The organism is Neobacillus bataviensis (assembly GCF_019969725.1).
The window spans coordinates 57,672-115,342 of record NZ_JAHXYW010000006.1 but is presented as its reverse complement, the minus strand read 5'-3'; the positions used below and the strand labels follow the sequence as shown (position 1 = coordinate 115,342).

Here is a 57,671-nt window from a genome sequence, read left to right as displayed (position 1 = left end):
AGTTGAAGGCGCCGAGGATAACGAAGCAATGGGCAGACAGGATTTGCAAGCGCTTACCATCACGTCGAAAGATACGATCGTCGGCATCGCCGCAAGCGGCCGTACACCGTATGTGGTTGGGGCAATGCGATACGCCAACGAAATCGGCGCAGCGACAGGCAGTATTTCCTGCAACAAAGACGCTGCCATCAGTGAATATGCTGATATCGCAATTGAAGTCGTAACGGGTCCAGAGGTCCTGACAGGGTCGACGCGCCTGAAAGCGGGAACGGCTCAAAAATTAGTATTGAACATGATATCGACCGCATCCATGATCGGGATTGGGAAGGTATACAAAAATCTCATGGTGGATATGAAGCCAACGAACCAAAAGCTCATAGAACGTTCAAAACGTATCATCATGGATGCGACAGAAGCCGATTACGAAACGGCTTCCCGTACATTCGATGAATCAGGTCAACACGTCAAAACGGCCATTGTGATGATTTTGGCGAACTGTGATGCAGCGTCGGCGAGAAAGAAACTAGCCGAACATGGCGGATGGATCCGAAAAAGCGTACATACCAAGTAAAACTTCAAAGTCTTTCCGTTTGTTGGGAATCAATCTTTTAATCAAATATCGTATGATTCATGACAGAAGTCATGGATGAAAAAGGAGGACATGAGATGAAAAAGGGTTGGAAAATGTTAGCAGCATCAGTATTTGCGGGCACATTGATTCTTTCAGGCTGTTCTAGCAAAACAGAAGAGAAAACAGCAGGAAAAAGTACTGATTCAAAGCAAGAAGACGTGACACTCACCATGGGAAGCTGGCGTACGGAAGATACAGAGGCATACAAAACGGTGATTGCTGAGTTTAACAAAAAGTATCCTAATATTCATATCGAATTCAAACCTTCGAAAAACACAGAATACAACACCCTTCTGAATACAGCGTTACAAAGCGGAGAAGGTCCGGACTTGATTCACCTGCGTCCATATGGAAGCGGGATCTCACTTGGTGATGAAGGGTTTTTAGAGCCATTGAATGGTCTGAAAGGACTCGATACGTTTGATAAGGAACTGCTGCAGGCATCACAAAGCAAGGACGGTAAACAATACGGGGTGCCGCTCAATATCTCCACGACACAAATTTTCTACAACAAAGCCATTTTCAAAAAGTACAAGCTAGACGTGCCAAAGACGTGGGATGAATTCATCAAAGTGGCTGATACTTTAAAATCCAAAAAAGTGACACCAATCGCTTACGGTACAAAAGAATCTTGGCTGCTATCCTTGCTTCACGGCATGGTAGGTCCTGGTCAATTTGGCGGAAAGGCGACCATTGATGACCTCGTAAGCGGCAAAAAACAATTGAATGATCCGTCCATCGTTAAAAGCTTTGAAGTATTAAAAGACTTAGACAAATACTTCCCTGAAAACTCGCAAGGTTTAGGAATGGATGATATCCGTACCTTGTTTGCAACAGAGCAAGCGGCCATGCTTCCAATGGGCAGCTGGGAAATTCAACAAATCCGCAGCTTAAACCCAGATCTTGATTTTGGTTTCTTCCCTATCCCATCTGCAACAGGCGGAAATCCGACTGTCACTCGCTGGGTGGACGGCAGCTATGCATTGAATGCGAAATCCAAGCATAAAGAAGAAGCGAAAAAGTTCCTGGAATTTATGACAACGAAAGAATTTGGTAACAAATTCGCAAATGAGTTCAAGATGATTTCCGCTGTACCTGGTGTTTCCTCAGACGATGCGTTGGTAGATTCGTTAACAAAAGCAGCAAACAGCGACGCAGTGCCATACTTCTGGCTGGTGAATTTTGCACTTGGAGAACCATCCACAAAAGGGACTTTAGAAACAGAATTACAAGGTATGTACCTTAATAAAACAACACCGGCAGATGTAGCAGCAAAAGTGAAGGCAAGTGCTGATACATGGTTTAAGCCGCAGAACTAGGTGAACTCGATGACGAGCCCCGGAAAATTAACAATTAAGACGAAAACCGTCTTTTCTGCTAAGAAAAAAAGAGGGAACAGGTGGATCCTTCACCTGTTCCCTCTTCCTGCATTACTTGTATATAGTGTGTTTGTGGTATACCCGCTGTTTGCGGCGTTCAGTTACAGCTTCTTTTCCTGGAAAGGATTTTCAAAAGGCGCATTTATCGGGCTTGAAAACTTCCGTAGATTATTTGTAACAGAGCCATTCAGCGGTTTGTTCTGGAATGCTTTACAGCACAATCTTTTGTACTTCGGTATTGAAATGGTTGTCCAAAACGGCATCGCGTTTCTGCTTGCCTACGCGTTATATAAACGGATTCGAGGAACGGGATTCTTCAAAATTGCGTTTTTCTTACCACGTCTGTTATCGGTGATCGTCGTTGGTTTCTTATGGAAACTCATATTAAATCCAAACTTCGGGACACTAAACAAATTTTTGGATTTGGTTGGGCTTTCATCCTGGAAGCATGCCTGGCTTGGTGAACCAGAAACCGCTCTAATCACGATCATTTTAGTGAACTGCTGGTTCGGCATCGGGTTCGCAACGTTGATATTCTTGGCAGGTTTACAAAATATCCAAGCGGAACTGGTGGAGGCCGCAACATTAGATGGCGCGACAGGATGGACCTTATTACGAAAAATTATTATACCATTGGTCATGCCGAGCATCACCATCATGACCGTCCTGACATTCATTCAATCGTTTGAAGCGTTTGAGCTTGTGTATGCAATGCAAGGATCGATGGGTGAACCGTACTATTCGACAGATACACTGGCTGTTTATTTTTACCGTTTGGCTTTTGGCAGCGGTTCTGGTGCGGACAGCTCCGCGCTGGGTCTTGGATCAGCATTGGCGGTGGTTCTGTTTGCGATGATTGCGCTTATTACAGCGATAATAATGAGGTTTATGCGTCGCTTTGAAGTGGAACAGTAGGAGGGGTTACAGTGAAATCATCATGGTCATCTCGTATAGTATGGTACTTGGCCGCAGTCATCTTTGCCTTACTGGCCCTGTACCCGTTGTTGTTAATGTTCTTAAGTTCGTTCAAGACAACCATTGAAATCTTCAAGAATCCATTTGCAATGCCGTCAGCATGGAGTTTGGATACTTATAAGAAATTATTGGACCAAGTCCCATTCGGATCCTATTTTACGAACAGCATTATCGTGAGTGTGGTAAGCGTGCTGCTCGTAATTCTATTCGGTTCAATGGCATCTTTTTATATTGCGCGCTTCTCCTTCAGGTGGAACGGAGGACTTTTGTTCTTCTTCCTGCTCGGGATGATGATTCCCATCAAGCTTGGGATTGTCCCATTGTACATGTTAATGAAAAACTTAGGATTGACTAACAATTTGCTGTCGTTGATTTGTATGTACACGGCCACTGGGCTGCCCCTTGCCGTTCTGATATTAACGAGTTTCTTTAAAACGCTGCCGCATGAGCTCGAAGAAGCCGCGCGTATCGACGGTGCCGGTGATTTTAGGATTCTCCGAAGTATCATTTTTCCATTAATGCGTCCTGTCTTGGGTACCGTGATGATCGTAAACTTTATCGGCGCCTGGAATGATTTTTTCTTCCCGCTCATCTTCATCACCGATGATGCCAAGAAAACCATTCCGATTGGCATGTTATCCTTATTTGGAGAACATTCTGCAGACTGGAGCACCTTGTTTGCCGGACTAACCCTGTCGTCTCTGCCGATGATACTCCTGTTCTTCTTCGCTTCGAGGCAGTTCATGGAGGGACTCACAGCAGGCGCAGTTAAATAGAGCACCACAACACCACGGGGACGGTTCTAATGGCTCAAAAAAGCCAGAAGAACCGTCCCCATGGTCTTCCTAAAACGGAATTATTGCCATCCTTTTTTCCAAATTTGTATTAAAACCATAAATGTAAACGTTAGACATGCTATCCCTAGAAAAAAACCACCCAAAATATCACTTGTATAATGGGCACCTAAATAAACTCGACTAGCCCCTACTAAACTAAGGATTATAACAAACAACAAGCATACAAACCAAGCCATGCCCTTATTGCGGTTTTTCATTAACACATACCAAATAACACCTAAAACTAAACCATAAAACATAGAAGCATAAAGTATATGTCCACTCGGGAACGATTTCCCGTGATTTTTAATTAAGTTAAATTCAGGACGTGGTCTCTCAATAACATCCTTAAAAAAGTTTCTAAGAAACCTCGTTCCTATAAACGCTGAGAATAAAACAAAGGACGTCAAAAAATAACGGTTTAATACCAGAACCAGAGCCAAGATTATAGTCAACATCAAACAGAAACGATAACCACCTAAATGAGAAATAACTTTTGCTATTGATATTAATCGTTCGTCATGAAATCCTCTAATAAATCCATCCATCTTTCCATCAAAGAATGCCAATAAGCCGAGGCCCTTTTTCACCCACCAGGCAAGCAAAAAAAATAAACAAAGACATAAAAAACAAATACAACTCAGCTTCTTTAAAGTTGAACCGAACAATACCTTCAGCACTCCCTAGATTAATATATTAAATTCTAACAAACGGTTGGTATAGGCTGCATGTAATCCCAAAACAACAATTAGAATTAATATATGTCCTGTCCAAAACAAAAAGGACCCATTCAGGCCCTTTAATTGTCTTTTCCCAATTTATTTTTTATTTTTTTCAAGGTAAGTGTCAACGGTTCTCTTGGTCTCTGGTATTGTGGAAGAAGAATAAATCTTAAAATGTATTTAATGCACAATATAATAGTATCTTAAGAAAAAGTTAAGAATTCCCCCACTATTTTTTTTAGAAATTTCATTTAAACTATCACACTTGAAGGTATAAGTTTTTTGACGATTGCAGGTTTTCTCATGAGTAAATAAACAATACTTTTAGTGGAAGGCTTGATGGATATTTAGTGAATATCACTTTACATAGGAGTGAAATTAATGCAACGTTTATCAATTTTAATAGCTGATGATGAGGAGGAAATTGCTGATCTGATTGCCATCCATTTAGAAAAAGAAGGATACCATGTGATTAAAGCATCGGATGGACAAGAGGCTGTTCGTGTTGTCGAGACTCAATCGATTGATTTGCTGATATTGGATATAATGATGCCGAAAATGGATGGATATGAAGTCACCCGCCGCATCCGAGAACAGCATAATATGCCAATCATCTTTTTGAGTGCCAAAACATCTGATTTCGATAAAGTTCAGGGCCTGGTAATTGGTGCAGATGATTATGTGACTAAACCCTTCACCCCGATAGAATTGGTTGCTCGGGTAAATGCGCAGCTCCGGCGTTTTATGAAGCTAAATCAGCCTAAAGCAGATAATAAAACCCCCTTGGAATATGGCGGGTTAGTGATTACTCCTGATCAGCGCACAGTAACCCTATATGGTGAAAGCATCGAGCTTACGCCGAAAGAGTTTGACATTTTGTATTTACTTGCGAATCATCCAAAGAAGGTTTATAGTGTGGAAAATATTTTTCAACAAGTGTGGGGAGAAGCATACTTTGAAAGTGGCAATACTGTCATGGTTCATATTCGAACGTTAAGGAAAAAACTTGAAAAAAGCAAACAGAACCACAAATGGATTAAAACCGTGTGGGGAGTTGGGTATTCTTTCAATGGTTAAAATGGTATACAGCTTTCGTTCAAAGATGGTGCTATTATTTGGTTTAAGTATGTTGCTGTCTGGAATCATAACCTATTTAATCTTTAAGGGACTCCAATTTTATTATCATACAAAAGTCCAATTCGGTGAAACACTGTTTTTTTATCGTCAAATTTTGAAACAAATTGGCGATATTAATTTCTTTTTACTGATATTTATTCCACTTTCTTTCTTGTTTTTTTATTTACTTACCAAGCGTTATTCGATGTATTTCAAGGAGATTTCCACAGGTATTCGTTATCTTGCTCATGGGGATTTCTCCTATCGAGTTCAAATAAAATCAAATGATGAATTTGAAAATATTGCTCTAGATATTAATCAGGCTAGTGAAAAATTAAAAGAAGCTATAGCAAGAGGAGATTTTTCGGAAAGCAGCAAGGATCAATTGGTCGTAAATTTAGCTCATGATTTGCGGACACCGCTTACCTCTGTTTTAGGATATTTGGATTTGATCCTTAAGGATCAGAGCTTGACTAAAGAACAAGTCAGACATTTTCTAACAATTGCCTTTACCAAATCTCAGCGTTTAGAAAGACTTATTGATGAATTATTCGAAATAACGCGAATGAACTATGGCATATTGCCAATTAAAAAAAATCATATAAATTTAAGTGACCTCCTTCATCAATTAAAGGAAGAATTGTATCCTGTATTCGAGAAGAATGCTTTGATCGCTAGAATGAATGTGACTCCAAATTTACCTATTTTGGGTGATGGAGAGCTATTAGCACGTGTGTTTGAAAATCTTCTTACCAATTCGAATCGCTATGGTAACGATGGCCTGTTTGTGGATATTAACGGCTTTATTGATTCTGGGGAAGTGGTTGTTCAGATTGTGAATTATGGAGATCCCATTCCTCAGAATGAGCTTCCCCATCTCTTTGATATGTTTTATACCGGTGACAAAGCACGAACTCATCAAGGAGGCGGTACCGGGATTGGCTTGTTCATTGCCAAGAATATTGTGGAACAGCATGATGGAACCATTACTGCCGAAAGTAGTATAATACGTACCATTTTTGAAGTGCGCCTACCCCAGGATAGTGAAAAAAGATCAACTTTAAAATCCGAGTAAAGGATTTAAGAAAAATTTAAAATTTACCCCGCTCTTTATTTAAATAGTTTTCCCTACACTTATAAGCATATAAGATTTAGGAGGAAACTGATAAATGAAGAAGTGGGGCTTTTTATTAATATTATTATTGTGCCTAGGGTTAATTTTCGTAAATATGGAACCTTTTTCTGAATCAAATGTAAAAATACAAAACTATGATCAATCTGAAATTGATATAGCAGAAGGTGGAAGAATTTCTGGAAATACTCAAAAAATTAAAGTTACAGAAGACCAAATCTATCAAGGAGATCTGCTTTTAGTCAACAGTGAATATCCTGTTCACCAAGAGAGTATTAAATCGGATATTGTCAATTTATCTGCAAACTATGAATTGGCACAAGGCTACGTGTTGTTGGGCAGTGACATTTATTTATCAGAGGATATTGCCCATAAATTCTCAGAGATGGTTGCTGCTGCAGAAAAAGATGGCCTTCAAAATTTCGCCATCACAAGCGGCTTTCGAGACTTTAATCAGCAAAGTGTACTTTATCAAGATATGGGCTCTGCCTATGCCTTGCCGCCTGGCTATAGCGAACACAATCTGGGCTTATCGCTTGATGTAGGATCTACTCAAATGAAGATGGCTGATGCACCAGAAGGAAAGTGGATAGAAGAAAACGCCTGGAAATTCGGGTTCATTTTACGTTATCCAAAGGACAAAACGGCAATCACAGGTATTCAGTATGAACCTTGGCATATTCGCTATGTTGGATTGCCGCACAGTGCGATTATGGAGGAAAAGAATTTTTCTTTAGAAGAATATTTGGATTTCCTAAAAGAGCAAAAGTCCATTACAACTACTATAAATGGGGAAAAATATGAGATCTCTTATTACCCTGTAACCAAAGATACGACCATTCATGTGCCTTCCAATCTTCATTGGGAGATATCAGGCAACAATATGGATGGTGTAATTGTGACAGTGTTTCCCAGAACAACACATACTAATCTCAAGGAGGCAAGGACGGCGGAATGAAAAAAACGAAATTATTGAACAGCATTATTGTACTAGCACTATTTGTCTTTTATATGTACGCATTACTTAGAATCATTCTATTTAAGTTCCGCTGGAGAGATATGACCTTTCTCTCGCATCAACTTCAGAGGAATCTTGGGAACCCTGATAATCTCATGTACCAATTGCAAAGCGGTAATTTTATCCCGTTTAAAACAATGTTGATTAATATACAAAGTCTATCGTGGCATGATTTAAGTAATTTGGTTGGGAATATCGTATTGTTCATACCATTTGGAATGTTTCTTGTATTATTGTCTAAAAATAAAGGAATGTCATTCATAGGCGTATTAGCTCGATCTTTGAGTTTAAGTTTATGCTTGGAATGCCTACAGGTTGTTTTTTCTATCGGAATTTTTGATGTGGATGATTTAATACTAAACACCTCTGGAGGCTTGCTTGGCTATTGTGCTATCAAGCAATATTCTACAAAGTACCCTCCAAACAAAATTAATCAAACAATTAATTAAATATACCCAGAACCCTACTGTTAAAAGGTTTCTCTTATGAATGTGAGTTATTTCTGGTTTGCCTAATTTATATAGGTTATGATTTAGGTAATCGTGGTTGGACAATCGTGTATAGGACTTAAATAGCGACCGGAATCTAGTCCTAAAGCCGTGAACGTCCTAACCTATGAAATAATTTAAAGGGGGGTTGCCCATGGACAAAGATAAACAATCGTCTGCTGAATCAGAAATCAACCAAGCCGAGGAAATAGTCATTCAAGCCATTGCCGAAACAATGGATTTGTACGGTATCACCCCGTCAATTGGCCGACTCTATGCCATTATGTACTTTAAACAGCATTCGATGACTCTTGATGATATGAAAGACGAAGTCGGTATGAGCAAACCTAGTATGAGCACAGCGGTCCGCCAATTACAGGATATCAACATCGTTCAGAAGATATGGCAAAAAGGATCTAGGAAGGACCATTTTGTAGCTGAGAAAAACTTCTTTAATTATTTTAGCCAATTTTTCGGAAGCAAATGGAAAAGAGAGGCTGAGTTGAACCTTTCCGCCATTGAACAAGCAGAACATCGACTTCAAGCAGTAATGGAAGATGAAAAAACCGAAGAAAGGTTAAAAGAGAGAGCTAGGCTTGACTTGCAACAATTAGAGGAATATAAGAAATACTGTTACTGGCTCCAACAACTGGTGGATTCAATGGAGTCCGGTGCAATTTTTGACTTTTTACCTGTGGACAATTTAAATTCAAAGAAATAAGGGAAAGTAGAGAAACTTCTGCAATACGATAGGGCACACTTCTTGAAGTAGAAGGTGTCCTTTTTGAATTAGGCCTTTTTGCGGAATAAAAGAAAGGATTATTCGTAAGTAAATCAAATAGATAACTTAAAATTTGCTCAAGCAGTTATAATCTTAAATTTGCAATGCTCCAAATAAAAAAACTCGTTAGATTTTAAAAATAATGCCAAAAACGCTCGAAATTGCAAAAAAAACCTTCAAAAATGACTTTTTGAAGGCTTTTTTTGACGTTTCGTACGAAAATGGGCTCGAAAAATGAAAAATGCGAATTCGATTTACTCAGCCAAACCCGATATCGTAGAGTGCAGAAAAGCGATGAAAGGGTGTCCTAAATGGCAGGCATTAAATCAGGCAATACGGAAGGATTTCAGCAGTTCTCACAATTCAGTTCCCTTCAGGAATTCAATGATCATATCGAGATGTGGTTACTGGAACATAAGCATGAGTTTACAAAAGGAGAAATAATCGGATTAAAAAGGCTCGTGCGCTTTGCAGCCAAGATCCCTGGAGTCTGCTATGCCAAGATCGGGACCATTTTAAAATCCATTCACGAGCAATACCAGGAGAACGGCATCTCAAGGTCTACTTTTAAACGAATGATTCTGAAGGCAAAGGAATTGGGAATCATCACGGTCTTTGAAACAGAAAGGAAAAACGGCTCGCAGTCCAGCAACCTATATCAGTTTAATCGTTTTCCAACCATTGAACCACCCAAAGTGGAAAAAATGAACCACCCTATTAAAACTAGTAATCTTTTAAAAACTGAAAAAGATCAAAAGATAAATAAACGTAACGAAACGTCTGAACAATTGGATCACAATTTTGTCGGCAATCGAGTCCCGCAGCCTTTTGTCCAGCTGGTAAAATGCTTTTTCTCCGAAGCCAAAACCATTGAAGAATATTGGCATATGGTGCAAATTGCCGCCTTCCGCTTTGAGTGTCAGAATGACACAGATAACATCCTAGACATCTCGCTCCAAGCCTTTAGACAACTGATTTTTTATTATGGAGTTGAGGATTTATTAGCGTATTTAAGAATAACACCTTAACCACCCTGTTCATCATTTAATGGTTAAAGAAGGTACAATAATCTCTTCTACTCCTTAGTAAGCAATCTAATAAGTTCCGTAATTTTATCTGCTACTTTTGGTATCTCTTCATCGAAAGGAAATGACTCCACCCATTTATATCTTTCTACTATTTTTACCCCTGAAATACTTCTCTTATGACAATAATCCTCCACATCAAAATCTCTAATGTTTCCTCTTTGAAATATCTCAAATGTCCAACCTGAATAGTCAAACTTAGAGTCAATGACCAGTTTTACTCCGTTATTCAGAACAAACTCTGATACAGCTATATCAAATAACTGATTTGGCTCTCTCCATTCAAATTTAATGATTGAAATTCCTTCTATTTGGTCGGGAACCATTTCTTTTATTTGCTTTACTTTGCTCCTTAATTGATCACGGTACTCTTTAATTTTCCCCAACAAATCTACTATTTCTTTATTGTTTTCTGATACAAACTTGAAAAAATTGCTGTCCATTTTTGTCCCCACTTTCAACTTCCTGACATTGGTCATTAGATCGGTCAGTATTTGCAAGTAACGTGAATCCGCCTTCTCAATGGCATATCCTAATAGTTGTCGTACCCTTCCAAAAAACTCATCATATGTGACAATTTTAAATTCATCAATAAATCCTTTGTGATTCGGTGGTTGCAAACACAATACTACTCCATAAACTTTTTTTACCTTTATTCGTTCTCTGAATAAATCCTATGTAGTCTTGAAGATCATTGTATACAGATGCATAAATCTTGTTTTCTATCACAATGACTGTATTATCACTTCGCAAGACAATATCAATATAGTTTCCTTTTTCTGTCCTTACTTCCCTTTCCACTTCCCAAAACCCATCTATGCCATATGTTTTAGATTCAAGAACTTGCATTATTGCTTCTATACATAGCGTTCCTAATCCATGTCCTTTTCCTGGATCAAAAAAGAATGCTAATACATTCGAAACAACATTTTCATAATGGGGATACCCACAAATATCAAAAAATGTTTCACGTTCTTCAGAAAGTGAATTTTTAATCTCTGCAAATCTCTTTAATAGTGAATTATCCATAATATACCCCAGACTGTGCTCCAAGAATTTCGATAACCTTCCTTATATAACCCTCACTATCCTTTAGTAACTTTGAAGAGCCTTTCAGTATTTTCTTTTAATCTTTTTAAAAAAATTGGCCATTGAAACTCTCCTAACAATTTCAATTTATATAATTAATCAAATTCTCCTTAAAACTGTCCCCATTTCATAATACATAAAATGCTTACATGCAAATATTGCCCCTTTTGTCCTATCATTCAGCCTGGCAGTTTCATGGGAGAAAACGGAAAAGAAATTTATTATCAGAGTATTAGCAACAATTTGATTATAGGAATAAATAACCGTATCTATAATATTCCAATTTTACTATACATATTAAATGTTTTACTTTACTCTAATATTAATAGTTTAGACAAAGAGGCTAAGACATAACATGAAGAGGAGAAACGAAAAGGAGTTAGATGGCGGGGGGATAAGTTGGACATTCTTTTATTGATAACAGTTCTTTTTTTAGGTTTTGTTTTAAGTAGTCAGAGTAATGACAAAATTAATATTTCTTAATTTTGGATGAACATTGGGGAAACACAAATCAATATAATAAAGTAGATCTAGTTTAACTATATTTATTATTTAACTTAACGTACTTTTTCTTTTAAAAAGGGAGATAAACTTATAATTATGTACAATTTATTAAATTATTTAATACCATTTACTTTAATTCTAATAATATTAGTAATAACGTCATTTAAAATTAAACAAATTAATTTAGGTTGGATTTTAATTTGCTGCATTACTTTTATTTTGGGAGCATTTACTTTTTGGTCAAATAGTGCTAATTTTACTTTTGTTAATGATGCTGACTTTTTCCGTACATTGGCTCAATTGTGTGCTTTAGTTATTACTACGTCTTCTGTAATAATAGCTGTACAGACATCTAATAAAACTGCCCTAGCAAATAAAGAAACAAAAACAGAGTCAACCATAATGAATCTGATTAAATTAAATAATGATATTATAAAAGAAATGGATAAAGAAATTTTTCCTAAGGTTCTTAAAGAAATTAAGGATGACCTTAATAATTTTGATTTTTATTTAAGGCGTGGTCGGGAGTTCCTTAGATCATACTTTTCAGATAACGAAAAAGAATTATTGGATTTAATCAATTCTGTAGACTTATCAAAATATGAGAATAAACTCAAAGTAAATCTAGAACATAATAGAGATATTTATATTAGAGCAATTACAAAAAGAGAGCGTAGAGTATTACATAGGTTATGGTATACAATAAATGAAATGTGTGAAGGTTATCCAACTACAGTAGTTAAATTGAGTGAAAAAAATAAGAAAAGATTATTTAGTGATCCATTCACACAATTATTAATTGAAAGTACTGATTTTTACAAAAAAATAAAGCATGAATACGCATTTAAAAAAAGAGTATTAACATGTCCTGTGCAATACCAAGAAATGCAAATTGCGTGTAACAATATTTTTAATAAATACTATGATGAACTAGGTCACCTTTTCAGAAATACTCACAGGATTATTAAGGTTATTAATAATAGCTTTGATTATAGTGATAAGAAGAAAGCTGAGTTTATAGGAATCCTTAGAGCTCAACTCTCAGAAGAAATTCTTTTAAATATTTTTTACAACGCTGTCTATTCTGATAGGGGATTAGGTCTAAGTAGAGAATTAATAGGTAATAATTTCTTCGGTAATGAAAAGGATTTCCCATTCTACGTTAATAATAATGATCCAAATGCACACAAAAATTTTAAAGAGCCACAACATTTTCGAAAATCATCAATGATTTTACCGTCAATGGATATAGAAATAATGGCAACCATTTTTAGTTCACAAAAGAAAAGAAAAGTTGGAAAATATAGATTTAATTATTCTGATGAAACACTATTAAATGAATTTGAAAATATTTATCAAGATAATATTGCATATAGTTATAAGCAAAGTTTTAAATAAGCACTGTTTAATTTAATAGATTTGTAAAGCAAATCAGCAATTTGGTTGCTTTTCTTCAATAAGATTCCTTTTTTATGTAGGGACAAAAGATTAGATATGGTTAAAGTGTCTTAAGAAAAATCTGAAGGTTTCTACTTAAGCTTTAGGGGTGCGAGAGTTAAAAATTGGGATGGCTGCTGCGGCGATTCCTTTTTTGTTGCACTAACGGGACAGTTTAGTGGAACAAGAATGAGTAATTTGATAAAAAGTTTTTATGCCCAAGGAGCAATTATCCTAAATTACAAATATAATTGTCTTAATACTCTGCATAACATTGTAGATTGCACATCAAAGATTTTAGTTTATCAGATGTGTTAGAAAATCCTTCTATGTAAGTGTGAGAGTGAAGTTATTAATATCAAATGAAAAAATACAAATGGTGCAAGAACAAATGAACCGATTACTTTAAATTTTTCCAAAAGCAAATTTATTCATTTCATTGAAATGGGACGATAAGAAGCATTCTATAGTTAATTTTCACCTTGATGGGAAACGAGTATATTCCAAAAAAACGGATGGTTTTGACAAATCTGAAATATATGAAGAGAAGTTCTGGTACGCCTGCTTTAATGTGCCAGAATGATACAACCAATAACCCAAAGGCGATAAATCGTGAACCTCTAAAAAACATATGCTCTCCATCTTAAGTATTGACGTTAGGTTGCAGCAATCCTTTTTTATTGAACGTAATAGTAATCGCCTTTTCTTATTGAACTAAAGGGGTAAGTTAGTTTAAGTACATTTCTTCAGAAAGATTTAGAAATATTTATCTTCCTAAATAAAATTGTATTGAAATTTACTTAAACCGTATAGTGCTTGTTAAATTATCCGTTTACCAAACCTCATCAACTTACGAATGTGTCTAAGGATTAAAAAAAGCAAAAGGATAAAGAAGCTAACAAGGGCTACGGCATTATCCTTTTTATAAATCAGTATAATAACTTAGTAGCTAGTTGGTCTTTTTCTTTGAAACCTTTTCTTTAATTTTCTCTTTTTGCCGTTCACTCATCCCGCTAAAAAGGAAATAGGTAGAAAGAATAGCACGATCTATCATGTAATTTGCAATGTCAGCGGGACCGTTTTGTTTGTTTTTTTGAAGTGTCCCAAATCTATTAATATTTGTTCCTTTCCACCCCTTTCTTGATTTTGGCGAAACATTGGAAACAATTAACATTCCTGGTAACATGCAATAAATAATCATCTCGCCATTAGGTAAAAATCCTACATGTCCATCAACACTCCTATTTAAATAAAATTTATAACCGACATTAAGTTCAGATATCCTATCATCTACAAAATATAAGTGGTGATTGTAATTACCAAAATTCGTGCCATCACCAAGTAAATAACTTCCCCATATATTTAATGCCTCATTTAATTGCAAATGCTTACTATTAGTTTCATCAAAAGAATTATTAATAAAGTATAAAGTTCCAATACGCCAACTTAATGAGATAACAAAATTTATTAGCCAATCATCATAATCAAATTTACTAGCACCCTCTTGATATTTATGAAATATTTTTTTAGAAAAAATAGTTTCAGATTTGTTAAACATATCCTCACACTTACTACATAGGAGGTATATACTTAACAAATCATTTTCAGGTTTATTAGGATTAAAGGGATTCCTTAAATCTCCTGCTTCTGATGTTTTTCTTAACCATCTACCTATAAACCTTGGCACTATATGACTATCTTCCAGGACTCCTTCCATCCCACATAACCTACAATGTCCTATCTTCTCCATATTCATTCTAAACCCTCTCCAACAAATTTTGGTTAATTTTCCATTTTTAATAATATTTTATTAGATTAAATAAAAAATAAAAAGGTTTTTTTATACAAATCATAGAATATAAAGGCTTCATTCAATATGTAATGTGATGTTCCATTAAGGTTTGGAGGACCAGTTTGGTTTTGATAATCAATTAGATGCTGATGGAAGCATCATAATGCCTATCGCACTGACTTTGAGAAACGCATCTCATTCAAATTTATAAAGAGATAAAAGAAATATAGATGTAATTGGTTATTTATATCGGGGTCCAATTGAAATTATTTCCAACAGTACAGGTATAATGAAAAAAGATAAAAAGATATGTTTCATTTATGTAGATAAGGATGACGAAGGTAATGGAAATTTATATAGAAGTAAGAAAAAAATCATTTAATTGGATATCACTGGACGAGTAAGTAAGGCCATCTGGATCTAGAGTAATAGCTTTTGCTCCTCACTCACTTAAAACTAGTGGAAAATCCTTAAACTTTTTTTGCATCAACAATGGAATGGATATTTTGAAGGTCAAATGGAGTGGCAGTAGGTTGGGTGCAAAGTAATTTCATAGTTTTCTAGCCATTCAAGAATATCTTGTACTTTCCATTCATGACTAAAAATGATAGCAATCAGAACATAATGGTCCCCGTTTTTGATTAAATTAGCAAAGCATTCATCCATCTGAATGCATTCGGTGTGGGATCCAGCGAATTTGTCTTCATAATTAGGAACTATGCAATACTCATAACAATCAGGATATTCCCGCAGCTCTTCCATTTTTCTCACGGACTTATAATTGTTTAATTTGACTATATTCACCCTGAGTTCATCTTTCATTATGTATTCACTCTCCTTATATTTCGTAAATTTCTGTTTTTCCACGACTTTTTTAAGACTTCATAAGCTAACGGCTTTTCAATGGTCATCAATTCTGTACAAACCGCTTTTTCTGTATCAGAAAGATACACTAATTTACTATCTACTCCGAGTAATAATTTTGAGAGATACATAAAGACTATTTGAGGTTCGCGTAGTTTGTCTTTTTTCCTTTTTTACTTCGGTAAAAAAATAGTCATTCAAGATAAATACGAATAAGTCAGGGTTTTCAATTGAATTTCCTTGCTGAATTAATCTTTGAGCGTTTGTCTGAAAGCTATCTATTTTTGTCTTGCCAATTAATGAGGCAATATATTGATTGTATGGATCAAATTTTGATTTCTTTGATAATAGATTAAATTCGTTGTTAATCGCATAGAAGCCTTGCTCTCGAAAGTATTGCTCCGTCTTCCATTCACCGAAGCCATACCCATTTGAAACACCTGGTCCCTTCCATTCCAGTGCAAAGTGTGGAACAACGAGAGGATCCCGTGATTTCCTCTCATGAAGTTCATCCCGCAAATAAGGAAGGATTATCTTTTCAATTTGAAACGTTCCCATGCTTTCTCACCTCAATATGCCTAAATTCTTTAAGTTAAATTAATTAAATTTCCTTTTGTAATAGTTAGCGAAATGATGGTTATTAAATCCTAAAAAAAATGCAAAAAAAAAAAAGCATATCCACACGGTAAAATATTCCTATAGCCTGTATTCTATCACGATTAGATATGTTACGGTGCATATTCTTTCTGAAAAAGGGCTAACTAATATTCGGGTATAAAATCTGGTGACCCCATAATATTTGCTGGCAATTTAATTACGATAACTGATTGCGAACGCCCAATCCATTAACAACGACTTATATAAGAAATTTATTAAATCTCCTATCCTGAAATTTTAAAAAATCATCCTAATGCTTCGACAGAATAGGGTGATTTTCTTGTTTTCTAGTCAATTTTCCCTTTTAAACAAACGTTTAATTAGTTCTGCTGCAATCCTTGAAATATAAGCACTTCCCCCTCTAAACTATGAAAAATTTGTTGAAACATGCAATAAAAATTAGATTTCATTAGGTTTCACGCTACTATTTCCACTAAACGACATACTTTCTACTAAATTCTAAATTAAATATACTAATCAATCGATTGATTAAAAAAGCTGCACATGCTGATATATAAAGATTTCCCACACCAAGCAAGAAAGAAAATTGTCGAGAACCGTATGAGAATACCGCAGAAAAAAAGCACCATTCCGCAATACCGGACTCGTTTCTCAAAAACTTACATCGTTTTGTTATATGTCCAACTATTCAACACTAATCAATCGTTTAATTAACAACGGCATTAGTATGCTTCAATTGTGAATTTATCCAGCCTTACGGATGAAAAGATTGTCATAACGGTAACACCGGGCTAAAATGAATATGACTTTTCAAAAATCCCCCTAACAATTTTGTTAGAGGGATCAATGTAAACTACACAACTTGGTTACTTCCAGACTACTGTAGATATCTATATACTTAACATTTCTTGTGCATCAACCTTTGCAGGTTCGGAAGATGACCCACATCTTGGGCATTTAGGTACATATTTAACTACCTTATTTTCTAGAAAGATATTAAAATCAGTTATTGTTAATCTATTAAATAAGCTTTCCTTATCTAACTTTTGTTGTAATGGGTTTTCGCCCTTATTTATAGCTATGTGAGAAAGATCTAATGATGGCCTTATCCATTCATATTCCTCCTCACAGCCATTACTGCACTTTGTGACACCCCATAATACTCCGCAATCCGAACTCTTGCAGACCCACGTACTTGGATCAATCTGCTGTGTGTGGCTTGACCCACAAGTTGGGCACATTTCATCCGAAATTCCCCATTTAATTGCCAGTCGATTTAAATGCAGAGATAAAAGTTTGATAAATCTTTGAGTCGAGTTAATTTCCGTTTGAGAAATAGGTAATAGGCCAACTTGATAATTCCCCCATGTGGAAGCATCATCCATATCATATGCCTCCCCATAATTAATTAACCTATTTATTAATTTATGATCCTGCACATTTCCAAACTTATATATATCCATCGGCAGAACAAAGATATTACTCACATTTTCGGTTTCTTGACCCTGCAGCCCCCCATCTAGTAGGGTTTTCGTAAAGCGCTTCAGATCAATTTCATCAATTCCAATTGAATTAAGGATTGGGTATATATTGATAGTGTAGGACCTAGGTTCCTTCAATTTAATTAATTCATTGCTTAAGAATTTTCTCCAAATTTTATCCATTTGGTCCAACTCTTTTTTAGCTTCCTTAGTCAAGGCCTTTTTAACTAATTGTTCATCTTTAAAAATATGGCTCAACTGCTTTTCAATTTGTTTAGTCGGCTTCTTTTTAAACCTTAGGATGGATAAATCAGAAGAGCTGATTTCACATATGTCCTTAAACTCCATTAAATGCTCACTTATATCACAACCAGCTGGAATGATCACTTCATGATTGAGCTTTTCTATAATCCTAATGCTGATCTGATCGAAAAATTGATTCTTTGTCTCCGTGGAACAATGGATTTCAAATCGACTATCGCCGAATTTAGCAATCATCTTGCTCTTAGCATCTTCAATCTCAATAAAGGACTCCGAATTAAATTGATATCCCATAAGATGAAAAGAATAAACTAATACTGTTTGAACGTACATGACATAATATCGGTTGATATCGGGAATGGTTGCACCTGTCAGTTCTTCTTGTGTTTTCTCTTTTATTTCTAATGTAAGTAGCTTGTTCCACAACTTAAAAATCTCATTGTACCGATTATCCATTTTGAGAATGTTGGTTGGTTGGATTGGAAGCTCCAATATCTTAAACTTATCGATACTCTGATAAAATCTTGTAGAAACTATCGATGATATTTGCTTTGCAAGTTTATCGATTTTATTTTTTAATTGTTGATATTGCTTTTTCTTTTCCTCTTCAGAATCAAAATCAAATTTAGGTAATAGTTTATAAAGGATTTCGGCTCTTTTATAGTCATTAATGATTTGACCGTAACGTTCCCAGTCCACAAGAGTATTGCTTTGTGCGATTGCCAGCTTTAATTCTTCATCTTTAATACTGATATATTTTAGAATTTTGTCCATCGCCATTTTAAAAAAAGTATTCTCATAAATATTGATGTCATCTTCATAAATTTCTGCTCTTAAGCGTGAAGGAACAAGCCCGGTTATCGTTCTTGCTCTCCAATGCTCAGAATGTGATGATAAGTGTTGGAGGGCAGCCGGATTGATTCTTTTGACTAATTCAACATCTAAGATTTCTTCATCTACTTTCAAGTGTTGCCTTGGTCGTGAACAAATATTTAACGCAAGAGGCAAAGCTTTCATTATCTCATCAAGTACAGATTGATCATCCATCCCAGTAAGAGGATCTAAAAGATGAAGAAGGTTTAAATGGCCGCTATTAATTCCATCAATGAGAAGATCAACCGAACAAACTCCTTCCCCTAGCCACTCAGAAGTTCTTCTATAGAAGTCCGCCAACGACTCAATTGTATTTTTTTCCACGATTAAGGAGGGGACATACTTAAATGAATACCTTAGAATCTGTTCATTGTACACAATCTGAATCGTACAACTATTTTCCAGATTAAAATAACAGGGTATAATCAGCACATTCTCAACTAAATTACATTCATATGTATCCCCATTTATCAGGATATCCTCTACTTGATAAGATTTAGGAACTACTCTTAAATAATTTAAAAATGTAGTTAATTGGAAAGCTTTGCTTTTTAGAGGGAGCTCTTCACAATTTCCGAAATCATTGACTAATTCGACTTTCATGAAAGTCATCCCCCTAATCTTTGAATCTTTTGTTCTATTAAGCTAATACTTTCAGAAAACTCCCCTTTTCCAAATTCTAATTCGATCATTTCAATCAACTCTTTTAAGCTATCCCTCAAGTACGTTTCATATCTACTTTCAAGCTTTCTTAGAACTTTATGTGCAAAAAGGAAATCTAAAGCCTCAGTTTTACTTCCTCCGCAGGCAATATAGACTGGAACGAATTTTTCCATTTGTGCTTTAATTCGATTACCAAAGGTAATATCCAATGTATCTCGTAAATGTTCATCAATGAGGTTCAATTTTGCCCAATCTTCTTTATTTAATTGGTAAGCAGTCACGTTTTGTCCTTGTTCAATTAAATTATAAAACTCCACAAAAGATAAGGTGAACTTATCGTTACATTCTGCTTGGAACGCATCTTCCCGGTTTTTAAAATCCAGTACCTGTGCACGGTCATATACTTTGTCTGTAATTCCGAATGTCGATTCATCTTTATTGGCAGTTCCAATAAACCAGATGTTCTGTGTAATATATAAGCTTGTACAATTATCTACCAAATACTTTGGTCTATTGTTAGGGTTTGTATCATCATTACTTGGTATGAGAGGAATGCTCCACTCTTCAGGTTTTTTCTCAAGAATTGATAAAAAGTCAGCAAAATAATATTCGATCCGGGCTAGGTTCATTTCATCCAGCACAATAAACCAAATTTTATCTCTATTGGCAGGAGCGCTTGCTTGGTAAACGAACTTCGTGAATTCAGTTTCTTTGAATCGCTTTGTAAAATCATTATCATATCCCAGTAGTTCACGATTATCTCTCCAGGAAGGCTGGACAGGGACCAATGAACTTTCTGAACCTAATGCCTCCTTAAAAAGCCTTGGCAAACTGGATTTACCAGTTCCGCTCAACCCTTGAAGGATTAACAGTTTGGATGATGCCAATGAAGCAATAAAAGAACGAATCGTCTTGTTGGAATAATAAAGTCCTTCGTTGGCTGCTCCGTATGCTCTTACATATTTTACAATTCCTTTTAAATCCAAATTAGTAGGAGAGGGACGAAAAGCCTCAACTTTTGATAGCTCGCTATCAATTTCGATTAGGCCCGGAAACTTACTTTGCGTGTTTTGCTTATACACATCATTTATTTTGCTTAATTCATCTTGGAGCTGCGCATTCAACGTCTTTAGCGTTTCCGCCGTTTTTCTTGCCTGTTCAAGTTCAATGACGCCAATAGATAAATTTTCGGCTCTTTCTTCTGCTTCTCTTCTTTTCCTTCTTTCTTCATCGAGTATTTGGTTGATATTATCAAGCGAATCTGATGAGGCACGCAGATTTTCCAATTCCTCTATGGACGGCAGTTGTGCAAGATGATTTCGCAAACTTTCATTTTCTTTTCTTTGGGATTCGAGTTCCTCTAAAATAGTGTTTACCGACCGGCTCTCGTTTTCAGGAATAAGTTGCTTCAGCTGAATGATTTCCTTTTTCAGCTTTTCAATTAATTCTTTGTCCACATTTCTCAAGTCTACTAACATTTCAATCTCGTAATTTAATTTTTCAACTTGGCTCGGAGAAAATAACTCCATTTTCGCTTCAATGCTTACCCGTTTCGCCTGAAGCTCCGCTTTCATGAACTCAAAATCTTCTTCTTGGATTTGAAGCTCGATTTGTTTCTTTTTAATCTCGGTTTCTTTCTTTAGAAGTTCTGTAAGCTTCTGATCAAACTCCTCAGTAAGATGCTTATATTTATCTTCGATTTGCTTTCTTGCCTCATCTAGAAGTTTTATCTTATGTAGATCAGCTTCAACGATAATGGTGTGGGCCTCTTCTTTTGCCTTATCCAATTTCTTCCTAGCTTGATCAGTAATATTTGCTGATTCTTCTCTAGCCAAATCAACAATTTGCTGACATTGAAGTTGTTTCTCCTGATATTCCTCCTCCCACTTTGTCATCAGTTCATTTTTATAAGACCGTCTAAGTTCTTCCTCTTCCGCTTTAATAGAGTCAATCATCTGCTGCTTCTCGATTAAAATGGATCCTTTCTGCTCTTCTATCCACTTCTTTTCATCAGCAATTTTTGCAAGCTTCTTATGATAATCAGCCTTAATGTTTTCGTTCATTTCGTCATATTTTCGGTGGAGTTCGTCCTTTTTTTGCAAATATTCAAACTCAAGCTCTTCTTTCAGATTCTCATACTCTGTAATTTTCTCCTGGATTCTTTCATCTTTCAGGAGATTCTGTTCCTGTTTTTCTATCGTTTGAACATAGATTTGTTTTGCCTTTTCCTGTTGAGTAGGTTGGTTATTTTGTCTTGCCCCAGGGAATTGCTTTTTTGATTTCTTTTTAGCCATCTTTTATTTACCTCCCAAAAAAGTGAGAAAACAACACACTAACAATAAGATCCACTTGTTTCACTACCTGTTCAGCCTTTACGTGATAATCGATTTCATCAGTGTTATAATGAACGGTTTTATTCCTTAAATCAGCGATTAAGTTTATACTATGGTAAAATTCAGGCATTGCTTTTAGGACATACAACGACTTGGATTCCTGATTATAGCGGGCATCAAATAATAAAAACAAGGCACGGTCTTTAATGGAATTTCCTTTTAGCTTTGCTACTTGGAACATCCGGTCATAAAATTGAGGGCTTGTTAAGTTACGCGGCACCTCTATCTGCAAATCATTTGCTATTTGCATAACCTGATGTGAAAAATCATATTTATTCAATCTATTTACCACATCAAATCGATTTTCAATTTTTGAGATACTGAGTTTCAGCATACACTCCAGCGTTCTCTGACACCTCATAAAGAAAGTATCATAATCTTCATGGCCATCTTGGATCCGGTTATGGACCCTTTTTACCGATTCCAGTTCTTCCCTCAGTTCTTTGAATTCCTGATAATTTGCTATTGCGGGAAATTTAACAAATAGTTCTATTTCCAAATCATTGTTAAAAGGGTACAAATCCTTCAATGTCTCACGAGCCACTTCAAAAAAAAGTTCAATCTCCTCCTGTAGATTGGAATCCTTTTTCGCATGAGAAATTAAATGACTAGTAAACCACATATCCTCATTGTTACCAAATGGGGATACAACATTAAGTTTATGAGGTACATCCGGGTCTACGTATAAGGATGAATCTACAAGAATAGTTTCGGGAACATCGTCCCAAATTTTAACAAACGTTGGGTTACGGTCCAGATCCATGTCAACATTTTCCTCATTTTTGACCTGTTCAATTACTTCACCATCATCACCAACGACTTCCCAGTCCACTTCATTATCGATATCGAACGGAAAGGAAGATGATGACATTTCCGTTGATTCTGCTGCATAATCTTTTTTCTCAGCTTTAATAATATTACTAATGTTTTTTCTAGTTTTCAGAGCAATGTTTATTTCATGAAAGGTTGGTTTCTTTTTATAGAGATAATTTTCCTCTAGGACTAGTCTGTCGTCTTTATCTGCATAACCTTGTGGTAAGTTTGTGAGAGAAAAATTGGGGATAATATCTCCCGTAATCGCATCTCTAAAAACAAGGATTTTTTCATAATTAACTGTTGCCTCAACATCTGAAACCAAGGAATTGGACTGAGTCAGTACTCCTATCCCTTTTTCAGTGAGATTCAGATCTTTAGTTAGATAATTCTTATCGATACATGATTTCTTTACAGTATCGATAAGATCGCCGGATATTTTTAAACTGTCAAGGATTGCATGATCGTTCAGTTTTTTTATTTTCGCAAGTAAAAGAATCAATTTTTGCAAGATATCAATTTCAGTGACCATGGCCTCTGGTATTAGTGCCTTCCACACATATAAAGGCCATGCTACTTTTTTCTCGATGCAGTACGACTTCACAGAGTCTCTACCTAGGTTAGTGATATATCTATTATTCATAGTACCCCTCTTTTTTACATAGCTGATAAAAGTCATCAAGTTCTTCAATGATCACTCGCTTACCATCTCTAGCGACTGTCTGAACATCACCAACAACAATAACTAGTCTTTTTCCACGACTGAAGGCTACACAAAGCCGGTTTCTTGAATCCAAGAATCCCACTCTTTTCCGAATATCTCTTTGATCATTCGATCGAACTGTCGATAATAAAACGACATCGAATTCTTTCCCCTGAAAAGCATCTACAGTTCCAACGCAAATCCGCATTTGATCTTGTTGTGAAAGAGTTTCAATTGCCTCCTGGATTTTCAATGCTTGTTTCTTATAAAATGTGATAATGCCAACAGTATAGTTAGGGTTGGCTTCAAGTATTTTATATAGCTCATCCATGACTTTTGAAACTTCCGTATCCCTGTATTTACTTTGATTGTTCAGTGAGAATTCAGGACCAAGATTTTTGGGTACATCAATCCAAGCGACAGGTTTATTATTATAGAGTCCTAATTTGTGAGCTTTGTCCTCTTCGGACATGGCAGAATGTAGATCCTCTTTATAAAAGGTACTAACAAACTTTCCAATCACTGGGTGCATTCTGTATTGATCTTTGAGCATAACAGTCCGCTTTACCATCGCCGACGAACGGTTTGATTCTTCCAAGAGATTAAATAATCTAGTAAATAGAGGTTCCTTCAGGAGCTCAACCACCTGGGGATCATTTTTTACTTTCAACACTTCTTCCACGACATCATTCTCTAATAAGTGCGGTAATTGATTCTGGTCCCCTACCAGGATAATTTTCTTCCCCAAGCTCATTGGAATTAATAAATCGAGCGGATTGGCCCGAGCTGCTTCATCAATGATGACATAGTCGTATATTTGACCTGTATTAACAAATAAACTGGTCACTTTTTTGGAAACGGCTTGCTGGCATGTTGCAGCATTAATTTTGGTATATTTACTAATTAACTCAGAAATATTTTGTGGGTTTTCTAAATCATCTTTAAACTCCCAAATAATATCCACTACTGAATCCCTAGTCTTTTCAGCTTTACTACTGATATTCCCTAGAATGCTCTGAAAAAGTTCATTAAGATCTTTTTCAATTAAGGTTTCATCGGTATAAATCGTAGATTCCTGTCCGAATTTTTCATATTTGATTTTTTCAAGACTGTTTTTAAACTCTATTAATAACTCATCAAGTTCTTCTTCACTAGGTCCTAAACGCAGTGACATCCAAAATGACGGAATGTCGACTTCAAGTTCTGAATTCACCTTTAGAAACCTTATCAACCCAGCAAGTTGATTAGGACCATCATCCATAAAGCTTGTTTTATTGACCCTCTGACTTTCCAATAATTGATAGAGGGTACTTAACTCGGAATTATCATCCCGTTCCTTATGTTCAACTAAATCATTCACTTGAAGAGTTGTAATGATGGCCTGGATTTTATCCACTAATTCTTGTTCGACATCTAAAATGGCTACATGATTATAAATAGATATAAGCTGATTTTTTATAAATTCAGTATCACCCATATTGCTTCTACATTCTTCTATCAACAAGGATATTTTTCTAAATGTAGATCTATATTGGCTTAGACCCTCTTGTTCAATGAAACTATTACAATTGTTTGATACATCATTAACCCATTTTAAAATATAGGAATTTGCCTTATTCTCATCGTCTCCCAGCTTTCCGCCCAATCTATTTACAGGTAGTCCACCATACTCGACATTTTCAATGGCATTATCGACGGCATCATGCTGAGCACTGGACACCAGAATTTTTACATCACCTTTATGGATCATGCCCAATCTTGCGATGATTGCCCTAATAACTGTAGTTTTACCCGTACCAGGTGGTCCTTGAATGATAGCAATATCAGGTGTATTAATTGCTATATCAATGGCTTTACGCTGTCTCTCTGTGAAATTTATTTTCTTATTACCAAATATTTTCTTTAACAACTCATTGTTTATAGGTTGATAATGTTTAAGGATCGTTTTGGAACTCTCCCCTGTTTGAAGAAGTAGTTTCAGGTCGACCATTGGAGTCTTACAATCATTGATTTTTGTTAATGCCTGTTCCCTTCTTTGTCCCATGATCTTGGAGCCATAAAACGACCCCATGATATAACCACTCTTTGGAAAAGCATCCACATCTCCGGAAAGTTGAATACAGAGTTCATTTTTTTTCAATTTCTCCGTCTGTGAGCTCCTTATGATTGTGTCTCCAAGAAAAACGCTTTTCCCTGATGCCGTAATATCATTCGCATTGAAATGTTCTTCACTTACCGCAACAAGGCCAAGGCTGGTCTGATAAAAACCTTCCGGGACCTTAGTCTCTAATATAAAGACGAGTCTGTTTTTCCCATTCATACCATTAGAAAAATAGGCATCTATATATTTCACATATCCAAGTTCATTTACTTCCTGCTTTAATGCTCCTATTTCAAGATCGCTATACAATTCCCACAGCCTAAGTAATTCATGGGTATCTTTAATTCCCTCCATGAACTTCTTATTTGTTTCGCTTGTAAGCTGTGACTTATCGGAAATAAGGTCCTGGAACACTATATTACCTTTTAGTAGTGTGATGGCACCATGAACCTGGCTGTTTAAGCGTCTCCCTCTAAGCTCGACTACTTGCACAATGTTTTGTTTCGTTTTTTCCATATAACAGAAATATCTCTCACCAACTAAGGTATACTTGTTTTTATCTTTCGATGTTAGAACAAAACATTTCCCGTCCACCATGAATTCAGAAGCAAAAAAAGAAGAAAGGTTATTCTTACTAATATTTAAATGCTTAAGCTGCAATTCAATCGATGATTGAATACTTATTGTAAATGTTTCATTATTATGAAATTCAATGACATTTGGATAAGTAAATATGGTTAATAAAAGACTCTTTCCACTAACATTATCGATACGAATCAGTGAACTCTTTTTATATTGTAAGAGATGGGTTATCGGTTCAACTTGCGTTGTATTCTCTGTTTTCAACATCACTGGTTTTGTCGAATTTTCTATTAGATATAATTGGTTGTCAATGATTTGAAAATCCACTAATTCCCCTTCCAATTTTTTGTTAAAGGGAGTTTGCGTTGTAAAGTTAATGCTGATTTCGTTTCCGAAGTTAATTTTTTTAGCTTCCAAAACCCTCTACTCCTAACTTGAAATCATCCCGTAATTTAATACGCTGCACGATTCAAAAATATCATTGATTCCTTTAAGATCAGTTACTCGATTGTAAATAATTACGTCTTCTTTTGGGTTGAATGTACTTGTCTGTTTCTGGCCAATATTTTTCTTTTGCCTGGTCACTTTATTAAAAATAATGATGATATCTGCCTGTAAATTATGGATTTTAATTTCTTGTTTATCAGTTAGTTCTATAGCCGCAACTTTTTCCTCACCATCGATCGCTGTGAAAGGTTCAAAATGCCGTTTACATAGTAAATTAAAACCTTCCTTTAAAACGAGTTCACCTGTCATTTTTTCAGGGATGGGTAATTTCCCATCCTCAAATTGACTATCTTTAACAGTGATTGCTTCTGTACAAGTGAAACGGTACGGCTTATCGAACTCCTTTAGGCACCATGGACATTCCAGCGCTTTGTCTGCTTGATAATAAAATGTTGCACTACAATCAGGATTCTTACAGGTCATCAATAAATCTTCCGCCTGTTGGCAAGCCACTCTAAATTCGCTGATAGTTGGCCGCTTTGTGGAATCGTGTAGGCCATCAACAAATGTACGTTCGAAAAGAGATTTTAGTTCTTCAGTAAAAGCGAATTGCGCAGGAAGGATTCTCGTATTTCGATTGCTGGCATCTTCCGGATGGTCCACGTAAACGGCGTTTCCTTTTAATGCATGTTCTTCCACTTCGGGTGTATTTTCTAAAATATCATCACCAAGCAATGGATGTCCCAGCCTTAATAGCTCAAACAAAATAACGGCAAACGAATAGGTATCGGTAAGTGAATTGGGTTGATTTGCCCCCATGAACAACTCAGGGGCAATATACCTTGGAGTACCCAGAATCGTATTTTTAAATGTCCCCGTCGATGTTAGATTATCCGGATCGATTAAGACGATCGACTTGGCCTTCATAGCTACTAAAATATTATTGGGAGAAATATCACAATAGCAAAGCCCATGAATGTGCAGGTTCCGGAAGCATTTACTTAAAGAAGTGGAAATTTCGAGCCGCTTCTTCAGTCCGCCAGTTAATACGTTATACCATTCCCCAAATGGCACCTTAGTTGAAACATTAATCAATTTTGCAAGTGGGACATGGCCCTTTACCTTTTTCATCACATATCCAGTATGGGGCTCAGATAAAATGGCTATTGGAGTGACCATCCTCGCTTCCTTAGGTACGCGTTGGTTGATAATCCATTTATACCTTTTTGTCAATTCTCCCCTACTTTCTTTATTGGTATGATTTTTCTTTATGATGAAACCGTCACTAGATTCATAGACAATACCTTGAGCACCCTCACCAATTTGTTTTTCGATGACATATCTTCGACCTGTTGTATCAAAAATTGTAGTTCCAATCAAGTTCTCTTTCATTGAAATTACCTCTTATTGTATATATTGACCATACAAAATGTACGATCATCTGTATGATTATCCGTCTTCCAATTTAAAACCCATTGTTCAATTTCATCTTGCACTGTAATAACATCTGCTTCCATTAACCTTTGATGTAGATAAGTTGGTAACGCAGCCTTCATGTCAGGCTTCAAGTCCTCCGACACTCCGTCAGTAGCCATGATAAGGGTTATTGGATAGCAAGAGCTGTTTAATATTACTAATTCCCCACGGATACAATCCTTAGCATTATTTGCGGAAAGGGATAAAGTTCGATTTGAGAACTCATGTTTATCCCAAGAATATTCCTTTACGCCTTTATCAATATGACAAAGAATCATTCCATCGCCAATTCCACCAACAATGAGATGATCGTTTAACAGGATGGCATATAATAGCGTCGTATCATAATCCTTATAATGTCCTTCGGTTATCTTCATTCGCCATCTATCAATTAATTTACTATTTAAAATAGTAATCATATCATCAGAAGGATAAGGGTATTTTTTAATATCATTTTTTATCCAGTCTTCAAGACATTCAATCGCCAATCTTGATCCTTTTTCTGAAAATTTACATGAACCGAGCCCATCTGCAACGGCCATATAAATAGCCTCTTCAGTGGCCTTACAGACAAAGGCATCCTGATTTTTATTATTTTCTTGTTTATTTCTAGTCCCAGTTACGGAAACCGCATTCAACTCAATGACTTTCGAACCACACTCCAACCTATCAAAATCTGCAGCATAATCTAACAAATTCATCGTCAATATACCAATTCATCACTACCAAAGACATCATCAAATGGGATATCATCAAAATCATTTGGATTCACACTGACTGACCGCATACTCACAGACATCGTAACCCATTTAAAGAACTTGGCAATGGTTGCAGTATCTTTTGCTTTTATTACAGGCACATTCTCTTTATTAGTAAACGCTTTTAACATTTCAAAATCTGCATCTTTTCCAACTCCAAGTGCCAGATTGGAGGACTTTTTCGTTCTTTCAGAATTATGAAATTTATAAATGGGATCCCAATCTAGATATTCTTCCTTTTTAGAAGCGGTATTTGACTGTATACCTGGAGGGCAGTCAGTGGGTTTACCGTCACTTATTAAAACAACGGTTGGCGTATATGCTCTAGAAGGAACTATCGACCTATCTTCAATCATTTCTATTACTTTTTCGATTGCACCTCCCATTGGAGTTTGACCACATGCTACGAGAGGACGGAGTGTAATCGTCTCGACATTCTCAAGAGGCTGGATTACCTCTACTTTTTCTCCAAATGTTATAATACTTAGCTTTATTTGCCCTTTGGTCCCTTCTAAATTGGATAGAACTTGCAGCATTTCTTTTAAAGCAACGTTTACTGTATCCATTTTCGAGTCAATTGACATACTACCACTTGTATCCACAAGCAGAAACACTGGTAAAGGTCTTGCTTCCTGAACTACAAAATTATTTAAATTCATCTTCTCCACCTCATTAGATAAAATTCCAGCACATAAATGCCTACTATTCTTTAGATTTTTGTTTTTAACTTCATAAAAATGAACCTAGAACAAAGACATTTGCCCTAACAGATCGTCTGTGTCCTCATCGCTCTCCCGCTGGTAGAAGAAGGTAAATAAGTGTTCATATGTTGTTTTGCCAATACCGTTAACAGTCGTTAGAGTAAAAAAGCGTGAAATGGGTTTAATATCATTTAATTCTTTTAGTTGTTTTTTTGATAGCTTTACATGCTGAATTAACACATCAAGATCTATCTGATTAAACCTATTTACCATTTCCATTTCTACACCTTCCGCTTCGACTCGTTCATCAAGACATATATAAACATCAATGGATAAATCATGAAGATATTCTTCCATTACCTTTTTTACTTCTTTCCATTCTAATCCACCATGACTTGTCCCTAATTTAGGAAAGGCAATCGATTGAAAGTCTCTTTTTGTGTAATTCTGTCTGAAGTATTGTAGGCCTTCTTTTATATACTCTAATTTTGACGGGTTCTTCCAGTGGTGTTTAGTCGGGAAGTTAAGAATCCAACGTTTTTCATCACATTCATACAGGGTCGGTCTCCCAACCCTCACTTTCTTCTCTTTACATTGCATTTCATATGCTTTAAACATCTTAGGGTATCTTAATTTAAATTCTAAAGCTAACCCTGCTCCCATTACCCCTTTACAATTAACCGTATTTACAATTGTTTTAGCGGGTGTATTAAATACATTGCTTTCTACATAATGTATCACTGATATCATCGTCCTTAATTTTGACTTATAAAAGACTTTGCCTTTTAACGAGCAATCCATCTATTAAATATGATATGTAAGTAACTTCTTTTGGCACATCTTCTATTTCTACAACCTTATATGTATCATGCAAACTAGAACATGAAATTTCACTTTTAAAAAGCAACTTCATATCTCTGTCATACAGTTCTATGAAATTGTCATATTTGTCATAGCCGGGATCAAGATAATGTAATTGAACTTTTAAAGATCTATTAGAAAAGTTATCAGTTATAATTGATGTCATATTATTTAGCGTTTTTCGCTTATGATTAATCCTCTCTATTGAAACATCAATCTCACAGCTAAGAATTCCATTTAAATATAGCTTTATTGTTTCCCAGTTTTCCTGATAATCGAAAAATACTATATCGATTTTTCTCTCTTCAATCTGATTATTTAATAGCTTCGCTGAATCTACTCTTGTGTTTTTACACTTTACCATGTGTCCATGACAATCATTTACTTCATAAGTCAAGTGGTATTCATTGAAATTTTCTTTATTGAATTCTACTTTAATGGCCAGGATAAATTCATTTTCTTTCTGTATGAGTCTATATTTATAATCTGATATAAAATTATTAGCATACTCCTCTTTACAAGGTTCACAGTTTTTATTAGAGAATTTATGTAAGTTTACTTTGAAATATGGACGATTACCGTAAAGATTGATTGCCCTTCGTTTATCAGCTATTGATCTAAAATAGATACACTTTAAATAATCTAGAGATACTGGTGTGGAAGATAATAATTCAGCTTGTCTTTTCCTTTTGATTTCAACACCTGTTCTATTACTTGAAATTTGTCCTCTTGAAAAAACTGTCGGCCAATCAATAGAAGCAAAAAAGCCGCTGCTATTATCTATTTGAGTTCTACCAACCTTTGCATTTCCATCAGAGTAATAAGTATTTGGGTGCAAGATTAGATTTTCATCAAACAACAGATAAACAGGGATAGGGCAGTGAGAGTTGGTAATATATTGTAGTTTCTTAATGCCTTCATTCACATAGAGAGTTGGAGTTTGTTCTTTATAATAAAATCGAACACATTTTTGAATCTCTCGCTCCGTTTTGGAAATAATATCTTTACTTGCTCCATCTTTAAAGATCATTCCATTTTCAAAACAGTCAAACCTACTTAAGAGGTAGCCTGAATCAAAAATACTTTTCAAATTAGAAAAGTTAGTAAAATGTAATAGACCTTCAAATTGAAAATTAGCTTTCATTAAGTCAATTGTCTTCTTTAATTCAGCATCATATTTCATTTTTCACCACCTCCTTGACATCCAATTTCAACTTTTTTAAAGATATCCTCAAACTCTATATCATCAAATAACTCTTCAACTAGTCCGTTAGTTGATATTATTGTTTATTTCCTGATTCCTTTTTTTATTTTAAATAATCTGATAAATAAATAGTGCCTATTCCAAAACTAGAATAGCCACTTAAATGATTGTCCTTCGGCCAATATATGACTTAACCTCAGACCAAAAATTTTTTCATACCCGCTTATCAATGGGTTTGGCAATATATAAATTAACAATAATTATTTGCAGACAAATAAGATTTATTTTTCTATTATATTAAATTCAATAAAGTAAAACCTATCAAATTTCAATAATATCATTACTTATCTCCTATATTATAACATTTTTTTACATCATTTTAAGTTCAATTTCACAATACTTAGGAATAAATTAGTATTCCTAGCCTAATTATTTTGGTCTAAAACGTTACTAGCTTTCCACCACACCTTAGAGGTGATCTTAAGTTTGCTGAGCTCTAAATAACCAAATCATTAGGGTTTACAGTCGTAAAAAAATAATAGAAAAAACCCACCAAATTGCAAAAAAAGCCTTCAAAAATGATTTTTTGAAGGCTTTTTTTGACGTTTCGTACGAAAATGGGCCACAAAAATGAAAAATGCGAATTCGATTTACTCAGCCAAACCCGATATCGTAGAGTGCAGAAAAACGGTGAAAGGGTGTCCTAAATGACAGGCATTAAATCTGGCAATACGGAAGGATTTCAGCAGTTCTCACAATTCAGTTCCCTTGAGGAATTCAATCATAATATCGAGATGTGGTTATTGGAACATAAAAATGAGTTTACAAAAGGTGAAATAATCGGATTAAAAAGACTCGTGCGCTTTGCAGCCAAAATCCCTGGAGTATGCAATGCCAAGATCGGGACCATTTTAAAATCCATTCACGAGCAATACCAGGAGAATGGCATTTCAAGGTCTACCTTTAAACGGATGATTCTGAAAGCAAAAGAATTGGGAATTATCACGATCTTTGAAACAGAAAGGAAAAACGGATCGCAGTCCAGCAACCTATATCAGTTTAATCGTTTTCCATCAAGTGAACTACCCAAAGTGGAAAAATTGGACCACCCTAATAAAACTAGTAATCTTTTAAAAACTGAAAAAGATCAAAAGATAAATAAACGTAACAAAGCGTCTGAACAATTGGATCACAATTTTGTCAGCAACCGAGTCCCACTGCCTTTTGTCCAGCTAGTAAAATGCTTTTTCTCCGAAGCCAAAACAATAGAAGAATATTGGCATATGGTGCAAATTGCTGCTTTTCGGTTTGAGTGTCAGAAAGACACAGATGACATCCTAGACATCTCGCTCCAAGCCTTTAGACAACTGATTCGAAAAATGAAATTAACCAATTGCGTCAAAAACCCTATCGCCTACTTTTATGGAATTTTGGACAACAAATTTATGAAGCTCTATTCGGAGAAGATTGCTGCAATGAGGCCTAAAACTCCTAGACCGCACTCTTTTATAGAAGGCATTGACCTAGACTGGAATTGGCTGGAATAAGACAACAAGGTCGGGTCCCATGGCCCACTCGCAAAAAGTGTCGCATTTTTGTCAAAATTTCCATGAAATTTAGCGAATTCTGTATACTATAGACCGCAGTACAAAAGTCCTATTTGCAGTTTAATAGATATGTAAGGAAAGCGCTCCCATATCTTCAAAATCAATTCCAACATGTAAAAGGTATAAAGCAGCTTAACCTGCCATAATGTATATCTATCAAAAATATGGATAAATGGTCCTCGCAAAGGAGGGTTAAAATTCTAAAACAATCGAAACAGCTCTATCGTTTTTTCTTCATTGTCTAGTACAGAGATAGTAGAAGGTAAATGCTTTTTAATCTATTGCGGTTAAAGGAGTGGAGAACGATTAATATTAAACGTTACTTTATTGAGAAGAAAGTGATACTAATGATGGGGGAATATGACCAATATGGGAAGCCGTGTTCAAGGGTCATGGCAGGAAAAGCGACTTTTCTGGTGGACAAAACTCCTCTACATCTATTGGATGATACATTACAATACATAGGCTTTGATTTACGGGGAGCAATGACAGGGGCAAAATCCATTTTAAACAAAACAATGAAGTGTCCCATCATGGTGAATCCCTATCAAGGCATTTGCCTTTTCCCAAGTAAATCACCACACAAAATAGACTGCATCTGGTTTAATCCCGAACATATTATCAACACCAAAGCTATCGGAAACAAGACAGAGGTGGAATTGAGCAATGGCCATTTCATAATTGTTGATACAAAATTAGCTCCTTTTAATGAAAAACTTCAGAAAGCCAAACATTTAAAACGACTTGCGATTGAAAGAGGGACTCATCCAAGTCCGATTCTCTATTATCTGGAACCGCCAAAAAGACACCAGCTCCTAAAGGAAAAGTCAGGAAAATATAACTTTGGAGTGTTAGAAGAAGAAAATAATAAGGATAACTGGTTATTCGAGAGCTACTTATCAAAGGAGGAGCACCCTGTTGGATTATCATTGGAACATTGATTTTGGGATGACATTAAGAAGGCTGCGAAAGGAACGGAATCTATCGCAGGAAGAACTAGCCGAACGCAGCTGTTTGGATCGTTCCTATATTAGTCTCATTGAAAGAAATATAAAACAGCCTGGCTTTATTTCCATCTTAGCCCTTGCTTCCGGGCTTGGGATGAGAGCTTCAGAATTTATGATAGAAATCGAAAAAGATCCGGAGTTTCTGCAAATTAATGGATATTGGAGTTTTACTAAATAGATTAGAAGATTGAGTTTACTAATTATGGATCGGCTAGGGGTCGACGGTATGAGTTACTTTATTTTATATGTCACAGATAAACTGGGCTTTACCGATGAATATTATCTAAAGGGGAAATCGATGCCTGATATGATTAATCAAATTGGAAAATATGCTGACGGCCATCTTGCCACGTCTAAGGAACTTATCATTACACATAACGCAGAATACGGTTTTATAAGGGAAATCAGTCTGGACCTCTTCCCTCATTTATCTAAAAAAGATTTCGGCACGATAAATGAAGCGAAATGTTACAATTACCCAGATCTACTATAAAAAAATATATTAGGATCCAAAACAGAGCCACTACTACTTAGTAATGGCTCTGCACCAAATTAGGTGAACCTTCTTGAGGCTGATAAGCTGAATTAATAACTGCAAACTTCTACAAATTATAACAACATCAAACTAATCAATCATTTAATTAAATATGCCGCAACCCCTGCTGCAAAGGGATTTTATAAAATCCGCAAATGAATTTTTTGTCAGTTAACTAAACGTTTGATTAGTTTAGGATCAGCATGGAGCCACCAACATTTTTCCTAATTATCCCCGAAAAAATTGAATAATATTATTTGAAGTGTATTTCCCTTTTAGAATGTAACCTAAGCAAAAAATATTTCTTATTTTAGTAGTAATGTCGGCTGTAGCATGTAGAGCAAAGGCGCCTCTAGATATGTAATTGTCTTAAAAAGGAGAATTTCCTTTGACAAAAGAAAAGATTAATTACTTTTTAGGGGATGCTATTAGACCGTTGCGGCAAGCAAAAGGTCTGACTCAAGAACAACTAGCGGAAAACAGCAAATTAAATAGGACATATATGGTTGATCTTGAAACCAAGAATGTAAATCCATCCTTCTATACAATCTATAAGATTGCTATTGGTTTAGGGATTCCAGTGGAAGAACTAGTAAAAAGAATTGCTGATAATACGGACATTGACAGGATTTTTAAAGAAGAGCCATATTAAAAGGCCACAGGGACGGTTCTCTTGGCTGGTTACGGCCAGAAGAATCGTCCCATTGGTACATTCAAAATGACAACTATCGACGACTCTACGTTTGTTATATACTAAATAATCGTTTGATTAAATAGGAAGAAAACACTGCTATAGAAGGATTTATATGACTTTACTCCTATAGTTTTTGTCGATTAATTCATCGGCTTTTTCAGAAAAAAGACAAATATTCCCCAGAAAATGACTCCATTCTTTTCAAGCAACAGAATTCACCCTTTTTTCCCTTTTTCCAACATTACTTAAACGTTTGATTACATATGGATTAAATCCATGTATAATCAGGAGTTATTTATGCAGCCACTGAAAAAACTTGTCGAAAGTTGAGCGCACATTATTCATAGACAGGAATGATTAATGCACCTGAACGATGATTCTGGAAAAATTTGTTGACCCTGGGTGGTGACAGGCACCAGAACTACGCACAGGCACCCATGCCTATTTCAACACCATCTTTAATGCATTAACCATTTTATCATTCTCTTCTGGACGTTTAACTGCAATTCTTATATATTCTCCATTAATTCCAATCTTAGACGAGAGATCTTTTATAAACAAATTATACTGATCTAGCAATATTTCTGTTAGTTCTTTAGCTTTATAGTCCCCCAAGACTTCACACATAACATAATTTGCTTGTGATGGCACAACACGAAGGTTTTTAACAGTTAAGAGATTATTAATATACTCACTTCGAACATCTTTGAACTTTTTCATTGCATTTTCATAATCAGACTTATATTTTTCAAAGATTTGCATATAAAATTCCCCGAAGGAATTAATATTCCAAATAGCAATATCCTGTTTAATAAAATCAATTAGATTAGTATCGTGAGAAGCAAGGATTCCTAATCGCAGGCCTGGCACCCCAAAGGATTTTGAAATACTTTTAAGGACAATTAATTTTGGATACCTATTCAAAATATTTTCATCTAATAGGGTTGCTTCTTTCTCTTCTGAGAAGTCGACAAAAGACTCATCAACAATTAAAGTATTTCCCCTGTTTTCTGCCCACCTGGCCAGCTTTAGTACATCTGCTTTCTCAATGTAGTTACCGGAGGGATTATCAGGATTAATCAATAACAGAGCCGATATATCCTTGTTTTCATAAAAATCAATTAAGTCAGAAGCTGCATAAGAATAATTGGTGTTATTAGGATAAAACGGAACAATTTCGTTCGGACTTTTTCTATTTGGATACTCCTCAAATGTTGGGAGGACCATACCAATTTTACCAGGAAGTCTTTCCATTAACGATTTTATAAGCTCAGCTGCTCCATTCCCGACAACCACATGTTCTTTTTTTATTCCGAAATATTTTGCAGCCAACAAGCTGTTTACACCCATTCCTGACGGATAATCAGAGATTAAGCGTTCAAAATTGGCTTTGATTTCATCGAGTAGCTTTGGTGTTGGGTAGAAGGGATTTACCAGGTAACAGAAGTCAATCAATCCTGGATACCTCCAGTAGCCTCCATACCTGCTCTGGATTTTTTTTAGTTTGTCTTGTGCAGAAGTTGTAAATATGGCTTCCGCAATATCCAGATCCTGTACGTCATCAATTTCATACCAAGATTCATTGCCTAGGATAGTAGCTTTAATTTCCGGCTTATCCAATAGGGTAATTACTTTTAATACCTGCTCGTAATACTCATTATTTCCCAATGCTCTGCTATATGCCTCCAGGAAAGGGACATAATGAGTATTAGAAAACTCTTTGCTGAATTTATAGATATTAACTGTTTTAAAATAGTTTTTAATATCTTCAAATTTGAAATGTTTTTTATCAAGAAAACTTAAAATATTATTTTCTTCATCCAAAGTAACTACAGTTCCATCCATCCAACTTTCATATTTTGCAACTAGTGCCAAGCTTGGGTATGGATCTTCGATAATTTGGTTTAGTACAGAACTTTCAAAGATTAAGTCTGATTCTAGTAAAAGTGTATCTTCCTTTAGAAGGTAGTCTCTTGCCAAATATAGTGAATAGATATTGTTAGTTTTGTCATAGACTTCATTGGTAACATACTCAATTGGTGTTTCTATATTTAAAGTTGAAATAAACTCAACAAGTTCTTTAGCTTTATATCCTACTACGACGACAATTCTTGACAGGTGTAATTTATCCAATTGTCGAAGCATTCTTTCAATCATTGTTACACCATTTACTTTCACCATACATTTGGTATTATTATTTGTTAACTCTTTAAGACGTTTTCCCATACCCGCTGCTAAAATAATTGATTGCATTCCTTTTCATACCTTTCTTAAAATTATTAACAATCATGAAAGAAAATAGTTACATTAAATCGATCGTTTCGGTATGGGTCATAAAATCCATCTGTAATTGCCCAATCAGAAAAGTCTTCTTTTTTATATAATTTATGTTCTAACCGATGAGAACGAATTGGGAGTTCACCAATCATTAGCGCTTTTTTTGCTACGCGTTTTAATTCGCTAATAGCTTGTTGTGCGTATTCCTCGGAATCAAAGTACAGAAATACACCATAACAAATGACTTTATCAAAGCTTTTATCCTTAAAAGGAATATCATTTGCTTCTCCAACTATTACAGAATTACCTAGAATTTCAATGTGCTTTTTAACAAGGGAAGGAGAGTAGTCCATTCCTACATAATCGCAATTTAAATATTGAGCTAAAGCGCCCGCACCACAGCCAACTTCAAGAACCTTATCGGTTGGTTTGATATCTAAAGCTTTTACGATTTGAGCTACTACCTCTGGCATATCAATCTGTGTAGCTTCATATCCGTTATAGGAAAGCAAATCTTCTCGTGAGCCAGATACTTTACCTTTTCTAGTCCAGATTTCTCTCCATGTTTCTTTCGGTTGTTCTAAGTTTGAGTTTTGTGATTCTACCTTTTGTGTTTGATTCATGTTCATATCCTCCTTAAATTGGGTATGTCTCCCCCATTCTTATTTATTTCAGAACACTTAAACGCGGCAGCTATCGCTGGGTTAGACTTTCATCTTTAAAACTTAACGGATATAAAAGATTTGGCTCCCCCTTTATTTATGTTCAAATTTTGAATGCATTTATATTATAAAGGAAATATATGTGTGTAAAGAAGAATTTAGTTCAAAAAATGAACATAAAAAAATTAAATAAAAGGAATAAAAAAACACAAAAAAACCTTTGGATGGTCGCATTCAAAGGTTTTTTTTATTTCAGATTATGAATGTTACCTACATTACTAAACAAATTCCGGGCGGTGTCAGGCACCATAACTACAAAAAGTTGGATGTTTTTTCAAAATTTAGAAGTCATTCAGCTTTTCGAAATCATATTTATAAAACTTTGTCAGTTACATAAACGTTTGATTAATTATCAACAATTTCCTTTTTGTTCGAACCTTAAAACATGTTATAATAGGTCATTCTTACTATGTTACTCACAGAGAGGATTATCATCTATGAAGCCACTACTAAATCCTATCAATCCCCAAACCAATAATGAATCCAAGAAGATATATATACCTATAAAAACAAAGTTTTATATAAGTCACATGGGAGCTTTCCTATGGATGGTATTCTCTATTTACCTAGCGCTTCCTTGGTTAAAGGATTTAGCTGAAATTGTATCCTTTCCAGTAGCGTTACTGATCATTGGTGGTATTTCGTACATTCCTGGTTATATGAATGCCTTTTTAGTGATTAGCTTATTGTTAGATAGGCAGCCGTCTTTTAAAAATCAATTTCCAAAAGATGAGCTTACAATCCTGATAGCGGCCCATAACGAAGAAGATAAAATTTTTCAAACGTTGAAATACATCGATAAACAAGACTACTCGGGAAAATTAAAAGTAATAGTTATCAATAATTGTTCTACTGATCACACCGTTCAAGAAACGTTAAAGGCAAAAGAGGAATTGTCCATTGACATTGAGCTACTACATGAAGACAAACCTGGAAAATTCCATGCTCTAAATCATGCGTTAGAAATAGTTGAAACGCCTTATGTTATTACCATCGATGCGGATACTCTCCTTCATCCCTCTTCTATTCGCTATCTAGTTGCACGAATGAAATCCAGCCCGGAAGATGTCTGTGCAGTGGCTGGTTCCGTTCTGGCGAAAAACAGCAGAGAAAACTTATGGACAAAGATTCAGGAATGGGACTATTTCTTAGGGATCGCTTCTATAAAAAGACTTCAAGGTCTATACCAAGGAACATTGGTAGCCCAAGGTGCTTACAGTCTATATAAGACAAAATGTGTTAAGGCAGTGGGCGGCTGGCCTGATGCCATAGGGGAAGATATTGTATTAACATGGCGTTTACTCGAGAAGAAATGGAAGGTTTACTTTGAACCAATGGCTGTATCCTTCACGGAAGTCCCTAGTTCGTTTAAACACTTTGTCAAGCAGCGAGCAAGATGGGCACGAGGCATGATCGAGGGATTGAATGCAATAAAACCGTGGAACCAGCCGGTTGGTTATGTTAAATATCTTACAGGTGTAAATTTAATGATGCCTTATTTAGATATTACCTACACACTATGTTGGATTCCAGGACTGATATTGGCATTTTTCGGTTATAACTGGATTGTTGGTCCTATGACTTTACTTGTATTACCGTTAACCCTTTTCAGTTATAGCATTCTTTATTTCTATCAAAAAAATATCGTTTTCAAACCCTTAAACCTTAAAATTCGAAAAAATATTTTTGGCTTTATTTTATTCATATTAGGTTATCAAATGATTATGTCACCTGTATCCGTATACGGGTATGTACAAGAGGTTTTTAGGTTTAAAAGAAAGTGGAAGTAAAAAATAGCTGAACAACAAAGCCCTTCTCCGTCGAGAGGGGCCTAATTATTTATAGTCCTAATATTTGTTCTTCTTGGTTTAAATTCATCTTCTGAAATAATCCCAGTATCACGTAAAACTTCTTCAACTCGTCAGCAACTTATGTATTTCAAACGTCGAATTCGCACAAAATTAATCAATAACAAAACTAATTAATCGTTTAATTAAATATACATAAAAGCCTGCTGTTTAAGGCTTTTTCTTAGATGGAGGATGAAATTTTTGTCAGTTAATTAATCGTTTGATTAGTTAGAACCTCAACCTGAGTATAACAACATCTCTTTTCTTTTTTTATGATTATTTTTGTCGAACAATGTCTAAACATTTTTATTTTAGTCTGTTTCTTCCATAGGGAAATAGTGTTATATTTTCCTATTAACACCAAAAATAGAGGTGCAATACATAGTGAAAAAAACGTTTGTATTAGTAACTGTGCTCTTAGCAGCACTACAATTGGGGAATCAGCCTAAAGCTTTGGCTTTCACCGATAAGGATTGTAAGGATTTTTCAAGTAAACAAGCTGTAATTGAATTCTGGTATAGCAATGGCTATAGTGCCAGTAATGATCCTCATCGTCTTGATGGTGATAATGATGGGTATCCATGTGAAGTGAGTGCTGGTGATTATAGTAGTTTTATAGCGAGCAAGGCAACAACAAGTACTGGTTGGAAAACTGTAAGTGGAAAGTGGTATTACTATTCTGGATGGCTGTCTTATAATGGCTCATGGTATTATCTTGATTCAACTAGTGTCATAAAAACAGGATGGTTACTTTCAGCTGGCAAATGGTATTATCTTGACGCAAGCGGTGTAATGAAAACTGGCAGGCTTAAGTCTGGTCAAGACTAGTACTATTTAAATGCCGATGGAACTATGAAAATGGGCTGGCTGCCATTAGGTGGTAAGTGGTACTACTTAAATCCTACTTCCGGTAAAATGGCGCTTGGATGGAATAACATTAACGGAGAAACGTATTACTTTTATAGCTCTGGAGTAATGGCAGCCAATACAACGATTGACGGAAAACAAATTGGCGATGATGATGCTGTAGTAGCAGTTGATCCTACTTTAATTAAAATAAAAGCAGTCACTGACCAATACGGAATAACAGTTAAATATCGCGTAGAAATTGATGGTTATGATTTATTCCAAGGTGATGAATACATCGCTAGTGTTGTGGCCGACGGAGTTATCTATTTAGATGCTGCTCAAGAAGAACTATTTAAAAAACTTGCACTAGCTCTTGGAGCACCTGTATCAGAAACAGAGTTAAATGATTTAATCGCACAAACTAGGGCTAGTGAAACTTTTGACGTTGATACTGGCTCAGTCTACGTTGTAGCAGATGAAACTGTATTAATGATTGTCTGGGGAACTACATATTCAGCTCAGTAATGATTTTAATAAGAAAAAGCCCCACTACTCTGAACTGCACCTCCATTGTTAGTTTTGTGTCTAACAATAGAGGTACAGTTCAAAAGTGGAGTCTTAGCAAAAATAATTAAATTCCTAATAATTGCTTTCTCTTCTCGTTAAATTCCTCTTCAGAAATAATCCCGTCATCCAAGAAAGCCTTGAACTTTACAGATTTCTTCAAAACATCAATTTGAGGTACCCGCTTGTATTTATTTGCTAAAAAGTTTTCTACATAGGCTTTGATTTCCTCCGCCATTTTCTGTTCTTTTTTAACAGACATAACAGTATTCTCATCTTTAGTAGCTGCGAATACTCCGCCTTTATTCTCTAAACTGCCCATCAAAATGAATTGCAAAATAACCATTTGTGTTTATTCGGGCGGTGACAGACCAGAATCTTAGAGGGGAATAAGGTTGGCGACCAAAAAAGTTAGTATCTCTGTAGATTCGATTCTGCAGATTGTGAAAAAAGTGTACTTACAAATTAACGGTAGTAAATCATCTTTCTTTAATGCGTAGTAGACTAACTATTGCACAATAAACACCTTATGTTTTTAGAGGATTTTGTAGATAATTTCACTAATACTAACGATGGCTTTAGTGAAACAAAAAACAGCTGAATTAGCTTTTAATCTAATTTCCAACTAATTATATCATTTAAATGAGCAAAAACTGTGTCATTTTACTTAACGGTCACATCGGTTTAGGTGCCTTCGAAATAAGATAATGCTTTTATCAGTTCAGCAGCCCATTTTGTTCCAAAAAGTAAGTAAGATAGTAAAAATAACTCCTATATTCATAAATTAGTTGAATATAGGAGTTATTTTTTTGTTAACAGAGCCGTAATCTCTACACTCCGAAATTAGGCATCTTCTCAATGGCATCAACTTTATATAATACCAAGCCAAGTTTTTTTACTTCTTGATCTAATAAATCCTTATTACAAAGCCATCTAGATATCAATGGCTGCCTAAAATATTGTTCGTGAGTTGCTTTTCTATTAGGAAAAGATTCACGCTCAAAGTACAATACAACTTCTTTGGTTTCTTTTTTAACCCAAATTAAAGGATTTGTTGCTAATGGTTCAATATTAAAAATCTCTCTTAAATCCATTGACGGGTAAATCATGCTGTTACCATAAAAAAATACACTTGAACCGACCAATTGTTTAGTTAAACAAAGACCTGTATCATTGAGGCTCTCATCATCTATAGTAAATAATTCTTCCAATCTTGAAAGAATGCTCCCAGGATTCATGGCATGAGTTATATTGTAATTAGTCTTAGTTCCTATTTCACTTAATTTAGCTACTTCTGTATAAATAACTCCATCCTTACTACCTATTGGATACCAAATACATGAACCTATAACTTCCATATTTTCAGGTATATCTTTACTTACTATTTTTTTGAGGTACGGTTTGCATTCGTAAAGTGTTTTATTTTTTGCAGTCTCTTCCAACTGATACTCTATATCCCATTCGTCACTAAAGGAAAATTTAGGAGGCTGCGAAATTAACCATGAATCATCATTAAGCAATAACGATTGTGCCTTAATGGTAAGGGGAACAACCTCCCATCTGCCTTTTTGCTCCTCACCGTAAAGAATTTGTGAGTCTATCTGTGTGTGAGTTCTAGATAGGAGCATACTGTCACCCTGCCTAAAAGACTCGCCTACTTTTCTACTGGCTTCTATGACATTTTTTTTACTGCTAATATAGTATTTGATATTTTCATACGATTCCCCGGTGCATGTTTCCATTACTGAAAGAAAACAATTTGTTGCATTACTCACCTGGGAACTATCGAACTTTTGGGGACATCTTTCAGGCAAATCATACTCTATAGATGGTGCACTTAATAGGAATTTAAGATTATCATTACCTTCAGTAACAAACTCATAATTACTTAAAATTAAATATAATTGTATTATCTTATCAAGTTCATTTGCATTATAATATTCATTTTCGATAATACTTTTCAGATTTACGAAACCTTGAATATTCTCTTGTGACCATCTCTCAGAAAGTTTTATTAAGTATTCCTTTTGTTCGTGATTGTATTCTACCCATGAAGATGCAACATGTAAAAATAGCTCTGGATACCTTTTGATAAGAAGGTGGATTCCTTGTAAACCAATTTCAATCCTATGAATATTCTTAGTTTCAACTTGTTCTATTAAGACATTAAAAACAAATTGTTGAAGATTATTAGGTGGCGTTAAATTACTCACTGATGGTTGGTAATATGAATGTTCTTTAATTAAGTTTCCACAACCTGTAATCCAATTGTTCTGGCATTCCAATTCTTTATCAAAGAAATGCTTTACTAAATCATTTTCAGATTTTGAAACAACTAACTGTAATAAGAAGTTCATATTACTTGTACAAGTATAATAATGATCCCCCTCATCTAGGTTTAATTTATTATACTCAGCTAAGCTCCATAAAAAATCAGTAGTGAGAACTTTAATAATCTTTTCTAAAATGTTTTCAAATCCCATATTTTCCCAAGAATAATTTTCAAGTCGTCTTTTCAAGATTTCTAAAAAATTCAATGCAATCTGCTGAGTAAGTCCTCCACGCTCTTCAATAATACCAAAAGCAATATCAACAGATTTGATATTGAGAAGTTTATCTTGTTCGTTATTTAGAAATTCAACTATCTCATGAATAGAAAAGCTATTCATTCTTTGTCTTAATTCTTTATCGGCTTCCTCTCTTTTTTTACCATTCTCACTTTGATGTTCCTGAAAACTCGGTGTATCTCCATAATTTGCAATTACTGCGTGTTCTGGTGTTAATTGGTGTATTAATTGCTCAATTTCTTGAATTCCTAACTCTGAACCTTTTTCTAAACATTTATGATAGACATTTCCAAGTCCTTTTCTATCATCTGAATTATACCAAGACAAAATACCGCAACTTAAATACCAAACTGTAATAATTTCATCAAGATTTTTAACGTTATCTAATAAATCAAAAATCTGATTATAAAGAATTTCTAAAGAGAATCGGAATTCCTGATTTTCATTTCTTAACAACCAAGCATCACTAAATCCACTCCTAATAGCTGCACTTGCAATTTCTTTATTAATTTCAAAAGAAGATCTATTGCTTCCTTTTATGTTAGCTATATAGGATAATTTATTCAGCGATATGCCCCTATTTTTCCAATCCTGCTTATCAAAAAACATAATTTTTTTAAAGTACTGCAACAAAGGCCATAATGCATATTCTTTGTGATCTACATACCCAACTACATCCCAATTTAATTTATTATTTACTTCATTCATAAGTTCTGGAAGTACATTATTACCATACTTTTCAAAACACTTATGTGTATCTTCAAAGTTACTTCCTTGAAATAAATTGGTGCCGTTGGGCCCATATAATTCTAAAATGTACTTTTCTAGAATGTTATTCATTTCTTTATTCACTATATAATCTAATAAGATAGTTTTATAATGCATACCAAGACGATTACGATTAAATAAATGTTCTATAACATATTGATTAAGATTTTCTTGGTCTATAAATTGGGGAACCCATTCACGTTTTAAAGAAAGAAACAATAGTAAATTAAAACCTTCCTTAAAATCAAAAGTTCTTACCTTTCTTGTGTCATATAGCATAAAATCTCTGTAGCTGCTTAATAATAATTCCTTGTCAGAATCATCTAATTTTTCATCTAACTTTTTAATAGATCTCCCTAAAATAAAACCATGGCTTATTAAAACCTTTAGGTATTCATAGTTTGGTCCTTTTCTTTCACCAGTACTTAACAACTCATTAATTTGATCGATTGATATAGAAACATCCTTGTCATAGTCTTGAAATCCTTTAATTATTGAAAAACAAATCATTTTCAAACTTGTTTGATCAGTTATATATGAAATGGGTTCTAATTCCTCTAGATTAATTGTTTCAAGTTCTTTAATTGAAGTTATTAAGCATATTCTTGCTAATAATTGATCATTTAAATTTGGTCTTTTTTCGATTATTTTCTTTAATATTTCCTTAAATTCAGTTGCGCTATCTCTAAATAAAATCTTTTTTATGTTATCTTCTATGCAACTAAATGATACCCCACCGTTCTTAATAACATTTATTGATTCATCTATTTTATTATTTTCTAATAGGTATTCGAAATAAGTATTATTAAATTGAACAGAAGCCTTTATTTCTTCTTCACATTGTAATGAATCAACATCTACTATATTACCAATATCCAATTTTGATGCTAATGTTGCCCACTTATTTATTATTTCTACTTTTAGATTTTCATCCCATAACCCCTGAGACAATAATTCATTTACATTTAGTTCGTTTACAAACTTTGGTGGAGTTAAATCTTTCATCCAAAGGTTATATGTTGAACATGCTCTTCGTTTTGAAATGGAATCTTTATATGTTAATAGGTCTTCACAAAAATCTAACATCTCTTTATAACTGTATAGGTACTCTATTTTTAATGGGGAGCTATTCAATTCATAAGGATGTATTTTTTTTACATAAGACTTATCCTGAAGTGTATACTTCTTATCAAAAAATTCGTAATATCTAAAATGTTGATGCAACGTATTTATCGCAAGATATACGTTATGATAAGTTTTCCATTCTTTTGAATTTAATGCAGACTCATAAGCTATTTCTGCATATTCACGTAACTTATTTCTAGATATACCATAAGACAGGGCATGCATCACATATTCAACATTAAAAGCCTCAGCTATTATATCTTTTTTATCCGCACTAATTAACAAAGGCATTAAATTAACTAAACTTTCTACAGTATTGTGGTTTGAGATATAATAGTCAGCTAATTGAGATGCTACCCTCTTAAAAATAGAACTACTCTGATTAATTTCTGCCATTAAAAACACTCGAAAATCATTATGAAATAACGCATATTCATTTTCATTATTACTAACCTTTTGGATCAAAGGATATAGTAAATCCAGTAGCTCTTCCCACTCTTCTTTCTTTAGATTAATTTCCAAAGCCTTATTTAGGATTTTAGAATTCACTCTACCACCTAATAAAGTTATTGCACTGGCTACCACTGTTTCTGGAAAAGGAAAGCCTAAACTCTTTGTATTTAAATATGCTGAAGCATATCCCCATATATGGCTATAGTAATTTGTTATATCACCACTTACATGTTTTTTATCTATACACTTTTCAAACTCATCAATATCTTTACAAACTTTAGCCTCTTCAATAGCAAACACTACAGATAAATTATTGCCTTCCGTTTTTTCAAAAATGAATTCCGCTAATACATCTACATCTATCTTAAGTTCAATCTCCGTTTCAGTTATTAATGAGATTATATCTTCCCTCAATAATTTAGGCATTGGAACATGCTCTACATACTCAGATTGTCTTCTTATCCACACTGGATATTTATCATACATTAATGCTGGTTGACCTACGATAGTAAATATTACTCCCTCTGGGATTTCTGAGGGGTTAAACAAAGTTGATAAAAAAGTAACATCATTTTGGACCCTAGCTGCATGGTCTATTCCATCGATACAGATAACTGTTTTTTCTCCTGTATTTTCGTATAATAATTTGGCCAATTTAATTACTTCATTGCGCATCTGTTCAACCGAACATAATGCATTTGTTACTGGTATTGCATATTTATTTAATTGACCTTTAAAGTAACCTCTTAATTGAATTAAAAGGTCATACCATAAAGACTCGGGTCTTGATAAGCCGGGATCTGCATTATAAAACTTTTGTTCAGGAGAGATTGGTTTAAATGTATGATATCTTGCCCTAAAAAGATTATGCTTTAGCTGAAGGTAACTAATAAGACTTGTTTTCCCACTCCCAGGTTCGCCTGAAATAAAAATTATTTTTTTATTTGTCTTTTTTATTAATCTTATTAATTCTTCGGAAAATACCTCTCTACTTAAAAAGAATGGAGATGGATACGGTAGCTTATGCTCACCATGTTCTATATCATTATTTATTGACAAAGCATCAAATACATCTTCTACAGTAACTTTTTCTTTATCCATTCTTCTTGTTGTAGTCCAAATTTTTAATTTTGCACAAAGTTTATCAAAAAGATTTTGAGCGACTATTTGATTACATTTAAAGATTTCTTCTAATGATTTAATCATCTTATTTTCTAAATCATCAAGCGACCCCTGATTGTATTCAATTTTTAATGCCTTTAGAAATTCAATAACTTTAGTATCATTATCATTTATAGCATTTTTAAATTCCAACCATTGCATCTTAAAATCTTGCTCATCTATATGCTTTTCAATATCCTGAATACAGGCAGTTTTTTTTAATACTTCCTTTAGTTTTTCGACGAATTTTGTTAGTGATAGTGCTTTATACTCATTACCACAAAAAAATCTATTGGTACTATTAACTCCTAAATTTCTGTTTGTGTATAATATAGGTATAATCTCATTCGCCTCTAGAAGTTTTGCTTCTTCCCAACCAATAGCAATCGCTTTAATTAAACTTACTTTTTCAGTTCCACTTTCCCTAGTTGTCGGCTCAATTAACTTACTAAATGTTAAATTTCCTTTTCCTACATTCCCAATCTCGTGTTTAACTTGAAAACACATTTCCTGTTTATTTTCGTAACCTACAACTACATCGTCGATGGTATTATGTACACCTGATTGAAATATTACGTAAGTTATTTTACTATCTGGATTTATCATTTTAATAACTTGTTCTAGACCTACATACCATTCATACCAATAAGGATTTGCGATACCTGGTGTTGACATTATTTACCTCCAAAATGAACTACTTCTTTTAAATCAAAAATACCCCTTATTATAGAAGAGAATAATTTATCAATATAATATAAAATGCTTAATTTAACCAAACAAAAGCTAGAATACCTCTACATTCTCCAAAACTAGAGCATTTCCTTTTTATAAAAGTAATTTCGCCCTTTAATCAGTTTTTGATTTAGCCATCAATGTTTTATGATTTATGTAATTAAAAAATCCTTACAACCTCCTATTTTTTACTCATTCTTTTATGGCCAAAAAAATGGCCAAAAAACGAGTCATTTTTCATGACTTGAATATTTGGCTAATTTAAAATTAAAAAAGGTCTATGCTTACCTTTAAGATTTTCAATGCAATTAGAATTTTATTTACACCAGAAGGTTCATTTGAAGTTGATAAGATATAGGCTACTTCTTCGATAGTTTATTAATATTAGGAAAAAACCCTTTTTGCTGTCTTCCCAATAGTATTAGTACCAATCCCATCAACAGTTCCACCAATTATTCCACCAACTAATGGCACAGCTTTTCCTAAGTTAATAATTCCTTTTTCACCAAATTTCGTAATTAGTCTAATACCAACTGCCTTATTTATTGCCTTTATTACCTCGCCTGGTATCTTTTTAATAGCCTCTTTGGCAAGTGCAGTACCCATTCTTACACCAGCCTGTTTCAAAATATCCGAAGCAGCTTGTCCAGTCAGACATACGAAAACGAAAGTTTTAACTTGATCGTCCTTTAAGTCATAACCTTTCATATGTGCAATTGTGGCGATCATTCTAATTTGTACATACATAACAGACGCTATATTTGCAGGAATTGCTACTGGTAATGTAATAAGTCCTCCTAGTCCAGTTAAGAAACCGCTAGTTGCTCCTTTAGCGTTTTGCCAACGAATCAAGCTATCTATCGCTTTTTCTACTGATGAGTTTTTCTCTAAATAACTTTCTGCTAACTCTTCTGCTGTTTCTGTCCCAGGCAGTCCATTAACTGCTTTTTCATACGCCCAATCTAAAACTTGTGTCATTTTACTTTCTGTTAAACTATTTTTCGTCAAGATAATCTCCCCTATAGTAAATTTATAATCTATAATTAGAAAAAAGAGGTAATTTAACATTAATATTTTACCATAAATGACAAGTATTCCAATATTTTTTAAATTCAAAACAAATTAAAATGACATTATTCGTTTCACTCCTCGACAATATTCGAGGCGTGACAAGCACCGAAATAAATTAATATCATTAAAAATATTTCATTGAAACATATAGGATTATTCTGTGAATTTTTATTAAAGGTAAATCAATAATAGTTGAAGTGTGAGGGCACAGTATGGGGGAACAATTTTTAAAAGCTGGAATATATGCCATTATCAATAAATCTTTAAACATGGTTTATATAGGAGAAACGGAAGAGAATTTCATTGTGCGCTGGGTTGAACATATAATGAGAATTCCTTCATTTTTTGAAAACGAAGACAGAACAATGCTATACCTGCATAAGGATACAAAATTTATCGTTCTGAAAGAACTTGAACCTCCAATACATAATAGAAAAAACTTTTATCACTATGAATTTGAAGCGAGTAAATTTTACAAAGAAAGAGGTTGGATGATCCTTTCTCATCATACACAGGTTCAAAATATGGAGGACAAGCCAAAAGAAGGCGATAGAGGTCCAAATTTGGACAGGTATCGTAAAACCATAAAACAGATGATAAAAGTCTTAGGTCTCATTAACACAAAAAATAATAATATTCCAATGCTATACAATGGTTTATATAAAAAAATTAATAAACATTTTGAAACGGAGGTTTCTAAGAGAGAGGGCAAAAATGTTTTAGGGACTCTTTCAAAAGATGAATTGCTATTTATTATGATGGATTTGTATCCGCGATATTCAGCAAAACACCTAGAAGTACATAGAGTTGAATATAATAAACAAGATAGACAGCTTAGTCTTTTTAAATAAGTTCTGAATGAAGGGTACCTTTTGTTTATTGTGTATGCCGAAGACACAGCGAACGCTGCCACGTTAAAATAAGACCCTATCAATCTTCGACAAAATTCGGTGCGTGACACCCTTCTCCATCAGGAGATCGCACTATGATGTTAACGAAATTGATGAAAGTTTTGGCGAGCAATGGTTCTGTTCAGAGGAAGAAGCAGAAGAGGCAGGGTTTAGGAGATTATATCGCTAATTCCGAAATAATAGTTCTAATAAATCAGAGGTGATAACATTGGTTAGACGCTTTAAAAACGAAGAAGAAGCATATGAAAAATGGTGTAAAGAGCATGAGAATGGTTATATATTTAATAATGCAGGCGGAAAGACAGGTAATGTTCTCCATCTCGTTGGCTGTCGTCATTTAACCTCGGCTCGCTTCATTGGCAAGTATACAAAATGTTATCCAAAATACTGCTCAGACAATTTAAACGAATTAATAGAAAAGGCTGATAAAGTCAGCCAACAGTACGGCTGGAGGCAATGTAAGGCATGCTTTTGAATAAAAATAAATCTATTACTGTTGTTCAATAATAGTGTAAAAGAGTTATTAAATGAGTTGCTGCGGCAGCTCATTTATTATTTTAACATTTCCAACATTTGCTATAATAAGGCTATATACAGAGATTTTTAGGAGGAGTTTTATGGCGTTAATTAACTGCAGTGAATGCGGTAGTCAAATATCGGATAAAGCTGATGTTTGTGTAAAATGCGGGTGTCCTGTTGAAAAAATGGTTGGAGAAACAATAGTTGAAGAAAAAAGTAAAAAATCTCGAATTAGTAGAATAATTATCATGTTCTTTTTAGCTTTTATTATTGCTTGGGGATATGCTGCCTTTACTAATCCTTCTGACGATAATAAAACCGGTTTAGAATACGTATTTAAACAAATTACCAATCAACCAGTTTCTATAATTGATAAAGAATTGCAAATTCAAGAAGATCATTACAGAGTTTTTCCAGTTGAATTAAATGAAACTGCAGACATAACAATTGAGTATAATATTGCTTCCGGTCCAGGTATCGATATTTATTTCATGGATTCAACTAATTATGAAAAGTGGGTACATTTAATGGAAAATGGAACTAATGAAAATATCTACTACAATACTGAATTATCAACCTTTGGACTTTATTCAAATACTAAAACCCAACAAGTTGAAGCTGGGAGTTACTACATAGTATTAGATAATACTGACTATGGCGCTACCTATCCTCCTTTTAATCTTAAAAACGATATTTCAACATTAGATTTTAATGTAAAAAAGAAATAAATTTATTATGGTGATTATTATGAAAAAAAGACGAAAGAATTACATTATAAATAACTTAGATAAATATGAAAAATTAAGAAAGAATGCTCACAATGAATTAAAAATTTTAGAGACATATTTCGGAAAGAGACAAATAGACCAAATAAAAATATATAGTGATATCCTTAGACATTTAGAGGCAACTCAAAAAGAAATTTCATACTTTGGTCTAAGGGGCGTTTATATTGGGTTAGCTACTGCTATTTTTGTTTATATATTTAATACTCAAATTGCTCAAAATCTAGTTCAAAGCAATACTGATATATTAGGTAATCAACTACTTGGTTATATTCTAAACTTAATTGGCGCAATCATAACTATAATTGTGTTTCTTTTACTTTATTTTCTAGCAACGGGAGATATTTTTATTTCTGATTGGAAAAGAAGAAATCAAATATATATAAACGAGTATATGATTAAGCTTGTGCAAGAAAAAATTGATGAACTTAAAGAAAAGCGAAGAACCTAGATGCTGCATTTTTATTTGGAATTAAATTTTTATGTTTATTCAATTAAAGGATTATAATGAAAGGCGCTCATCTTTAGAGCGCCCATTCTTAATAAAAAAATTATGAATTTATTAAAACTTTTCTCTCATACCCATTCGGATTTTTTTGCTGCCATCTCCACGAATCCCGACACATTTCTTCTATTCCTCTTTCAGCAACCCAACCAAGTTCCCTTCTTGCTTTTGTCGGGTCAGCATAGCAGACTGCAATATCTCCAGGCCTTCTTTCCACAATCTTATAAGGAATTTTCACTCCAGATGCTTTTTCAAAGGCTAATACGATTTCTAATACACTATAACCAATTCCCGTCCCAAGATTATAAGCATCCACTCCATTAGATGACATAACCTTCTCTAGTGCTTTTAAATGACCAAGAGCGAGATCCACTACATGGATATAATCCCTTACTCCTGTCCCATCAACAGTTGGATAGTCACATCCAAATACATTAAGCTCTTTTAATTTACCTACAGCTACCTGAGTAATATATGGCATTAGGTTGTTAGGAATTCCATTAGGATCCTCTCCTATCCTGCCGCTCTCATGAGCACCGATTGGGTTAAAATAACGCAATAGGGCTATACTCCAGGTATTATCTGCTATATATAAATCTCTTAATATTTCCTCTATCATTAGCTTTGTTCGACCATAAGGATTCGTTGCACTTAGTGGAGAATCTTCGGAAATCGGCACTCGGTCAGGCGTTCCATATACTGTAGCAGATGAACTAAATACAAGGTTTTTAACACCGTACTTCTTCATCACATCACAGAGTATGAGTGTCCCTGAAATATTGTTATGATAATAATGTAGTGGAATAGATACAGATTCTCCAACAGCTTTTAATCCTGCAAAATGAATAACAGCTTCAATTTGATTGGTCGCAAACACATCTTCCAAACCAATTTGATTAAGTAAATCAATTTCGTAAAACTTAAAGTCTTTACCTGTAATCTCTTTAACTCTATTTAATGATTCATGTTTACTGTTTGAAAAATTATCAAGACTGATAACATCATAGCCGGCATTTAACAGTTCTACACATGTATGACTACCTATGTACCCTGCCCCACCTGTAATTAATATAGCCATTTTCAATAAATCTCCAATCAAGTTTAAGTAATTTTATATTTAAACTACTTTAGTGTTTTTTTAGGATTATTCGACAATATTCGGGTGGTGACAGACACCGGAATTTACAAATAAAGAAAAAATTATAATATTAACAATTACTAAATATACTTTTCATCTATTTCCCTTTGCCTGATTACTTTGGCCGGTAATCCGTAAGCTAAAACTCCATCTGGAATATCTCTGATAACTGTAGATCCAGCACCAATTAGCGTTCCGCTACCAATTTTAATTTTCTGAATAACGTTAGCACCCATTGAAACAGTGGAAAGAGATCCTATAACAGAGTTTCCTCCTATGGTTACACCCGGAGCAAGGGTAGAAAAGTCACCTATTGTTACATCGTGATCTGCTGAAGCTTTAGTGTTAATTATGCAATGCTCTCCAATTGTAGTATTCGTATTAATAATAGCCCCGCTTACTACAACGGTACCAGCTCCAATTTGAACATTTTTCCCAACAACTGCACTTGGATGAACTGCTTTAACAAATTGAAATTCTCTATCAATTTTTTTAATTTTATTTACGACTAACGATCTGCCAAAATTGTCACCTATTGCCACTATACCTTTTCTGAAACCATGGAAATCAGCAATTTTTCCAAGAATGGGATATCCCATTATCTCGTGACCAATCATACCAGGCGTGTCCACAAAAATCCCTTTTATTTTGTATTCATTTTGCTTTTCTAATATATCGATTATCACATTAGCGTGACCACTTGCTCCAAAGATAATTACCTCTTCCATTTATCTCTCCTAAAATAACTTCAGAATTAAAAGAACAATTATTGTTTACGGTTAATTACGCCTTCCAAGCAGTTAACTATTTTTTCTTCAAAGCTAAAATAGAAGTACTAAGCTTAAAATTTATCATAAGAAAATAACAAGCATAAAAACCTATTTCTCTTTTAAAAGCTAATGTTAGATAGAAACACTAAATTAAAAACGTCAATTTTTGTTTCCAATAATTTTAAGATTACACATTTGTCTTGAAAAGTGTTATCTATTTTTCCATACTTTATAAAATCAATTAACTTTTGCTTTTAAAGAATATTGCTTGTCGAAATATTCTTTGTATTCACCACTAATAATTTGCTCCCACCACCATTTGTTATCCAAATACCAATTTATTGTTTGTGCTATTCCTGTTTCAAATGAGTAAGTTGGTTTCCAGCCTAAATTCTCCAATTTTGAAGGATCAATGGCATAACGTTTATCATGTCCTAAGCGGTCTGCAACAAATTTAATTAACTCTTCTGATTTTCCTAAAGTGTTAATAATCGTTTTAACCACTTCTAAATTCGTACGCTCATTATGACCCCCTACATTATAAACTTCACCATGAATACCTTTATGCAAGACAAGATCAATTGCTGCGCAGTGATCAATTACATGCAACCAATCCCGGATGTTTTTACCATCACCATATACTGGTACCATTTCCTCATTTAGAACACGGGAAATCGTTAATGGTATGAGCTTTTCAGGAAAATGGAATGGACCATAGTTATTTGAGCAACGAGTAATATTAACTGGAAGTCCATATGTTTCATGATATGCCCTTACTAACAAATCAGATGCTGCTTTACTTGCACTGTATGGACTATTTGGTTGTAATGGAGTTTCTTCTGTAAAAAAAGTGGTTGGATCAAAGTCTAATTCACCATATACTTCGTCAGTAGATACATGAACAAACTTTTCAATATTAATTTGTTTTGCTGCATCAAGTAGAACTTGAGTTCCTAATACATTCGTTCTAACAAATATTTCTGGATCTGTTATGGATCGATCAACATGACTTTCTGCGGCAAAATGGGTAATATAATCAAACTTTTCTTTTTTAAAAACTGACATAATTTTTCCACGATCAGCAATATCAACTTTAATAAAATGGTAATTCTTCTTCTGTTCAAAATTACGGTGCTTGGTTAAATCACCAGCATATGTTAATAAGTCGAGATTATAAATATCATATTGAGGGTATTTATTAACCATATATTGAACAAAGTTACCACCAATGAATCCTGCACCACCTGTTACAAGAATCTTTTTTCTTGCCATTATGTCACCTCTCATACTCATTTAATTTGTCTAAATTGCTTGCATTCAAAAAATAAAAATGAAATATCAACAACCTTATACTTTGGCAGTTTGTCTATTTTCTAGACCTAGAGCTACCTCGACAAGATATTTTCCATAATCAGTTTTTGTTAATGGTTGAGCAAGATTTAATAATTGCTCTTTTGTAATATAACCTCTTCTAAAAGCAATTTCTTCTATACATGCAATAAACAAGCCTTGACGTTTTTGAATTGCCTCAACAAAGTTAGAAGCGTCAAGCAGTGATTCATGGGTTCCAGTATCTAACCATGCTAGACCTCTCCCCATGACAGCTACCTTTAATTTCCTTCTCTTGAGGTATTCGTCAATAACTGAAGTAATTTCTACCTCACCACGTGCAGACGGAGATACATTTTTAGCAATTTGAACAACTTCATTATCAAAGAAATATAAACCCGGTACTGCGTAAGATGATTTAGGATTTTCTGGCTTTTCTTCAATTGATAGAGCATTCATCTGTTCGTCCACTTCTACAACACCATAAGCCCTAGGGTCTTTTACAAAACAGCCAAAAATTAAAGCACCATTTGATAGTGAAGCTGCACTTTGCAATCTATTACCGAAATCCGATCCATAAAAAATATTATCACCAAGCACTAATGCCACCGAAGAGTCTCCAATAAATTCCTCTCCTATAATAAAAGCTTCTGCAAGACCATTTGGCTTATCTTGTACTGCAAATTCAAATTTCATTCCAAGATGGCTTCCATCCCCTAGTAAGTCTTTAAATCCTATAATATCCCTTGGGGTGGAAATAATTAGGACTTCCTGTATTCCAGCAAGCATCAAAACTGATAATGGATAATAAATCATTGGTTTATCATATACTGGAAGCATTTGCTTTGAGACAGCCTTCGTTAAAGGATAAAGGCGAGTACCTGAACCTCCAGCTAAAATAATTCCTTTCATAAACATCACCTTTTAGTTGTTAAGTGCCACGACTTTAACATGAATTTTTTCCTTTAGAATTGTACAAATTTTTTCTACTGACTCAGTTTCCAACTCACCATAATATGGCATTGACAGAACTTGTTTTACTGCTTTTTGAGCTCGTGGAAGATTTTCCGTTTTCGCAGATTCTAGATGTAAATACCAACCAAAATCACTGCATAAAGGATAAAAATATCTTCTAGTGAACACATTATATTTTTTAAGTTCTTCATGAACCCAATCCCTTGATCTACCGTATTTTTCTTCATCTATTTCGATTACAAAATATTGGTAACTACTGTTTTCACCTTTTAATCCTGTTAGAATCCTAATTCCTGGTATACCTGCTAAATATGTTTCATACGTATTTCTAATAACTTCCCGTTTTGCTCTTTCAGCCTCTACAATTTTTAAAACTTCTAATCCAATACCCGCCTGCACTTCATTCATCTTTGCATTTAACCCAGATAACACAACTTCCTCTGGTCCTGCCAGCCCAAAATTCTTAAGAAGATTTAGCTTTTTGTTCAACTTTTCATCCTTAAAAGCTAGCGCGCCACCTTCTACAGTGTTGAATAACTTTGTAGCATGGAAACTAAACATCGTCATATCACCAAAGCTACTTATTGGTTTCCCATCAATCCTTGTGCCAAAAGCATGTGCACCGTCATAAATCACTTTCAAGTTGTACTTATCCGCTAATGATTGTATTTTTTCGACTTCACAAGGATTTCCAAAGACATGGACACCTAGAATAGCGCTAGTTTTCTCAGTTATCAGAGCTTCAATTTTATTTGCATCAATATTCAGTGTATCTGGATCAATATCACAGAATACAGGAGTTAATCCATTCCAGTCCAGAGCTTGTACTGTTGCTGGAAAGGTAAAGGGTGTTGTAATAACTTCACCAGTTAGATCTAAAGATTTCAATCCTAATAATAGTGCCAAGGTACCATTATTAAATAGAGAAATATGTTCTACATCTAAATAACTTTTTAGTTCATTTTCTAATTTT

General features: G+C 34.5%; 49 protein-coding genes and 1 pseudogene (2 of these 50 cut by a window edge). 25 read left to right on the top strand and 25 right to left on the bottom strand.

Going from position 1 to position 57,671, the window contains the following annotated elements; translation table 11 throughout:
- The 4 genes from murQ to LC455_RS16585 all read left to right on the top strand — a co-directional run.
- A protein-coding gene (gene murQ, locus LC455_RS16600; RefSeq protein WP_223592436.1) for an N-acetylmuramic acid 6-phosphate etherase crosses the window boundary here: on the top strand, positions 1–571 show its 3' portion. 323 nt of this gene lie to the left of the window's left edge; 571 of the gene's 894 nt are visible here — the last part of the coding sequence; the start codon falls outside the window, past its left edge; it ends in the stop codon at positions 569–571.
- A 95-nt stretch (positions 572–666) separates the two neighbouring features.
- Entirely contained in the window at positions 667–1,950 is a 1,284-nt protein-coding gene (locus LC455_RS16595; RefSeq protein WP_223592435.1) for an ABC transporter substrate-binding protein, read from the top strand.
- Positions 1,951–1,959: 9 nt separating this feature from the next.
- The gene (locus LC455_RS16590) at positions 1,960–2,925 is read left to right on the top strand and encodes a carbohydrate ABC transporter permease (protein ID WP_223592434.1); all 966 of its coding nucleotides are present in this window, start codon (positions 1,960–1,962) and stop codon (positions 2,923–2,925) included.
- Positions 2,926–2,936: 11 nt separating this feature from the next.
- Positions 2,937–3,761: a carbohydrate ABC transporter permease gene (locus LC455_RS16585; protein ID WP_440446407.1), complete on the top strand. Its 825-nt coding sequence runs from the start codon at positions 2,937–2,939 to the stop codon at positions 3,759–3,761.
- Positions 3,762–3,841: 80 nt separating this feature from the next.
- Here LC455_RS16585 and LC455_RS16580 read toward each other — a convergent pair whose 3' ends face one another.
- Complete coding sequence (locus tag LC455_RS16580; RefSeq protein WP_223592432.1) at positions 3,842–4,489, bottom strand: phosphatase PAP2 family protein; 648 nt, start codon at positions 4,487–4,489, stop codon at positions 3,842–3,844.
- Positions 4,490–4,924: 435 nt separating this feature from the next.
- Here LC455_RS16580 and vanR point away from each other — a divergent pair, with 435 nt between their 5' ends.
- The 6 genes from vanR to LC455_RS16550 all read left to right on the top strand — a co-directional run bounded on the left by vanR (position 4,925) and on the right by LC455_RS16550 (position 10,106).
- Positions 4,925–5,620 carry a vancomycin resistance response regulator transcription factor, VanR-F/VanR-M family gene (gene vanR / locus LC455_RS16575; RefSeq protein ID WP_223592431.1) on the top strand — a complete coding sequence of 232 codons (696 nt, stop codon included), beginning with the start codon at positions 4,925–4,927 and terminating at the stop codon, positions 5,618–5,620.
- Positions 5,613–6,734 (top strand): HAMP domain-containing sensor histidine kinase, encoded by a 1,122-nt coding sequence (locus tag LC455_RS16570; RefSeq protein WP_223592737.1) that lies wholly within the window; start codon positions 5,613–5,615, stop codon positions 6,732–6,734. The genes vanR and LC455_RS16570 overlap by 8 nt, the downstream gene beginning before the upstream one ends.
- Positions 6,735–6,828: 94 nt before the next feature.
- Complete coding sequence (gene vanY / locus LC455_RS16565) at positions 6,829–7,749, top strand: VanY-A/VanY-F/VanY-M family D-Ala-D-Ala carboxypeptidase (protein WP_223592430.1); 921 nt, start codon at positions 6,829–6,831, stop codon at positions 7,747–7,749.
- The gene (locus tag LC455_RS16560; RefSeq protein ID WP_223592428.1) at positions 7,746–8,258 is read left to right on the top strand and encodes a VanZ family protein; all 513 of its coding nucleotides are present in this window, start codon (positions 7,746–7,748) and stop codon (positions 8,256–8,258) included. Before vanY ends, LC455_RS16560 begins: the two co-directional genes overlap by 4 nt.
- A 193-nt stretch (positions 8,259–8,451) precedes the next feature.
- Complete coding sequence (gene cudC / locus LC455_RS16555) at positions 8,452–9,018, top strand: choline uptake/conversion transcriptional regulator CudC (RefSeq protein WP_223592427.1); 567 nt, start codon at positions 8,452–8,454, stop codon at positions 9,016–9,018.
- A gap of 371 nt (positions 9,019–9,389) precedes the next feature.
- Positions 9,390–10,106 (top strand): hypothetical protein, encoded by a 717-nt coding sequence (locus tag LC455_RS16550; protein ID WP_223592425.1) that lies wholly within the window; start codon positions 9,390–9,392, stop codon positions 10,104–10,106.
- A 47-nt stretch (positions 10,107–10,153) separates the two neighbouring features.
- On the opposite strand, the gene LC455_RS16545 is transcribed toward LC455_RS16550, so the two are convergent.
- Positions 10,154–10,783 (bottom strand): hypothetical protein, encoded by a 630-nt coding sequence (locus tag LC455_RS16545; RefSeq protein ID WP_223592423.1) that lies wholly within the window; start codon positions 10,781–10,783, stop codon positions 10,154–10,156.
- Positions 10,752–11,192: a PD-(D/E)XK nuclease family protein gene (locus LC455_RS16540; protein WP_223592421.1), complete on the bottom strand. Its 441-nt coding sequence runs from the start codon at positions 11,190–11,192 to the stop codon at positions 10,752–10,754. The genes LC455_RS16545 and LC455_RS16540 overlap by 32 nt, the downstream gene beginning before the upstream one ends.
- A gap of 660 nt (positions 11,193–11,852) precedes the next feature.
- Here LC455_RS16540 and LC455_RS16535 point away from each other — a divergent pair.
- A complete protein-coding gene (locus LC455_RS16535; RefSeq protein WP_223592419.1) occupies positions 11,853–13,154 on the top strand; it encodes a putative phage abortive infection protein in 1,302 nt (433 codons plus the stop codon).
- 988 nt (positions 13,155–14,142) lie between these two features.
- Here the strand turns inward: LC455_RS16535 and LC455_RS16530 are convergent.
- From LC455_RS16530 to LC455_RS16475, 12 genes are all read right to left on the bottom strand, one after another.
- Complete coding sequence (locus LC455_RS16530; RefSeq protein WP_223592417.1) at positions 14,143–14,949, bottom strand: hypothetical protein; 807 nt, start codon at positions 14,947–14,949, stop codon at positions 14,143–14,145.
- 549 nt (positions 14,950–15,498) lie between these two features.
- Positions 15,499–15,807 (bottom strand): hypothetical protein, encoded by a 309-nt coding sequence (locus LC455_RS16525; protein WP_223592415.1) that lies wholly within the window; start codon positions 15,805–15,807, stop codon positions 15,499–15,501.
- 138 nt (positions 15,808–15,945) lie between these two features.
- The gene (locus tag LC455_RS16520) at positions 15,946–16,407 is read right to left on the bottom strand and encodes a hypothetical protein (RefSeq protein ID WP_223592414.1); all 462 of its coding nucleotides are present in this window, start codon (positions 16,405–16,407) and stop codon (positions 15,946–15,948) included.
- Between the two features lie 950 nt (positions 16,408–17,357).
- A complete protein-coding gene (locus tag LC455_RS16515; protein ID WP_223592413.1) occupies positions 17,358–19,685 on the bottom strand; it encodes a DUF2357 domain-containing protein in 2,328 nt (775 codons plus the stop codon).
- 5 nt (positions 19,686–19,690) lie between these two features.
- A complete protein-coding gene (locus LC455_RS16510) occupies positions 19,691–22,039 on the bottom strand; it encodes an AAA family ATPase (RefSeq protein WP_223592412.1) in 2,349 nt (782 codons plus the stop codon).
- A 7-nt stretch (positions 22,040–22,046) separates the two neighbouring features.
- Positions 22,047–23,594, bottom strand: a complete 1,548-nt coding sequence (locus tag LC455_RS16505) for a hypothetical protein (RefSeq protein ID WP_223592411.1) — start codon at positions 23,592–23,594, stop codon at positions 22,047–22,049.
- Positions 23,587–26,754 (bottom strand): AAA domain-containing protein, encoded by a 3,168-nt coding sequence (locus LC455_RS16500; protein ID WP_223592410.1) that lies wholly within the window; start codon positions 26,752–26,754, stop codon positions 23,587–23,589. The genes LC455_RS16505 and LC455_RS16500 overlap by 8 nt, the downstream gene beginning before the upstream one ends.
- Positions 26,755–26,766: 12 nt before the next feature.
- Positions 26,767–28,176 (bottom strand): protein kinase domain-containing protein, encoded by a 1,410-nt coding sequence (locus tag LC455_RS16495; protein WP_223592409.1) that lies wholly within the window; start codon positions 28,174–28,176, stop codon positions 26,767–26,769.
- 5 nt (positions 28,177–28,181) lie between these two features.
- The gene (locus tag LC455_RS16490; protein ID WP_223592407.1) at positions 28,182–28,961 is read right to left on the bottom strand and encodes a PP2C family serine/threonine-protein phosphatase; all 780 of its coding nucleotides are present in this window, start codon (positions 28,959–28,961) and stop codon (positions 28,182–28,184) included.
- Between the two features lie 2 nt (positions 28,962–28,963).
- The gene (locus LC455_RS16485; RefSeq protein WP_223592405.1) at positions 28,964–29,677 is read right to left on the bottom strand and encodes a vWA domain-containing protein; all 714 of its coding nucleotides are present in this window, start codon (positions 29,675–29,677) and stop codon (positions 28,964–28,966) included.
- Positions 29,678–29,761: 84 nt separating this feature from the next.
- Positions 29,762–30,460, bottom strand: a complete 699-nt coding sequence (locus tag LC455_RS16480; RefSeq protein WP_223592404.1) for a macro domain-containing protein — start codon at positions 30,458–30,460, stop codon at positions 29,762–29,764.
- A gap of 25 nt (positions 30,461–30,485) precedes the next feature.
- Positions 30,486–31,763, bottom strand: coding sequence for a DarT ssDNA thymidine ADP-ribosyltransferase family protein (locus LC455_RS16475; protein WP_223592402.1), 1,278 nt, complete (start codon positions 31,761–31,763; stop codon positions 30,486–30,488).
- Between the two features lie 728 nt (positions 31,764–32,491).
- Here LC455_RS16475 and LC455_RS16470 point away from each other — a divergent pair.
- The 5 genes from LC455_RS16470 (at position 32,492) to LC455_RS16450 (ending at position 35,585) form a co-directional block, all read left to right on the top strand.
- A complete protein-coding gene (locus LC455_RS16470; RefSeq protein WP_223592400.1) occupies positions 32,492–33,331 on the top strand; it encodes a hypothetical protein in 840 nt (279 codons plus the stop codon).
- Between the two features lie 326 nt (positions 33,332–33,657).
- On the top strand, positions 33,658–34,332 hold the full coding sequence (locus tag LC455_RS16465) for a competence protein ComK (protein ID WP_223592398.1): 675 nt from the start codon (positions 33,658–33,660) through the stop codon (positions 34,330–34,332).
- Positions 34,310–34,576, top strand: a complete 267-nt coding sequence (locus LC455_RS16460; protein WP_223592396.1) for a helix-turn-helix domain-containing protein — start codon at positions 34,310–34,312, stop codon at positions 34,574–34,576. The genes LC455_RS16465 and LC455_RS16460 overlap by 23 nt, the downstream gene beginning before the upstream one ends.
- A gap of 48 nt (positions 34,577–34,624) precedes the next feature.
- Positions 34,625–34,891, top strand: coding sequence for a hypothetical protein (locus LC455_RS16455; RefSeq protein ID WP_223592394.1), 267 nt, complete (start codon positions 34,625–34,627; stop codon positions 34,889–34,891).
- 430 nt (positions 34,892–35,321) lie between these two features.
- Positions 35,322–35,585: a helix-turn-helix domain-containing protein gene (locus LC455_RS16450; protein ID WP_223592392.1), complete on the top strand. Its 264-nt coding sequence runs from the start codon at positions 35,322–35,324 to the stop codon at positions 35,583–35,585.
- Positions 35,586–36,068: 483 nt separating this feature from the next.
- Here the strand turns inward: LC455_RS16450 and LC455_RS16445 are convergent, their stop codons facing one another.
- Together LC455_RS16445 and LC455_RS16440 are read right to left on the bottom strand one after the other, a co-directional pair.
- The gene (locus tag LC455_RS16445; RefSeq protein ID WP_223592390.1) at positions 36,069–37,880 is read right to left on the bottom strand and encodes an aminotransferase class I/II-fold pyridoxal phosphate-dependent enzyme; all 1,812 of its coding nucleotides are present in this window, start codon (positions 37,878–37,880) and stop codon (positions 36,069–36,071) included.
- 26 nt (positions 37,881–37,906) lie between these two features.
- The gene (locus LC455_RS16440; protein WP_223592388.1) at positions 37,907–38,527 is read right to left on the bottom strand and encodes a class I SAM-dependent methyltransferase; all 621 of its coding nucleotides are present in this window, start codon (positions 38,525–38,527) and stop codon (positions 37,907–37,909) included.
- 536 nt (positions 38,528–39,063) lie between these two features.
- On the opposite strand from LC455_RS16440, the gene LC455_RS16435 reads away from it, so the two are divergent.
- The 4 genes and pseudogenes from LC455_RS16435 (at position 39,064) to LC455_RS16425 (ending at position 41,850) form a co-directional block, all read left to right on the top strand.
- Positions 39,064–40,416 carry a glycosyltransferase family 2 protein gene (locus tag LC455_RS16435; protein ID WP_223592386.1) on the top strand — a complete coding sequence of 451 codons (1,353 nt, stop codon included), beginning with the start codon at positions 39,064–39,066 and terminating at the stop codon, positions 40,414–40,416.
- 492 nt (positions 40,417–40,908) lie between these two features.
- Positions 40,909–41,304, top strand: coding sequence for an excalibur calcium-binding domain-containing protein (locus LC455_RS16430; RefSeq protein ID WP_263297825.1), 396 nt, complete (start codon positions 40,909–40,911; stop codon positions 41,302–41,304).
- Between the two features lie 12 nt (positions 41,305–41,316).
- A pseudogene (locus LC455_RS31740) lies at positions 41,317–41,385 on the top strand (hypothetical protein); the annotation flags it as partial.
- A 6-nt stretch (positions 41,386–41,391) separates the two neighbouring features.
- A complete protein-coding gene (locus tag LC455_RS16425) occupies positions 41,392–41,850 on the top strand; it encodes a hypothetical protein (RefSeq protein WP_317851451.1) in 459 nt (152 codons plus the stop codon).
- A gap of 106 nt (positions 41,851–41,956) precedes the next feature.
- On the opposite strand, the gene LC455_RS16420 is transcribed toward LC455_RS16425, so the two are convergent.
- The 3 genes from LC455_RS16420 to LC455_RS16410 all read right to left on the bottom strand — a co-directional run bounded on the left by LC455_RS16420 (position 41,957) and on the right by LC455_RS16410 (position 49,703).
- Positions 41,957–42,235, bottom strand: a complete 279-nt coding sequence (locus tag LC455_RS16420) for an SHOCT domain-containing protein (RefSeq protein WP_223592383.1) — start codon at positions 42,233–42,235, stop codon at positions 41,957–41,959.
- 484 nt (positions 42,236–42,719) lie between these two features.
- Complete coding sequence (locus LC455_RS16415; protein ID WP_223592381.1) at positions 42,720–48,638, bottom strand: ATP-binding protein; 5,919 nt, start codon at positions 48,636–48,638, stop codon at positions 42,720–42,722.
- Positions 48,639–49,079: 441 nt separating this feature from the next.
- Entirely contained in the window at positions 49,080–49,703 is a 624-nt protein-coding gene (locus LC455_RS16410; protein WP_223592380.1) for an EcsC family protein, read from the bottom strand.
- Positions 49,704–49,978: 275 nt separating this feature from the next.
- On the opposite strand from LC455_RS16410, the gene LC455_RS16405 reads away from it, so the two are divergent.
- The 5 genes from LC455_RS16405 (at position 49,979) to LC455_RS16390 (ending at position 52,432) form a co-directional block, all read left to right on the top strand.
- Positions 49,979–50,617 carry a GIY-YIG nuclease family protein gene (locus LC455_RS16405; protein WP_223592379.1) on the top strand — a complete coding sequence of 213 codons (639 nt, stop codon included), beginning with the start codon at positions 49,979–49,981 and terminating at the stop codon, positions 50,615–50,617.
- A gap of 103 nt (positions 50,618–50,720) precedes the next feature.
- Positions 50,721–50,846: a sunset domain-containing protein gene (locus LC455_RS32090; protein WP_440446406.1), complete on the top strand. Its 126-nt coding sequence runs from the start codon at positions 50,721–50,723 to the stop codon at positions 50,844–50,846.
- Positions 50,847–50,885: 39 nt separating this feature from the next.
- Positions 50,886–51,152: a hypothetical protein gene (locus LC455_RS16400; RefSeq protein ID WP_223592378.1), complete on the top strand. Its 267-nt coding sequence runs from the start codon at positions 50,886–50,888 to the stop codon at positions 51,150–51,152.
- 142 nt (positions 51,153–51,294) lie between these two features.
- Positions 51,295–51,924 carry a hypothetical protein gene (locus tag LC455_RS16395; protein WP_223592377.1) on the top strand — a complete coding sequence of 210 codons (630 nt, stop codon included), beginning with the start codon at positions 51,295–51,297 and terminating at the stop codon, positions 51,922–51,924.
- Positions 51,925–51,943: 19 nt separating this feature from the next.
- Complete coding sequence (locus LC455_RS16390; protein ID WP_223592376.1) at positions 51,944–52,432, top strand: hypothetical protein; 489 nt, start codon at positions 51,944–51,946, stop codon at positions 52,430–52,432.
- A 100-nt stretch (positions 52,433–52,532) separates the two neighbouring features.
- Here LC455_RS16390 and galE read toward each other — a convergent pair whose 3' ends face one another.
- The 5 genes from galE to LC455_RS16365 form a co-directional block, all read right to left on the bottom strand.
- Positions 52,533–53,564, bottom strand: coding sequence for a UDP-glucose 4-epimerase GalE (gene galE / locus LC455_RS16385; RefSeq protein WP_223592375.1), 1,032 nt, complete (start codon positions 53,562–53,564; stop codon positions 52,533–52,535).
- A gap of 140 nt (positions 53,565–53,704) precedes the next feature.
- Entirely contained in the window at positions 53,705–54,352 is a 648-nt protein-coding gene (locus tag LC455_RS16380; RefSeq protein WP_223592373.1) for an acetyltransferase, read from the bottom strand.
- A gap of 279 nt (positions 54,353–54,631) precedes the next feature.
- Positions 54,632–55,666, bottom strand: coding sequence for a dTDP-glucose 4,6-dehydratase (gene rfbB / locus LC455_RS16375; protein ID WP_223592371.1), 1,035 nt, complete (start codon positions 55,664–55,666; stop codon positions 54,632–54,634).
- Positions 55,667–55,741: 75 nt separating this feature from the next.
- Complete coding sequence (rfbA, locus tag LC455_RS16370) at positions 55,742–56,635, bottom strand: glucose-1-phosphate thymidylyltransferase RfbA (protein ID WP_223592369.1); 894 nt, start codon at positions 56,633–56,635, stop codon at positions 55,742–55,744.
- 12 nt (positions 56,636–56,647) lie between these two features.
- On the bottom strand, positions 56,648–57,671 hold the 3' portion of the coding sequence (locus tag LC455_RS16365; RefSeq protein WP_223592367.1) for a DegT/DnrJ/EryC1/StrS family aminotransferase. It continues 128 nt past the right edge of the window; only the last 1,024 of its 1,152 coding nucleotides appear in the window; the start codon falls outside the window, past its right edge — the gene reads right to left on this strand; the stop codon is at positions 56,648–56,650.

Coding starts and splice junctions, on each gene's coding strand:
- LC455_RS16485 (WP_223592405.1), bottom strand. CDS start 29,677: ATGAATTTAAATAATTTTGTAGTTCAGGAAGCAAGACCTTTACCAGTG.
- LC455_RS16570 (WP_223592737.1), top strand. CDS start 5,613: ATGGTTAAAATGGTATACAGCTTTCGTTCAAAGATGGTGCTATTATTT.
- LC455_RS16380 (WP_223592373.1), bottom strand. CDS start 54,352: ATGGAAGAGGTAATTATCTTTGGAGCAAGTGGTCACGCTAATGTGATA.
- LC455_RS16505 (WP_223592411.1), bottom strand. CDS start 23,594: ATGAATAATAGATATATCACTAACCTAGGTAGAGACTCTGTGAAGTCG.
- LC455_RS16390 (WP_223592376.1), top strand. CDS start 51,944: ATGAAAAAAAGACGAAAGAATTACATTATAAATAACTTAGATAAATAT.
- LC455_RS16535 (WP_223592419.1), top strand. CDS start 11,853: ATGTACAATTTATTAAATTATTTAATACCATTTACTTTAATTCTAATA.
- LC455_RS16525 (WP_223592415.1), bottom strand. CDS start 15,807: ATGAAAGATGAACTCAGGGTGAATATAGTCAAATTAAACAATTATAAG.
- LC455_RS16550 (WP_223592425.1), top strand. CDS start 9,390: ATGGCAGGCATTAAATCAGGCAATACGGAAGGATTTCAGCAGTTCTCA.
- vanY (WP_223592430.1), top strand. CDS start 6,829: ATGAAGAAGTGGGGCTTTTTATTAATATTATTATTGTGCCTAGGGTTA.
- LC455_RS16510 (WP_223592412.1), bottom strand. CDS start 22,039: ATGGCTAAAAAGAAATCAAAAAAGCAATTCCCTGGGGCAAGACAAAAT.
- LC455_RS16540 (WP_223592421.1), bottom strand. CDS start 11,192: ATGGATAATTCACTATTAAAGAGATTTGCAGAGATTAAAAATTCACTT.
- LC455_RS16470 (WP_223592400.1), top strand. CDS start 32,492: ATGACAGGCATTAAATCTGGCAATACGGAAGGATTTCAGCAGTTCTCA.
- LC455_RS16520 (WP_223592414.1), bottom strand. CDS start 16,407: ATGGGAACGTTTCAAATTGAAAAGATAATCCTTCCTTATTTGCGGGAT.
- LC455_RS16405 (WP_223592379.1), top strand. CDS start 49,979: ATGGGGGAACAATTTTTAAAAGCTGGAATATATGCCATTATCAATAAA.
- LC455_RS16420 (WP_223592383.1), bottom strand. CDS start 42,235: ATGGTTATTTTGCAATTCATTTTGATGGGCAGTTTAGAGAATAAAGGC.
- galE (WP_223592375.1), bottom strand. CDS start 53,564: ATGGCTATATTAATTACAGGTGGGGCAGGGTACATAGGTAGTCATACA.
- LC455_RS16590 (WP_223592434.1), top strand. CDS start 1,960: ATGACGAGCCCCGGAAAATTAACAATTAAGACGAAAACCGTCTTTTCT.
- LC455_RS16530 (WP_223592417.1), bottom strand. CDS start 14,949: ATGAATATGGAGAAGATAGGACATTGTAGGTTATGTGGGATGGAAGGA.
- LC455_RS16415 (WP_223592381.1), bottom strand. CDS start 48,638: ATGTCAACACCAGGTATCGCAAATCCTTATTGGTATGAATGGTATGTA.
- LC455_RS16515 (WP_223592413.1), bottom strand. CDS start 19,685: ATGAAAGTCGAATTAGTCAATGATTTCGGAAATTGTGAAGAGCTCCCT.
- LC455_RS16435 (WP_223592386.1), top strand. CDS start 39,064: ATGAAGCCACTACTAAATCCTATCAATCCCCAAACCAATAATGAATCC.
- LC455_RS16440 (WP_223592388.1), bottom strand. CDS start 38,527: ATGAATCAAACACAAAAGGTAGAATCACAAAACTCAAACTTAGAACAA.
- cudC (WP_223592427.1), top strand. CDS start 8,452: ATGGACAAAGATAAACAATCGTCTGCTGAATCAGAAATCAACCAAGCC.
- LC455_RS16395 (WP_223592377.1), top strand. CDS start 51,295: ATGGCGTTAATTAACTGCAGTGAATGCGGTAGTCAAATATCGGATAAA.
- LC455_RS16475 (WP_223592402.1), bottom strand. CDS start 31,763: ATGAAATATGATGCTGAATTAAAGAAGACAATTGACTTAATGAAAGCT.
- vanR (WP_223592431.1), top strand. CDS start 4,925: ATGCAACGTTTATCAATTTTAATAGCTGATGATGAGGAGGAAATTGCT.
- LC455_RS16465 (WP_223592398.1), top strand. CDS start 33,658: ATGCTTTTTAATCTATTGCGGTTAAAGGAGTGGAGAACGATTAATATT.
- rfbA (WP_223592369.1), bottom strand. CDS start 56,635: ATGAAAGGAATTATTTTAGCTGGAGGTTCAGGTACTCGCCTTTATCCT.
- LC455_RS16455 (WP_223592394.1), top strand. CDS start 34,625: ATGAGTTACTTTATTTTATATGTCACAGATAAACTGGGCTTTACCGAT.
- rfbB (WP_223592371.1), bottom strand. CDS start 55,666: ATGGCAAGAAAAAAGATTCTTGTAACAGGTGGTGCAGGATTCATTGGT.
- LC455_RS16445 (WP_223592390.1), bottom strand. CDS start 37,880: ATGCAATCAATTATTTTAGCAGCGGGTATGGGAAAACGTCTTAAAGAG.
- LC455_RS16490 (WP_223592407.1), bottom strand. CDS start 28,961: ATGAATTTGTTAGATTATGCTGCAGATTTTGATAGGTTGGAGTGTGGT.
- LC455_RS16595 (WP_223592435.1), top strand. CDS start 667: ATGAAAAAGGGTTGGAAAATGTTAGCAGCATCAGTATTTGCGGGCACA.
- LC455_RS16495 (WP_223592409.1), bottom strand. CDS start 28,176: ATGAAAGAGAACTTGATTGGAACTACAATTTTTGATACAACAGGTCGA.
- LC455_RS16560 (WP_223592428.1), top strand. CDS start 7,746: ATGAAAAAAACGAAATTATTGAACAGCATTATTGTACTAGCACTATTT.
- LC455_RS16425 (WP_317851451.1), top strand. CDS start 41,392: ATGGCGCTTGGATGGAATAACATTAACGGAGAAACGTATTACTTTTAT.